At 60.0% G+C, this 57,671-nt stretch carries 50 protein-coding genes (2 of these 50 running past the window's edge); 26 read left to right on the top strand and 24 right to left on the bottom strand.

Annotated features, from left to right (window positions below):
* The 12 genes from OKB87_RS01010 to OKB87_RS00955 all read left to right on the top strand — a co-directional run.
* Positions 1-565, top strand: the 3' portion of a protein-coding gene (locus OKB87_RS01010; protein ID WP_201886118.1) for a beta-ketoacyl-ACP synthase III. 395 nt of this gene lie to the left of the window's left edge; the window shows 565 of its 960 coding nt (coding positions 396-960); its start codon lies beyond the left edge, outside the window; the stop codon is at positions 563-565.
* 69 nt (positions 566-634) lie between these two features.
* Entirely contained in the window at positions 635-1,570 is a 936-nt protein-coding gene (gene fabD, locus OKB87_RS01005; RefSeq protein WP_024944762.1) for an ACP S-malonyltransferase, read from the top strand.
* A gap of 13 nt (positions 1,571-1,583) precedes the next feature.
* Entirely contained in the window at positions 1,584-2,318 is a 735-nt protein-coding gene (gene fabG / locus OKB87_RS01000) for a 3-oxoacyl-ACP reductase FabG (RefSeq protein ID WP_005300916.1), read from the top strand.
* A gap of 157 nt (positions 2,319-2,475) precedes the next feature.
* Positions 2,476-2,712, top strand: coding sequence for an acyl carrier protein (gene acpP / locus OKB87_RS00995; RefSeq protein WP_005300909.1), 237 nt, complete (start codon positions 2,476-2,478; stop codon positions 2,710-2,712).
* An 82-nt stretch (positions 2,713-2,794) separates the two neighbouring features.
* The gene (gene fabF, locus OKB87_RS00990) at positions 2,795-4,036 is read left to right on the top strand and encodes a beta-ketoacyl-ACP synthase II (RefSeq protein ID WP_039215818.1); all 1,242 of its coding nucleotides are present in this window, start codon (positions 2,795-2,797) and stop codon (positions 4,034-4,036) included.
* Between the two features lie 19 nt (positions 4,037-4,055).
* Positions 4,056-4,910 carry an aminodeoxychorismate lyase gene (gene pabC / locus OKB87_RS00985; protein ID WP_017408414.1) on the top strand — a complete coding sequence of 285 codons (855 nt, stop codon included), beginning with the start codon at positions 4,056-4,058 and terminating at the stop codon, positions 4,908-4,910.
* Positions 4,900-5,901 carry an endolytic transglycosylase MltG gene (mltG, locus tag OKB87_RS00980; RefSeq protein ID WP_016350715.1) on the top strand — a complete coding sequence of 334 codons (1,002 nt, stop codon included), beginning with the start codon at positions 4,900-4,902 and terminating at the stop codon, positions 5,899-5,901. Before pabC ends, mltG begins: the two co-directional genes overlap by 11 nt.
* A complete protein-coding gene (gene tmk / locus OKB87_RS00975; RefSeq protein ID WP_270826155.1) occupies positions 5,901-6,542 on the top strand; it encodes a dTMP kinase in 642 nt (213 codons plus the stop codon). Before mltG ends, tmk begins: the two co-directional genes overlap by 1 nt.
* Positions 6,527-7,474: a DNA polymerase III subunit delta' gene (gene holB, locus OKB87_RS00970; RefSeq protein WP_270826154.1), complete on the top strand. Its 948-nt coding sequence runs from the start codon at positions 6,527-6,529 to the stop codon at positions 7,472-7,474. Before tmk ends, holB begins: the two co-directional genes overlap by 16 nt.
* A gap of 21 nt (positions 7,475-7,495) precedes the next feature.
* Positions 7,496-8,275 (top strand): TatD family hydrolase, encoded by a 780-nt coding sequence (locus OKB87_RS00965; protein WP_270826153.1) that lies wholly within the window; start codon positions 7,496-7,498, stop codon positions 8,273-8,275.
* A 376-nt stretch (positions 8,276-8,651) separates the two neighbouring features.
* A complete protein-coding gene (locus tag OKB87_RS00960; protein WP_228519955.1) occupies positions 8,652-9,593 on the top strand; it encodes a site-specific integrase in 942 nt (313 codons plus the stop codon).
* A 179-nt stretch (positions 9,594-9,772) separates the two neighbouring features.
* Positions 9,773-10,042, top strand: coding sequence for a RepB family protein (locus OKB87_RS00955; protein WP_039215811.1), 270 nt, complete (start codon positions 9,773-9,775; stop codon positions 10,040-10,042).
* A gap of 220 nt (positions 10,043-10,262) precedes the next feature.
* Here the strand turns inward: OKB87_RS00955 and rsmF are convergent, their stop codons facing one another.
* The 4 genes from rsmF to OKB87_RS00935 all read right to left on the bottom strand — a co-directional run bounded on the left by rsmF (position 10,263) and on the right by OKB87_RS00935 (position 15,653).
* Positions 10,263-11,690, bottom strand: coding sequence for a 16S rRNA (cytosine(1407)-C(5))-methyltransferase RsmF (gene rsmF, locus OKB87_RS00950; RefSeq protein WP_270826362.1), 1,428 nt, complete (start codon positions 11,688-11,690; stop codon positions 10,263-10,265).
* Positions 11,691-11,820: 130 nt separating this feature from the next.
* Complete coding sequence (locus OKB87_RS00945; protein WP_270826152.1) at positions 11,821-14,373, bottom strand: MlaD family protein; 2,553 nt, start codon at positions 14,371-14,373, stop codon at positions 11,821-11,823.
* Between the two features lie 61 nt (positions 14,374-14,434).
* Positions 14,435-15,043 (bottom strand): paraquat-inducible protein A, encoded by a 609-nt coding sequence (locus OKB87_RS00940; RefSeq protein ID WP_016350707.1) that lies wholly within the window; start codon positions 15,041-15,043, stop codon positions 14,435-14,437.
* On the bottom strand, positions 15,021-15,653 hold the full coding sequence (locus OKB87_RS00935; RefSeq protein ID WP_016350706.1) for a paraquat-inducible protein A: 633 nt from the start codon (positions 15,651-15,653) through the stop codon (positions 15,021-15,023). Before OKB87_RS00935 ends, OKB87_RS00940 begins: the two co-directional genes overlap by 23 nt.
* Positions 15,654-15,801: 148 nt before the next feature.
* Here OKB87_RS00935 and prpB point away from each other — a divergent pair, with 148 nt between their 5' ends.
* The 3 genes from prpB (at position 15,802) to OKB87_RS00920 (ending at position 19,400) form a co-directional block, all read left to right on the top strand.
* Positions 15,802-16,689: a methylisocitrate lyase gene (gene prpB, locus OKB87_RS00930; protein ID WP_270826151.1), complete on the top strand. Its 888-nt coding sequence runs from the start codon at positions 15,802-15,804 to the stop codon at positions 16,687-16,689.
* Positions 16,690-16,697: 8 nt separating this feature from the next.
* A complete protein-coding gene (gene prpC / locus OKB87_RS00925) occupies positions 16,698-17,825 on the top strand; it encodes a bifunctional 2-methylcitrate synthase/citrate synthase (RefSeq protein ID WP_270826150.1) in 1,128 nt (375 codons plus the stop codon).
* Between the two features lie 129 nt (positions 17,826-17,954).
* The gene (locus OKB87_RS00920) at positions 17,955-19,400 is read left to right on the top strand and encodes a bifunctional 2-methylcitrate dehydratase/aconitate hydratase (protein ID WP_270826149.1); all 1,446 of its coding nucleotides are present in this window, start codon (positions 17,955-17,957) and stop codon (positions 19,398-19,400) included.
* A gap of 84 nt (positions 19,401-19,484) precedes the next feature.
* On the opposite strand, the gene OKB87_RS00915 is transcribed toward OKB87_RS00920, so the two are convergent.
* Positions 19,485-20,228: an FFLEELY motif protein gene (locus OKB87_RS00915; protein ID WP_270826148.1), complete on the bottom strand. Its 744-nt coding sequence runs from the start codon at positions 20,226-20,228 to the stop codon at positions 19,485-19,487.
* A gap of 199 nt (positions 20,229-20,427) precedes the next feature.
* On the opposite strand from OKB87_RS00915, the gene OKB87_RS00910 reads away from it, so the two are divergent.
* Both OKB87_RS00910 and OKB87_RS00905 read left to right on the top strand, forming a co-directional pair.
* Complete coding sequence (locus OKB87_RS00910) at positions 20,428-20,805, top strand: polyhydroxyalkanoic acid system family protein (protein ID WP_024945216.1); 378 nt, start codon at positions 20,428-20,430, stop codon at positions 20,803-20,805.
* 281 nt (positions 20,806-21,086) lie between these two features.
* Positions 21,087-22,511 carry a wax ester/triacylglycerol synthase family O-acyltransferase gene (locus OKB87_RS00905; protein WP_025201737.1) on the top strand — a complete coding sequence of 475 codons (1,425 nt, stop codon included), beginning with the start codon at positions 21,087-21,089 and terminating at the stop codon, positions 22,509-22,511.
* 100 nt (positions 22,512-22,611) lie between these two features.
* Here the strand turns inward: OKB87_RS00905 and OKB87_RS00900 are convergent, their stop codons facing one another.
* The 4 genes from OKB87_RS00900 to OKB87_RS00885 form a co-directional block, all read right to left on the bottom strand.
* On the bottom strand, positions 22,612-23,412 hold the full coding sequence (locus OKB87_RS00900) for a hypothetical protein (RefSeq protein ID WP_270826147.1): 801 nt from the start codon (positions 23,410-23,412) through the stop codon (positions 22,612-22,614).
* Between the two features lie 42 nt (positions 23,413-23,454).
* Positions 23,455-24,105: a TetR/AcrR family transcriptional regulator gene (locus OKB87_RS00895; RefSeq protein ID WP_270826146.1), complete on the bottom strand. Its 651-nt coding sequence runs from the start codon at positions 24,103-24,105 to the stop codon at positions 23,455-23,457.
* Between the two features lies 1 nt (position 24,106).
* Positions 24,107-25,291, bottom strand: a complete 1,185-nt coding sequence (locus OKB87_RS00890) for a patatin-like phospholipase family protein (protein WP_201353891.1) — start codon at positions 25,289-25,291, stop codon at positions 24,107-24,109.
* Between the two features lie 88 nt (positions 25,292-25,379).
* Positions 25,380-25,961, bottom strand: coding sequence for a phasin family protein (locus OKB87_RS00885; protein WP_270826145.1), 582 nt, complete (start codon positions 25,959-25,961; stop codon positions 25,380-25,382).
* A 248-nt stretch (positions 25,962-26,209) separates the two neighbouring features.
* On the opposite strand from OKB87_RS00885, the gene OKB87_RS00880 reads away from it, so the two are divergent.
* A complete protein-coding gene (locus tag OKB87_RS00880; protein ID WP_029300896.1) occupies positions 26,210-28,180 on the top strand; it encodes an SDR family oxidoreductase in 1,971 nt (656 codons plus the stop codon).
* Positions 28,181-28,229: 49 nt separating this feature from the next.
* On the opposite strand, the gene OKB87_RS00875 is transcribed toward OKB87_RS00880, so the two are convergent.
* Entirely contained in the window at positions 28,230-29,126 is an 897-nt protein-coding gene (locus OKB87_RS00875; protein ID WP_270826144.1) for an esterase/lipase family protein, read from the bottom strand.
* 173 nt (positions 29,127-29,299) lie between these two features.
* On the opposite strand from OKB87_RS00875, the gene OKB87_RS00870 reads away from it, so the two are divergent.
* The 4 genes from OKB87_RS00870 (at position 29,300) to fabA (ending at position 34,003) form a co-directional block, all read left to right on the top strand.
* Positions 29,300-29,614 (top strand): YebG family protein, encoded by a 315-nt coding sequence (locus tag OKB87_RS00870; protein ID WP_118881240.1) that lies wholly within the window; start codon positions 29,300-29,302, stop codon positions 29,612-29,614.
* Between the two features lie 278 nt (positions 29,615-29,892).
* Complete coding sequence (locus OKB87_RS00865) at positions 29,893-31,170, top strand: tyrosine-type recombinase/integrase (protein WP_270826143.1); 1,278 nt, start codon at positions 29,893-29,895, stop codon at positions 31,168-31,170.
* A gap of 211 nt (positions 31,171-31,381) precedes the next feature.
* Positions 31,382-33,361 (top strand): Lon protease family protein, encoded by a 1,980-nt coding sequence (locus OKB87_RS00860; protein WP_270826142.1) that lies wholly within the window; start codon positions 31,382-31,384, stop codon positions 33,359-33,361.
* Positions 33,362-33,442: 81 nt separating this feature from the next.
* A complete protein-coding gene (gene fabA, locus OKB87_RS00855) occupies positions 33,443-34,003 on the top strand; it encodes a 3-hydroxyacyl-[acyl-carrier-protein] dehydratase FabA (RefSeq protein ID WP_016350690.1) in 561 nt (186 codons plus the stop codon).
* Positions 34,004-34,084: 81 nt separating this feature from the next.
* On the opposite strand, the gene rmf is transcribed toward fabA, so the two are convergent.
* From rmf to OKB87_RS00785, 14 genes are all read right to left on the bottom strand, one after another.
* Complete coding sequence (gene rmf, locus OKB87_RS00850) at positions 34,085-34,264, bottom strand: ribosome modulation factor (RefSeq protein ID WP_005315693.1); 180 nt, start codon at positions 34,262-34,264, stop codon at positions 34,085-34,087.
* Between the two features lie 160 nt (positions 34,265-34,424).
* Entirely contained in the window at positions 34,425-36,062 is a 1,638-nt protein-coding gene (locus OKB87_RS00845; RefSeq protein WP_201902828.1) for a DUF3466 family protein, read from the bottom strand.
* Positions 36,063-36,070: 8 nt separating this feature from the next.
* Positions 36,071-37,993: an ATP-binding cassette ATPase Uup gene (uup, locus tag OKB87_RS00840; RefSeq protein WP_045526530.1), complete on the bottom strand. Its 1,923-nt coding sequence runs from the start codon at positions 37,991-37,993 to the stop codon at positions 36,071-36,073.
* Between the two features lie 74 nt (positions 37,994-38,067).
* Positions 38,068-38,298 (bottom strand): glutaredoxin family protein, encoded by a 231-nt coding sequence (locus OKB87_RS00835; protein ID WP_124251353.1) that lies wholly within the window; start codon positions 38,296-38,298, stop codon positions 38,068-38,070.
* Positions 38,298-40,469 (bottom strand): bifunctional 23S rRNA (guanine(2069)-N(7))-methyltransferase RlmK/23S rRNA (guanine(2445)-N(2))-methyltransferase RlmL, encoded by a 2,172-nt coding sequence (gene rlmKL / locus OKB87_RS00830; RefSeq protein ID WP_252377171.1) that lies wholly within the window; start codon positions 40,467-40,469, stop codon positions 38,298-38,300. The genes OKB87_RS00835 and rlmKL overlap by 1 nt, the downstream gene beginning before the upstream one ends.
* Positions 40,470-41,150: 681 nt before the next feature.
* Positions 41,151-41,687, bottom strand: coding sequence for a cell division protein ZapC (locus OKB87_RS00825; protein ID WP_041218016.1), 537 nt, complete (start codon positions 41,685-41,687; stop codon positions 41,151-41,153).
* A gap of 87 nt (positions 41,688-41,774) precedes the next feature.
* Positions 41,775-42,785, bottom strand: coding sequence for a quinone-dependent dihydroorotate dehydrogenase (gene pyrD / locus OKB87_RS00820; RefSeq protein ID WP_029300913.1), 1,011 nt, complete (start codon positions 42,783-42,785; stop codon positions 41,775-41,777).
* 76 nt (positions 42,786-42,861) lie between these two features.
* Positions 42,862-47,721: an NAD-glutamate dehydrogenase gene (locus OKB87_RS00815; protein ID WP_270826141.1), complete on the bottom strand. Its 4,860-nt coding sequence runs from the start codon at positions 47,719-47,721 to the stop codon at positions 42,862-42,864.
* A 278-nt stretch (positions 47,722-47,999) separates the two neighbouring features.
* On the bottom strand, positions 48,000-48,221 hold the full coding sequence (locus OKB87_RS00810) for a DUF2835 domain-containing protein (RefSeq protein ID WP_005300804.1): 222 nt from the start codon (positions 48,219-48,221) through the stop codon (positions 48,000-48,002).
* Positions 48,222-48,293: 72 nt separating this feature from the next.
* Positions 48,294-50,918, bottom strand: a complete 2,625-nt coding sequence (gene pepN, locus OKB87_RS00805; RefSeq protein ID WP_270826140.1) for an aminopeptidase N — start codon at positions 50,916-50,918, stop codon at positions 48,294-48,296.
* A gap of 134 nt (positions 50,919-51,052) precedes the next feature.
* Positions 51,053-53,068 carry a carboxy terminal-processing peptidase gene (gene prc, locus OKB87_RS00800; protein ID WP_043122896.1) on the bottom strand — a complete coding sequence of 672 codons (2,016 nt, stop codon included), beginning with the start codon at positions 53,066-53,068 and terminating at the stop codon, positions 51,053-51,055.
* Between the two features lie 8 nt (positions 53,069-53,076).
* Complete coding sequence (gene proQ, locus OKB87_RS00795; RefSeq protein WP_017410055.1) at positions 53,077-53,715, bottom strand: RNA chaperone ProQ; 639 nt, start codon at positions 53,713-53,715, stop codon at positions 53,077-53,079.
* Between the two features lie 101 nt (positions 53,716-53,816).
* Positions 53,817-54,275 (bottom strand): GAF domain-containing protein, encoded by a 459-nt coding sequence (locus OKB87_RS00790; RefSeq protein WP_011706144.1) that lies wholly within the window; start codon positions 54,273-54,275, stop codon positions 53,817-53,819.
* Positions 54,276-54,385: 110 nt separating this feature from the next.
* Entirely contained in the window at positions 54,386-54,844 is a 459-nt protein-coding gene (locus OKB87_RS00785; protein WP_043162649.1) for a hypothetical protein, read from the bottom strand.
* A 283-nt stretch (positions 54,845-55,127) separates the two neighbouring features.
* Between OKB87_RS00785 and ccoN the strand changes: the two genes are divergently transcribed.
* The 4 genes in view from ccoN to ccoP are tightly spaced (at most 16 nt apart) and all read left to right on the top strand, a layout consistent with a single transcriptional unit that may run on beyond the window.
* A complete protein-coding gene (ccoN, locus tag OKB87_RS00780) occupies positions 55,128-56,552 on the top strand; it encodes a cytochrome-c oxidase, cbb3-type subunit I (RefSeq protein WP_016350679.1) in 1,425 nt (474 codons plus the stop codon).
* Positions 56,553-56,568: 16 nt separating this feature from the next.
* Positions 56,569-57,183, top strand: a complete 615-nt coding sequence (gene ccoO / locus OKB87_RS00775; protein ID WP_005300783.1) for a cytochrome-c oxidase, cbb3-type subunit II — start codon at positions 56,569-56,571, stop codon at positions 57,181-57,183.
* A gap of 12 nt (positions 57,184-57,195) precedes the next feature.
* On the top strand, positions 57,196-57,375 hold the full coding sequence (locus OKB87_RS00770; protein WP_005300779.1) for a CcoQ/FixQ family Cbb3-type cytochrome c oxidase assembly chaperone: 180 nt from the start codon (positions 57,196-57,198) through the stop codon (positions 57,373-57,375).
* Positions 57,375-57,671 carry the 5' end (the start) of a cytochrome-c oxidase, cbb3-type subunit III gene (ccoP, locus tag OKB87_RS00765; RefSeq protein ID WP_270826139.1) on the top strand. Its footprint extends 693 nt past the window's final position, so the window shows 297 of its 990 coding nt (coding positions 1-297); the start codon lies at positions 57,375-57,377; its stop codon lies beyond the right edge, outside the window. The genes OKB87_RS00770 and ccoP overlap by 1 nt, the downstream gene beginning before the upstream one ends.

Below are 57,671 nucleotides of genomic sequence, written 5' to 3'. Positions count from 1 at the left end.
CCACGTACTGGTGGTCGGGGCCGATGTGCTGTCACGCATGTGCGATCCGCAAGATCGCGGCACCATCATCCTCTTTGGTGACGGGGCAGGGGCTGTGGTGATCGGCGCCAGCGAAACGCCGGGTATTCTCTCCACCCATCTGCATGCGGATGGCCGTTACGGCGATCTGCTCAAGCTGCCGCAGCCGCGCCGCGGTATGCCGGGGGCCGAGCTTGAAGCCTACATGTACATGAAGGGCAACGATGTGTTCAAGGTGGCGGTCACCCGTTTGAGCGAGATCGTCACCGAAACCCTGGCCGCCGCCGGCATCGCGCCGAGCGAGCTGGACTGGCTGGTGCCTCATCAGGCCAACTTCCGCATCATCAGCGCCACCGCCAAGAAGCTTGGCATGGGGCTAGACAAGGTGGTGCTGACCCTCGACAAGCACGGCAACACCTCTGCCGCCTCCGTGCCCATCGCCTTCGATGAAGGGGTGCGTGACGGCCGGATCAAACCGGGCCAGCTGGTATTGCTGGAAGCCTTCGGCGGTGGTTTTGCCTGGGGCTCGGCGCTGGTTCGCCTCTGATCGTGGTCGGGATGAGCAATCTGGCTCATCCTGCCGCTCTCATTTTTGTCTTATCTAAAGGAATCAATGATGACCCAATTTGCCATTGCCTTCCCGGGACAGGGCTCCCAAACCGTCGGCATGCTGGCCGAGCTGGCCGAACAACATGCCGTGATCAAGGAGACCTTCGCCGAGGCGAGCCAGGTGCTGGGTTATGACCTGTTTGCCCTGGTGATGGATGGTCCGGCCGACGATCTGAACAAGACCTGGCGCACCCAGCCTGCTTTGCTGACAGCCTCTGTCGCGCTGTGGCGTCTGTGGCAGCAGCAGGGTGGGGCAACCCCCGCCGTGATGGCTGGCCACAGCCTGGGTGAGTACTCCGCTCTGGTGTGCAGCGGTGCACTGGCCTTTACCGATGCGGTCAAACTGGTCGAGCTGCGTGGTCTGGCCATGCAGGAAGCCGTGCCGGAAGGCACCGGTGCCATGGCCGCCATCATCGGGCTGGACAATGACGCCATCGCCGCCAACTGCGAAAAAGCGGCGCAAGGCCAGGTGGTCTCTCCGGTTAACTTCAACTCTCCGGGCCAGGTGGTCATCGCCGGCCACAAAGAGGCCGTCGAGCGTGCCAACGTGCTGATGAAAGAGTCCGGCGCCAAGCGTGCACTGCCGCTGCCGGTCTCCGTGCCTTCTCACTGTGCCTTGATGAAACCTGCCGCAGAAAAATTGGCAGCTGCGCTGGACGGGATCGAGATCAAGGTTCCTGCCATCGCTGTCATCAATAATGTCGACGTATCCTGTGAACAGGATCCGGCCGCCATCAAACAGGCTCTGGTGCGTCAGCTGTTCAGCCCGGTTCGTTGGACCGAGACTGTCGAGCGGATGGCCAATGAGGGGGTTACCCTCGAGATCGAGATGGGACCGGGCAAGGTATTGACCGGGCTCGCCAAGCGCATCGACAAGCGCGTGGAAGGTATTCATGCCAACGATGCCGCCTCTTTCGAGCAGGCGCTGGCCCAGATCAAGTAAACAGGAGCAAGTAATGAGCTTTACCGATAAGGTTGTGTTGGTGACCGGTGCCAGTCGTGGCATCGGCCGTGCAATTGCCGAAACTTTTGCGGCCCGTGGCGCCAAAGTAGTCGGCACGGCGACCAGCGAGAGCGGCGCCGAGGCGATCAGCGCCTATCTGGGTGAGCAGGGTTGTGGCATGGCACTGAACGTGACCAGCCAGGAATCCATCGAAGCCGTCTTCGCCGCCATCAAGGCGCGTTTTGGCGACATCGACATCCTGATCAACAACGCCGGTATCACCCGTGACAACCTGCTGATGCGGATGAAGGACGATGAGTGGAACGAGATCATCGACACCAACCTCACTTCCCTGTATCGACTGAGCAAACCGGTGCTGCGCGCCATGATGAAGAAGCGCAATGGCCGCATCATCAGCATCGGCTCCGTGGTCGGTACCATGGGCAATGCCGGTCAGGTCAACTATGCGGCCGCCAAGGCGGGACTGGTTGGTTTTACCAAGTCGCTGGCCCGTGAAGTGGCCTCCCGTGGTATCACAGTGAACGCGGTTGCCCCCGGTTTCATCGAGACCGATATGACCAAGGCGCTCAATGAAGAGCAGCGTGCCGGCATCATGAGCCAGGTGCCTGCCGCTCGTCTGGGCGATCCAAAAGAAATTGCCGCTGCTGTGGTATTCTTGGCATCGGATGATGCCGCCTACATCACTGGCGAAACCCTGCATGTTAATGGCGGGATGTACATGGTGTAATCAATTTGTCGTGAGATCTGTTCAAATTTGCGATAGTACGCCGAAGTTTGGCGAATTTCGTGGTTTGACCAGCGGCAAGCCACTTGCAAACTCACGTCAATTGAATAAACTACCCCAACCAGACGCAATAGCGTATTTTTAAAGGAAAATTCAGGTCATGAGCAACATCGAAGAACGCGTAAAGAAAATCATCATCGAACAACTGGGTGTTAAAGAAGAAGACGTTAAGAACGCTGCCTCCTTCGTCGACGACCTGGGCGCTGACTCTTTGGATACCGTTGAACTGGTAATGGCGCTGGAAGAAGAATTCGATACCGAAATTCCTGATGAAGAAGCCGAGAAGATCACCACTGTTCAAGCGGCTATCGACTACATCACCGCTAATCAGGAATAAGTTCCTGTTCTGAAAGAAGCGGCCCAAGGGCCGCTTCTTTTATGTTTACCCCTTTTCAAAACACCTCTCGGAGACTACCTCAGTGTCAAAACGCAGAGTCGTGGTGACCGGCTTGGGGATGCTTTCCCCGGTAGGCAACACTGCCGAATCCAGCTGGCAAGCCCTGCTCAACGGGCAGAGCGGCATTTCTCCCATCGAACACTTTGATGCCAGCGAGTTTGCGACCCGTTTCGCAGGCCAGGTCAAGGATTTCGATCCCGAGCAGTACGGTATCAACCGCAAAGAAGCTCGCAAGATGGATCTCTTCATCCAGTACGGTATCGCCGCAGGCATACAGGCGCTGGATGATGCCGGTCTCGTCATCAACGAGGCAAATGCCGAGCGTGTCGGTGTGGCGATCGGTTCCGGTATCGGCGGCCTGGGTCTGATTGAACAGAACCACAGCAGCCTGGTCAACGGCGGCCCCCGCAAGCTGAGCCCCTTCTTCGTGCCGTCCACCATCATCAATATGGTGTCCGGTCATCTCTCCATCATGAAGGGTCTGCAAGGGCCGAACATCGCCGTGACCACCGCCTGTACCACAGGTACCCATGCCATCGGCATGGCCGGCCGGATGATCGCCTACGGCGATGCGGACGTGATGGTGGCCGGCGGCGCCGAAAAAGCCTCCACCCCGATGGGGATGGGCGGTTTTGCGGCGGCCAAGGCGCTCTCCAACCGCAACGACGAGCCGACCAAGGCCAGCCGTCCGTGGGATAAAGATCGCGACGGTTTCGTATTGGGTGATGGCGCCGGGGTGCTGGTGCTGGAAGAGTACGAACACGCCAAGGCCCGCGGCGCCAAGCTCTACGCCGAGCTGGTCGGTTTTGGCATGAGTGGCGATGCCTACCACATGACGGCGCCTCCCGCTGACGGCAACGGTGGCGCCCGCGCCATGCAAAATGCCATCAAGGATGCCGGCATCGCCCCCGAGCAGGTGGGTTACATCAACGCCCACGGTACTTCCACCCCCCTGGGTGACGTGGCCGAACTGCGCGGCATGAAAGCGGTGTTTGGCGAGCATGCCAAATCCCTGATGATCAGCTCCACCAAGTCGATGACCGGTCACCTGCTGGGTGCCGCCGGCGCCATCGAGGCGATCATCACGGTACTGGCGCTGCGCGATCAGATGGCGCCGCCCACCATCAACCTGGACAACCCGGATGATGAGTGTGATCTGGACCTGGTGCCTCATGTTGCCAAGGCTGGCAACTTCGAATATGCCCTCTCCAATTCCTTCGGTTTTGGTGGCACCAATGGCTCACTGATCTTCAAACGCGTATAATTCGCCCTGGGCGGATAGTATGGGCCCGATACGACAGTATCGGGCCTTTTTTATCGGAGGGATCCTTTTGCTGATCAATGGAATACCGACAGACAGCGTTTCCGCCATGGATCGTGGCCTGGCTTATGGCGATGGCCATTTCACCACCTTGCTGGTCAAGGATGGTCGCCCCGTTTGGTGGCCGGCTCACCTGGCACGGCTGCAGCAAGCGAGCGCCAGACTCGGCCTTGCCGAGCTGGACTGGCAACAGCTTGGTGACGAGGTCGCCGGGATGGCTCGCGACCAGACGTTGGCGGTGATCAAGGTGATGTTGACCCGAGGCAGCGGTGGCCGGGGGTATGATGGCACCGCCTGCCATGCACCAACCCGGATCCTGTCGCTGGCCGCTTATCCGGCTCACTACCCGGCGTGGCAGCAAACCGGCATTCCCCTGCTGGTATGCCAGCAACGACTGGGCGACGCCCCCATGCTGGCGGGCCTCAAGACCCTCAATCGGCTGGAGCAGGTGCTGCTGAAAAGCGAACTTGCGGCGCGTTCGGGAGTCGAAGGTATAGTCTTGAACAGCCGGGGATTTCTGGTAGAAGGGGTCAGTGCCAATCTGTTTTGGCGCCGTGGCAGAACGGTGTTTACGCCGGATCTTACCCACTGCGGCATAGACGGCATCATGCGGCGCCATGTGATGGCGATGCTAAAACAGATGAGCATTGAACTGCGTGTCGTGGAGGCTCCGCTGGAGTCACTGTGGCAGGCCGAAGAGGTATGGCTGACCAATACCCTGATGGGCATAGTGCCGGTGACCGGCATCGGGGAGACCCAATATGCCAGTCCGGTATTGATCCGCCGTTTACAGGAGCGTTTGGTCATTGAAGTTTAATCGGCTTTACACCCTGCTCGCGGGCGCGGCGCTGACAGTCGCCGTGGCCGGGGGCTATGTACATTACAAATGGCAGCAGGTGGAGACGCTCACCAACAAGGGGCCGACCCGCCTCTTTACCGTCGAGAAGGGGGCCCATGCGGCGCGCCTGATCGCCGAACTGGGGGAGGGGGAAACCAGCCCCTGGGCGGTGCGGCTCTGGCTGCGCGGTCACCCCGAGCTGGTTGCCATCAAATCCGGCACCTATGAAATCAAGGAGGGGGCTCCGCTCAAGGAGACTCTCTCCCTGTTCGCCTCCGGCAAGGAGTTTCACTTCAGCCTGACCTTCGTCGAAGGATCCCGTTTCGAGGATTGGCTGAAGCAGCTGGCCAGCGCCCCTTATCTGGAGCGGTTGACGGTGGAGCAGAGCGAGGCGGATCTGGCCCAGGAGCTTGGCATCGACAATGGCAAGCTGGAGGGGTGGTTCCTGCCGGAAACCTACGCCTATACCACTCATGCCAGCGATATTTCCATCCTGCGTCGCGCCTATCAGGACATGCGAGCCTTTCTGCAGCAGAGCTGGGACAAGCGCCAGGCCAATCTGCCTTACAAGACCCCTTATGAGGCGCTGATCATGGCCTCGATCATCGAAAAAGAGACCGGTCAGCCGGAAGAGCGGGCCCAGATTGCCTCGGTATTCGTCAATCGCCTGCGTCTTGGCATGAAGCTGCAGACCGATCCCACCGTCATCTACGGGGTGAAGGACAGGTATGATGGCAACATCCGCCGCAGCGACCTGACCGATGTGAACCCCTACAACACCTATGTGATCGACGGCTTGCCGCCCACGCCCATCGCCATGCCGGGCAAGGCTTCCATCGAGGCGGCGCTCAACCCCAAATCGACCGACTACCTCTATTTTGTCGCCAAAGGGGGCGGTGCCCACTACTTCTCCAAGACCCTCGATGAACACAATCGGGCGGTCCGCGAATACATATTGAAGAAACCCTAATGTCTAAATTTATCGTGATTGAAGGACTGGAAGGAGCAGGGAAGAGCTCCGCGGTACGTTATGTGACCGATTATCTGCATGGCCACGGCGTGGTGCGGATCGAGTGTACCCGTGAGCCGGGCGGTACCCCGCTGGCCGAGCGGATGCGGGCCATCGTCAAGGAGGTGCACGACGAGCACCTCACCATCGAAGCCGAACTGCTGCTGATGTACGCCTCCCGGGTCCAGCTGGTCGAGACTCGCATCAAGCCGGCGCTGGCCGACGGTGTCTGGGTGGTGGGTGATCGCCACGATCTCTCGTCCCAGGCCTATCAGGGCGGTGGCCGTGGCATCGATGCCAATCTCATCGGTGCCATCAAACGGGCCGTGCTCGGCGACTTCAAACCGGATCTGACGCTCTATCTCGACATCGATCCCGCCATCGGCCTGCAGCGGGCCCGCCACCGCGGTGAGCTGGACCGGATCGAGCTCGAGCAGCTCAGCTTCTTCGAACGTACCCGCCAGCGCTATCTGGAATTGGCTGCCGCCGATGAGTCAATCAAGGTGATCGATGCCGGCCAAGCGCCGGAGCAGGTCAAGGCGGCCATCGAGGCTGCACTGGCCCACTATCTGAAAGATGAGCCCTCATGTATCCCTGGTTGATCCCGGACTGGCATGCCTTGAGCCAGACCGCCGCGGCTGGCCGACTCGGTCACGCCTGGTTGCTGCTCGGTGATCCCGGCCTTGGCAAGGAGCAGCTTGCGGAACAATTGGCGCGCTTGCACCTTTGCTATCGGCCCGATCGGGGTGAGCCCTGCGGTCAATGTCACTCCTGCCAGCTGTTTGAGAAGGGCCATCATCCGGATCTGGGCACCCTGACGACGGAGAGCAAGACCATCGGGGTCGAGGCCATCCGCGAGATCTGTTCACGGCTGCAGAATTCGGCCCAGCTTGGTCGCGGCAAGGTGGTGATCATCCCGGATGCGGAGCGCATGACGGAGTCGGCCGCCAACGCCCTGCTCAAAACCCTGGAAGAGCCTGCCGGCGACAGCTTGCTGTTGCTGATCGCCTCCCAGGTTTCCCGCCTGTTGCCGACCATTCTCAGTCGCTGTCACAAACATGTCTGCCAGTTGCCTGCCGAAGGTGAGACGGTGCGCTGGCTGGCCGGGCAGGGTCATCAGGCCACGCTGGCCCAGGTACGGATCTGTCAGGGGGCACCGCTGCGGGTACTGCGCTATATCGAAGAGCAGCAAGACAGTGCCCGCCGGGATCTGCTGGAGAGTTTTCTCGCGCTGGCACAGACGCCGACTCGGGCCAACCACGTGTGCGGTCTGCTAGCGAGCGATACCCAGGTCAGGCTGCACTGGTTGCAGCTGTTCTTGTGCGATGCCCTCAAGACGCAGGCCGGTTGCGGCCATCATCAGCTGGCGATGCCGGATCTGACGGCGCTCAGCCAGCAGCTGGCCGAGCTTCATTCCAGCGAGAAGCTGCTGGAAGCGGAGCAACAGCTGGTCGAACTGAAGATGGCCTGCCAGCCGGGGCAGCTCTCCAATCCCACCATCCATCTGATGAACTGGCTGACTCGCTGGTTATAGATCTCGCTACAAAGGTTTTATATGTTACTCGTTGATTCCCATTGTCATCTCGATCGCCTGAGTTATGGCAGCAAGCAGACCAATATGGCCGATGTGCTGGTCAAGGCCGCCGAGCAGGACGTGGGATATTTTCTGTGTGTGAGCGTTACCCAGGCACAGTTCCCGACCATGCTGGAAGCGATCGCCCCTTATCCTCAGGTGTTTGCCTCCTGTGGTGTGCACCCTCTCAATCAGGATCCTGGCGTCGATGCCGCCTTGTTGTTGACCCAAGCGGCAGATGAAAGGGTGGTGGCTATCGGCGAGACCGGGCTCGACTACTTCTATTCGCCGGAGAACAAGGAAGTACAACAGGCTTCTTTCCGCGAGCATATCCGGGTGGCCCGTGCCCTGAACAAACCCCTCATCATCCATACCCGTGATGCCCAGCAGGATACCCTGCAGATCATGCGCGAAGAGGGGGCCGAGCAGGTCGGCGGGGTGTTGCACTGCTTCACCGAGTCGCTCGAGATGGCGGAGGCGGCCATGGCGATGGGTTTTTATATCTCCATCTCTGGTATCGCTACCTTCAAAAATGCGGCTGCTTTGCAGGCAGTGGTCAAGGCGCTGCCGCTGGAGCGACTGCTGGTTGAAACCGACTCACCTTATCTGGCGCCGGTTCCGCACCGTGGCAGGGAGAACGAGCCGGCCTTTGTGCGCGACGTGGCCCAGTTCATCGCGGATCTACGGCAAATGCCGCTGGCCGAATTGGCACAAGCGACCAGTCACAACTTCTTCGAGTTGTTCAAGTTGGCAAAGCGATAACAAACAACGCCCCGCATAGCGGGGCGTTTTACTATGACAATCAACACTATCATGGCCCATCCCAAAACGATCATGGATAGTCGTTATCTCTCACTTGGTGTGGTGGATGCTGATGAGATCAAATCCCCAAGCCCTGATAAAACGGAGCAGGGATGAGAGGGAGCTGAGGAATAAATGAGGGGGTTGAAAGCACTCTTCATAAGTATCGATAATATTCATTATCGATACTTGATAGATCTGCAAGATCCTGTAAGATCCAACGAAACTCCGCATTAAATCATAGAGTTAAGTGAACTACCCACACATCCAGGCCCAAACTCAACAGGCTTTGCAGAGTGTCTTCGATCCTCAGTTGAACAGTCGGGCCAGACGCTTCCTGCGTAGTGCCAAAGCCGATTCCACCCTCAATGCCTATCAGGCCGATACCCGCATCTTCGTGTTCTGGTGTCAGCTGCATGGGCTCGATCCATTGCAAACCACCCATCATGACATCATGAACTTCCTGGCGGATCAGGCCGATGGCATCCTGGCTGACTGGATCTGGCTGGACAAGGAAGAGGGGAAGGGGGAGCTGCGCAACGGTGAACCCCGCAAGCCAGCCACTCTGGTAAGACGGCTCGCCGGCATTCGTTATGCTTTCAAGCAGAAGGGGATCCACCCCATGCCGACCGAGCACGCGGAGATAAAGGAGATGATGCGGGGCATAGTACGGCTCGGTGACAACCGCAAACGCAAAACGGGGGCGCTGACCCTGAAACCGCTGGCCTGTGTGCTCGACGAGATCGACACCGGCAATCTGGCGGGGCTGCGGGATTACACCTTATTGCTGCTGATGTTCAGCGGCGCCTTGCGACGCTCGGAGGCCGCAAGAATTGAGGTGGATGATCTCGACTTTGTGGGGCAGGGGATCCGTCTTCGGCTCAAACCCAGCAAGCATCAGCTCCATGAAACGGAGATCGCCCTGGTGCCAGGCAAACAATATTGTCCGGTGTCGGCACTGGCGCGCTGGCTCAAACAGAGCAGGATCAGCGAGGGCGCCCTGTTTCGCCGCATGAATCGCTGGGGTCAGCTCATGCAGGAACCGCTCGGTCCGCAGGGTATCAACCTGATGATCAAGCGGCGTACCGGTCAGGCCATCGACGATCTCCAGGTCAGTGGCCACAGTCTGCGCCGCGGCTTCATCACCTCGGCGGTCACTGCCGGCAAACCGATGAACAAGATCATCGAGGTCACCCGCCACAAGGATATCCGCACCTTGCAGGAGTATTTCGACGATGCACACAAGTTCTCGGATCACGCCCTGGATGGCTTGCTGTAAGCTAACCGCGTCACTAATATTTTTATGTTAAATGATATCTTGTTGATCCAATGATATATTTGCAGCGCGCTGCACTCACCCCATCAAGAGGGGGAGAGTCAGGCTCCTCACGTTCGTCAGCAAATGGTGAAGAATCGATGAGAGATAACAGGCGATAAGAATCAAAGTTGCAAGGTGATATGAGCCAAGAAATGAAAGTGAGCAGTGCGCAAGACAACGCCGAGCGCCAGCGCCAGCACGTGAAACGCAAGCAGGAAACTCACAGCCGATTGCAATGCTGGATCAGCAATCGCCACGCCGAACGGTTGGCCATGCTGGGGTTGCAACTCGAAGACAGCCAGGCTTCTCTCATCGAGCAGGCCATCGATCTGCTTTATCAACATGAGCTTGAACAGAAACAAGCTGCGCCGCATGTCGAAGTGCCAGAGCCGGCAGAGGTGCTTGAGTAAACGCATCGGCGGCATGATGCTTCATTGCGACATGCGAACGGCGAACATAAAAAAAGCCAGGTACGAATTCCTTGTACCTGGCATAGGGGAATTGGCTCCTTGCAGAGCCGTGCGCTAACTGGTGTTCGGATAGCCTTAAGCTTAGACAAGGCTCAAGGCTTTTCAAGATCCACGCAAAAGTTCAACCGGAGTGTGGGTTTTCCAGCTCCGACGACACTCGTTACACGAACAGATTGTTGTCGCGCACCAGCTCGCGGGGCAGGGCATTCTTGACCCGGCTGCCCACCCATTTCCCCATGCCCAGGGTATGCCCCTGATAACGGACGATCACCTCGCCAGTGCCGGCGGCTTGCTCCGGCCACACATCCCGCCCCATCATGAACTCCCGAGCATCAGCAATGCCGAGCTCGACGAATCCCTTGCTCGCACCGTCGCCATAGGCCAGCGCCCACTCATGGGTCAGCCGATAACCTTTCTTGAAGGTCTCAGCCAGTTTCAGCCCGATGCGATCGAAACGCAGCTTGCCCTGTACCTGTTCGAACAGCTGGGGGAAGAGCCAGATCTCCTCGCTGCGGCCGAACAGATTTCCCTGCGGCACGACCCCGAAGGCGGCTTCAATCTCCCGCAGCATGGGCTCTGACTCCTTGGCCGGCAGCGGCGAGAAAGGAAATTTGCCGAGTTTGCCCGGTTTGAACATGGTGTTGGGCACTGAGTGGTGCTTGCGCAATCTGGCAACGAAAAAGCCTTCACTGTCGAAGATTTGGGGCCAAACGTGCAGGTATCCTTCCGGTGTGCATGCCTGTTCTGCAGTGGGGAAGAGATCGGCCAGCGAGTCAAAGCTGAACGAATCGCCGAATTTGTCCAGCAGTGACTGACAGACGGCCTGGTTCTCCTGCAGGCTCAAGGTGCAGGTGGAGTAGACCAGTACGCCACCCGGTTTGAGGGCATGAAAAGCACTCTCCAGCAACCCCTGCTGCACCGCTGCAATCTCGTCGATGCTCTCGATGCTCCAGTTGCGCAAGGCATCTTCATCCTTGCGCACCGTGCCCTCGCCGGAGCAGGGGGCGTCGAGCAGGATGGCATCGAAGGTCTCTGGCAACCACTGGCCGAAGACCTTGGCATCGAAGTGGGTCATGCCCACGTTGGTCACGCCGCAGCGCTGCAGATTGGCGCTGAGCACCTTGAGCCGGCTACTGGAGTACTCGTTGGCAACCAGCATGCCCTGGTTGTTCATCAGGGCCGCGATCTGGGTGGTCTTGGAGCCGGGCGCCGCCGCCGCGTCCAGCAACATGCCATCGCGCCGGGTCTGCTCGCAGGCAAACAGGGCGGTGACCGGCAGCATGGAGCTCGCCTCCTGAATGTAGAAGAGCCCGCTTAAATGCTCGGCGGTGTTGCCAAGGGGCACGCTCTCGTCTTCGCGGCTGAGCCAGAAGCCGGTGTCGCACCAGGGCACGGGATCGAGCTGCCAGCCAAGCGGCTGCATCTGCGCCACAAACGCCGCCACCGATATCTTCAGGGTATTGACCCGGATGCTGCGCCGCAGCGGTCGTCGACAACTGGCCACGAACTCATCCATGGAGAGGTGCGCCGGCATGATGGCCGCGATATGGCGCAAGAAGTGATCGGGAAGATAGGTGTTGTCGTGCACGGTGCAGTCTCGTTGACCGAAAAAGAGGGGCGACATCTTATCACAAGGGCAGGAATATTCTGAAAGCGCGGCGGGTAAAAACAAGCCCGGCACAGTGCCGGGCTTGAGTGAGCTTGGGTGAGAGGAGAGATCAGGGTTGGATGCGGGGGCTCCACTCCTGCCACTCTTTCTCCGCCTTGGCATGCAGCGGGTAGCTGTGGCCGGCCTTGACGGTCGGCCCCATCTCTTTTTCCGGAGTGTTGAAGGCGATGCCGCCGGCGAGCAGGCTCTGCACCGTCTCCACCTCGATGGTGCCACCGGTCAGGCCGATATCTGCCTTGACCCCGGAGACATTCCAGAAGCGGGAGTTGGCCCGCACCAGATGGGCGTACTCCTGCTCCACGTTGACGTCGATCAGCACTTCGCTGCCATCGCGGGCCAGCGCCACCTTGGTCACGCTGCCCACCACCATCTTGCGAAACAGCAATGGGCTGCCGACGCTCAAGCCGTTGACCGACGCGCTCTTGAGGGTGAGCGCCAGGCCGGCCGGGCCGCTTTGGCTGAGGGGGAAGCGCTCCTTACCTGCACCCTGACCGGGCTGCGCCTCCACAAAGGCGCCCTTGATCAGGGTATCGAGGTGGGCCACGCCGCCCAGCCCCAGCTTGGCCTGGACCAGGGTAAAGCGGGCGCCAGACTGCAGGAAGCGCGCGGCATACTGACCATCCAGCTCGGCCTTGAAGATCACCTGGCCCAGGGTCGGCTCCAGCTCAATCTGTTCAATCTTGCCGATATCGACCCCGCGGTAGCGGATCGGGCTACCGACCCCGAGTCCCGGGTTGCTATCGGCCACCAAGGAGAGGGTCCGTACCTTGGCCTTCGCCTGCTCCTTGCTGTCAAACAGCTGGTGACTGCTGCGGCCCGTGCCGAGCCGATCGAATTCGATGGCGCCGCGCAGCAGGGTGGCGAGGTTCCCCACCTTGACCTGCACGCCATCCACCCGTACCCGGGTATCCAGCGCCGGCTTTTTCCAGAATTGCGGCTGCTGCTCCAGCAAGGGGGCATAGACACCGGCGATCTCGAGTTCGATCTCCACCCCCTCCTTGGCGGCGCGCAGCGCGTTGACCTTGCCGGCCTCGAGCCCCAGATAGAGCACGGGGGAGCCGATGCCGATGCCGTCAGCCTGCTCCGCCTTCAACATCCAGCGCCGGGGCTTGGCATCCCGGGTACCGAGCAGGGCCAGCTCCTGGCTGGGATAGAGCCGGTTGACCCGCTCGCCAGCGGGCGCCTGCACCAGCTTGATGCCACCGCCGATCCAAGCGCTGGCCGGGCTGGTTTCCACCTTGATGCCGCTCAGGTCGGCATCGATCTGCAGCGGCGTCGCCCGATAGAAACGGGCCCGGTTGAGCAGATGCTGATACTGGCTCTGCACGACCAGGGCCACGCTGGCGTTGCCGCCGCCATCCAGAGTGAGCTGGCTTATCTGACCCACCTGCAAGCCCTTGTACCAGAGCGGTGCCCCTTCGTTGAGGCCGGCCAGATCGTCGGCCTGCAGCACCAGCTTGATGCCACCCGGTTGTTCTTTGCTGCTCAGCGTCATGGCCTTGACCCGCTCGCCCGCCACATAGTCGAGGCGAATGGCCGGTCCCGCCAGCAGGCGATCCGCATGCTTGATGCCGCCAGCGCCGAGGGAGACGCTCTCCCACACCAGACGGCTGTTGCCGGTGATCCGAAACGCCTGCTCCGGGTTGATCAGCGCGGTCACCACCCGGCCCTTGTCGGTCAGGCGAATGGGGTCGATGCGGCCGATCTCGATGCCCTCGAACAGGATGGGCATCCCCTCCTTGATGGGCAGATCTCCCGCCTGGATGTCAATTCGCTCGCCGCGGGCCGCCTCGGCCAACCCTTTGTAGAGGGTAAAGACCTGGCCTTTCTCCGGCTCCGGAGAGTCCTTGGGAGAGTCAAAGGCGATGCCGCCGCTCAGGATGGAGGTGAGGCTGCCGGCCTCCACATTGACCCCTGCCAGGCTGAAGGAGCCCTTGATGCCGCTGATGTTCCAGAAGCGGGTGTCGGTCTTGATGAGGTGTTCAAAACGCGGCTCGATCACCAGATCCAGGATCACGTTCTGGTTCTCTTCGCCAAGGCGGGTATTGATGACGCTGCCCACCTCGATGCCGCGAAAATAGAGTTTGGCGCCGATGCCGACCGAGCCGAGCGAATCGGCGGTCAGGTGCAGCATCCGTCCCTGGGCCTGATAACCGGGGGGAGGGCCGTCCAGCGCGTCGAACTCCTCCTGCAGCGGGTTGTTGTCCCGCCCGGGCTGCAGGTTGATGTAGTTGCCGGAGACCAGGGTATCGAGGCCGGAGATCTCGGTGAGCGACGCCTTGGGGCTCACCAGCCAGAAATCCGAGCCTTTGCGGATGAGCGGGCGGGCCCGGCTGTCAATCTTGGCCAGCACGGCTATCTTGCGGCCATCCTCGGCCAGCTCCAGCTCCTGCACCACCCCGATGGCGACCCCCTGATAGCGCACCTGGGTCTTGCCCGGCAGGATACCGTTGCCCTGGGCGAAGTTGATGCGGATCAGCTGGCCACTGCTGGCAAACTGCTGGTAGATGAAGCCTCCCGCCAGCAACAGGGCGATAAAGGGCAGCAACCAGACGGGTGACAACCAGCGACGCTTCTCAATGACGGGTTCAGCCCCGATCATACCGACTCCTTAATTGGCTCAGATAAAGACAAACAGTTTCAGGCATATGTGATGGCAGACCCTAGCGGGCCGCCTTGTCCCACAGCAGGCGCGTATCCAGCATGCGGGCCGACATCATGGTCAGCACCACCACGCCGGCAAAGGCGGTGGCGCCGGGGCCGGCCCGCACGTTGAGCAGCACCCCGCGATCCACCAGGGCCACCATCAGCGAGATGACGAACAAGTCCAGCATGGACCAGCGACCGATGAAATCGATGATGCGATACATGATGAGCTGGCGTTTGCGCCGCACCGGCTTGGTTCGTTGCAGCTGCCAGCAGATCCAACCCAGCCCCAGGATCTTGCCCACCGGCACTATGATGCTGGCGGTGAGGACGATGGTGGCGATACCCGACATCTTGCTGCGATAGAGCATCATGATACCGCTGAAGATGGTGTCGGACTGCAACAATCCCTTGTTGTAGAAATGGGTGATGGGCAGCAGGTTGGCGGGCAACAGCATGAAGCTGGCCAGCGCCAGCAACCCCCAGGACCAGGCCAGGGAGTGGGGGATGCGCACCTGCAGCCGGCTGTGACAGCGAGGGCAGACGCTGCCCGCCTGATAGCGCACCAGCAGGCCGCAGGTGTGGCAGCGGCAGAGCCCCAGTTCACGGGCGCTGGTCTGGGACATGGTCCGGCTCCTCCAGCGGTACTCGCTCCCAGTAGGGGGCCGGGTCAAACAGGATCAGCAGGGTCAGGTTGAGCAACATCAGGATCCCTAGGCTCAACAGACCGCCGCCGAGGCGTACATCGGCGATGTCGATCAGCTTGAACAGGGCAACCAGCAGGCTAACGATGTAGACCTCCAGCATGGCCCAGTGACGAAACACCTCCACCGCCTTCAGGGTCGGCGCCAGTATGTGCCAGCGTTTGGCGAGGCCCGAGGCCAGCGCGAAGATCCCGAGCAGCAAGCCCACCGGCGCCAGTACGGCGCACCAGAACACCAGCCCCGCCACCCAGATCTCGTGCTCGAGCAGCAGCACCATGATGCCCTTGAGCAGGTTGGCGTCCGAGTTGACGCCGGCCAGGCGCAGGTAGATCAGCGGTTCGAAGAAGGCGGACGGGAGCAACAGGAAGCCGGTGATGGTCAGCGCCATCAATTGGGAGGGGCGAAATGCATAGCGCCCGTACAGGTGCTGGTGACAGCGGGGGCAGTGGGCGTGGCGCCTCAGCGGCAATAACTTGCGTTCGATCAGCAAGTCGCAAGCCGGGCAGACGATCACGGGATTGAGATCCGACATTACGATTCAACCTGTTGAAGGAATTGGTGAAATTTACCCTAAAACCCGCGTCCTGTCTTGCCTGGCGGGGGTATGCCACGAAAGTATGATTGACGTTAACGTAAACGTGATATTAGATAGTCTCACCAGACAAGTGAAAGGAGTCATGATGTCCAGCCTTACCCCCTCGGCAGGCCTGCGTTTTCGCACCGCCCTCGCCAACGAACGCCCCCTGCAGATCGTCGGCACCATCAATGCCTACATGGCACTGATGGCAGAGCGCAGCGGCTTTCAGGCCATTTATCTGTCAGGCGCCGGCGTTGCCAACGCCTCCTATGGCCTGCCGGATCTCGGCATGACCTCCCTCAATGACGTGCTGATCGATGCAGAGCGGATCACGGCGGCGACCCGAGTACCACTGCTGGTCGACATCGACACCGGCTGGGGCGGGGCATTCAACATCGCCCGCACCGTGCGGGCCTTCGAGCGGGCCGGAGTGGCCGCCGTGCACATGGAAGATCAGGGGGCCCAGAAGCGCTGTGGCCACCGGCCCAACAAGGCGGTGGTCTCGCAGGAGGAGATGTGCGATCGCATCAAGGCGGCGGTGGATGCCCGCGAGAATGGCGAGTTCGTCATCATGGCCCGCACCGACGCGCTGGCAGTGGAGGGGATTGGCCCGGCGCTGGAGCGCGCCGCCGCCTACGTGGCCGCCGGGGCCGACATGATCTTCGCCGAGGCGGTGACCGAGCTCGGTCAGTATGACCTGTTCAAGCAGGCGGCCGGGGTGCCCATTCTCGCCAACATGACCGAATTCGGCAAAACCGAGCTGTTCGACAAGGAGGCGCTCGCCGCCCACGGCGTCGACATGGTGCTCTATCCCTTGAGTGCCAGCCGGGCGGCCAATCAGGCGGCTCTCAACGTCTATCAGCACCTTCGCCAGGATGGCCATCAGCGGGCTGTCGTCGACACCATGCAGACCCGGGAGTCGCTCTACGACTTCCTCGGTTATCACCACTACGAGCAGACGCTGGACCGTCTGTTTACATCCAGGGACTAGGAGGAAAAATGGGACAGCAAAAACCGTTGGGTGGCGCCGGCCTGCGTGGCCAGAGCGCAGGGGAGACCAGCATCTGCACCGTGGGCAAGAGCGGCACCGGGCTCACCTATCGCGGCTATGACATCCAGGAGCTGGCCGACGGCGCCCAGTTCGAAGAGGTCGCCTACCTGCTGCTCAAGGGCGAGCTGCCGGACGAGCAGCAACTCGAAGATTACAAGCGGACGCTGCGCAGTCTGCGCAGTCTGCCTGCCGCCCTGCTGGAGGTGCTCGAGCGCATTCCCGCCGACGCCCATCCCATGGATGTGCTGCGCACCGGCTGCTCCATGCTCGGCGATCTGGAGCCGGAAGATGGCTTCGAACACGAGCACGAGGTGGCGGATCGGCTGCTGGCCGCCTTCCCGGGCATTCTCCTCTACTGGTACAAGTTCAGCCACGACGGAGTACGCATCCCCCTCGACACCGACGAAGAGTGCATCGGCGGCCACTTCCTGGCACTGCTGCACCAGAAGGCGCCGAGCGAGCTGGAGCGTCGGGTAATGCACGTCTCCCTCATTCTCTACGCCGAGCATGAGTTCAACGCCTCCACCTTCGCGGCGCGGGTCTGCGCCTCGACGCTATCTGACATGTTCTCCTGTGTCACCGCGGCCATCGGCACCCTGCGCGGCCCGCTCCATGGCGGGGCCAACGAGGCCGCCATGGCGATGATCGAACCCTGGCTGGATGAGGCCCAGGCGCGGCGCGAGCTGCTGGCCAAGCTCGCGGCCAAAGAGAAGATCATGGGCTTTGGCCACGCCGTCTATCGCACCTCGGATCCGCGCAACGTCATCATCAAGGGGTGGTCGGCCAAGCTGGCCGAGGCGGTGGGCGATGACCGGCTATACCGCGTCTCCTGCGAGGCGGAGAAGGTGATGTGGGAAGAAAAAGAGCTCTTCCCCAACGCCGACTTCTTCCACGCCAGCGCCTATCACTACATGGGGATCCCGACCAAGCTGTTCACTCCCATCTTCGTCTGCTCGCGGGTCACCGGCTGGTGCGCCCACGTGATGGAGCAGCGCGAACACAACCGGATCATCCGCCCGAGCGCCGATTATGTCGGCCCGGCGCCCCGTCATTTCGTCTCGCTGCAGCAGCGATAAACATGGGCAGCCCTGTCACTCCCTTGCCTCACCCGACCCCGGCAGCACCGGGGTCGATGCGCGCCAGCGGGCGGGCAGGGCGCCGTTTCATCACCCTGTTTCATTCACAACAACGATAAGGAAGTCACGATGTCCGCCAACGTCGACGTCAACCACAGACCAGACCCCGATCAGGTGCTGGTCGATATTGCCGATTACGTCTGCAATCACCCCATTACCAGCCAGGCCGCCCTCGACACCGCCCGTTACTGCCTGATGGATACCCTGGGCTGTGGCCTCTTGGCCCTGCGTTTTCCAGAGTGCACCAAGCACCTTGGTCCCATCGTACCGGGCACCGTTGTGCCCTTCGGGGCCCGGGTACCCGGCACCCAGCTCTGCCTCGACCCGGTCAAGGCGGCCTGGGATATCGGTGCCATCATCCGCTGGCTCGATTACAACGACACCTGGCTGGCCGCCGAGTGGGGTCACCCCTCCGACAACCTGGGGGGCATCCTCGCCACCGCCGACTGGCTCTCCCGTACCCGGGTGGCCGAAGGCAAGGCGCCGCTCACCATGCGCGATGTGCTGACAGCCATGGTGAAGGCCCATGAGATCCAGGGGGTGCTGGCGCTCGAAAACTCCTTCAACCGGGTCGGTCTCGATCACGTGGTGCTGGTGAAGGTTGCCAGTACCGCCGTGGTGACTCACATGCTGAGCGGCAGCCGCGATCAGGTGATCGATGCGGTCTCCCAGGCCTGGGTCGATGGCCAGAGCCTGCGTACCTACCGTCATGCGCCCAATGCGGGGTCGCGCAAGAGCTGGGCGGCGGGGGATGCCACCTCCCGGGCGGTGCGCCTCGCCCTTATCACCATGAGCGGCGAGATGGGTTATCCCGGCGTGCTGAGCGCCCCCAAGTGGGGCTTCTACGACGTGCTGTTCAAGGGTAACCAGTTCGCCCTGCATCAGGGGTACGGCAGCTATGTGATGGAGAACGTGCTGTTCAAGATCTCCTATCCCGCCGAGTTCCACGCCCAGACGGCGGTGGAGTGTGCCATGAAGCTGCATGAGCAGGTGAAGGGACGGCTCGACGAGATTGACCGCATCGAGCTCACAACCCATGAGTCGGCCATTCGCATCATCAGCAAGGTCGGCGCCCTCAACAACCCGGCCGATAGGGATCACTGTCTGCAGTACATGGTGGCGGTGCCGCTCATCTTCGGGCACCTCATCGCCGAGGATTACGAGGACGCAGTGGCTGCCGATCCTCGCATCGATGGGCTGCGAGCCAAGATGGTGGTGCAGGAGGACAAGCGCTACAGCCGCGAATATCTGGAGGCGGACAAGCGATCCATTGCCAACGCCATCCAGGTCTTCTTCAAGGACGGCACCCACACCGCCAAGGTGGAGGTAGAGTACCCGGTCGGTCATCGTCGCCGCCGTGAAGAGGGGATCCCGCTGCTGGTAGAGAAGTTCCGCCACAACCTGGCCACCCGCTTCCCGGCCAAACGGGCCGAGGCGATCCTGGCCCTCTGCCAGGATGGCAAGCAACTGGCCGCCACCCCGGTGCACGCCTTCATGGACCTGCTGGTGATCTGACCGCTCGCCTATCGGCGCACTTTGATAAACGAAAAGCGGGCCACTCGGCCCGCTTTGTCATGTCTGCCTGCTTGGCTCCCAGGATCAATCCAACACTGTGTCGTCGCCCGCCAGCAGTGCCTGCATGATGGCCGTCTCGCGACTGGCGATGGTCTCGAGAAACTCGTTGGCCCGCCCCATGTGGTGACACACCCGGTAACCCCGTTCGACAAAGGTAAACAGCTCGCCCAGTCCCGCCAGATGGGCCGGCCCCGAAATCAGCTTCAAGGTTGCCCCGAGCAGCGGCTTTCGCGCCAGCCGATCCAGGGTCATCCCCAGTTCGTTGACCAGCTGCAACTGATGACGGCGGCGCGCTTCTTCGCCGACCTCCTGATAGGCGAGGGCATAGGCCTGGGCATTCAGCCGCGCCATGCTGCCACTGCGACGCAGCGCCACCACCATCAGGTAGTCAAGCTCCTCGGAGAGGGCATCGAGTTCAATGGCCTGCGCCAGCACCTTGAGACCGGATTCCGGCAACAGTCGCTCGGCGGTTGGCATCACCCGCATCACGTCCGCATCCCGGCGAGCACAGTCCCCCGGCCCGTAGAGGTCGGTCAGGAAGAACTGCGCGGCCGGCCCGTAGCGTTTGCTCTCCAGCAGATCGCGGTGGGTACGCCCCAGCCGATCGGCCTGCCATTGGCGCAATGCGTCCCTGTCTTGCTGATCCTGCGGATGGGTGCGCATCTGCTCGCGCAGCGCGGCCACCCGGTTGAGCTGGCGATAGAGTCGCGTCAGGGTACTCTCTTCATCCGGTTGCGGGTCATCGAATGGTTGTTGCTGTTGGGTCATCTGCTGCTCTCTTGACCTGTTTCCAATGGCCTGTCACGGATAGACATGACGACAGGCGGCGCCTTGCCGAGGCTCGTCACGTGTTGCCGGCCCAGTGTAACGCGGCGGCAGCCCAGGCGGAATCGATGGAGCTTTTACTCAACAGGCTTTGTTAAGTGAGTCCCAAAAATGTTGCAAATGGCTTTCACTTGTTTGATTCATGTGTTTAATATCAATAAATGTTGTCATCGCTCAGAGAGTTAGCATGTTTCTATACGATCCCCTTGCCGGCAGCAGCCTGTCGACCATCCAGGTCAGCCGCCAACACCCGCTCGGCCTCGCCGGCGCCAGACTGGCCGCCGAAGCCATCGCCCAGGACATGAGCGAAGAGTACGAACTCGACTGCGAGTGGGAAGACGAGGAAGAGACCCGCTTGCTGTTTCGTGGCGCCGGGGTCAACGGCTCTCTATGCCTCACCGACGACACCCTGTCGCTGGAGGTGCGCCTCGGCCTGATGCTGTTGCCGGTGCGCAGCGTGCTGGAGCAGGAGATCCTCGAATACGTCGATCAGCGCCTGCCTTGCCCAACCCGGCGCTGATGAGGCCAATAAATACTGATCCAGCGCAAGAAACAATCATGAAATAACCGATTCCACTATCGTTATCCGGCCTGATATTTATTATTAAAAGGGCCGTTCACTCTTTGTTTGATTTATTTTAAGAGGCATGAAATTGCCTCCATTTTTGTCATGAAACATCATCTTGAATTAATCGCCATACAGTTTCACCAACATATAAGTGCTATTTGTTCATTCACTCCTGCTCAAGCTAATTCATGAAACGGCAGGAGACAAATAACGCGAAACGATAGGGATAATACATGTCTGTGTGTGAACTCATCTCCTGTGTCGATACCGCCTGGCTGCGGATGGACCGGCCCAACAACTTGATGCAGATCGTCGGCGTGCTGATGTTCGATGGTCAGCTGGATGAAGCCATCTTGCGGGAGAGCCTGCTGCACACAGTTCGGGTACAGCCGCGCTTCGGACAGAAGGCCTGTCTGGAAGGGGGCGAATACTACTGGCGCACCGATCCCGACTTCGACCTCGACCTGCACCTCAAGCGGGTGATCCTGCCAGGCAAGGCCGGCAAGGCCGAGCTGGAGCGGCTGGTGGCCGACTTTGCCTCCACCCCGCTCAACCACCAGCGCCCGCTGTGGGAGATGCATCTGGTGGATACTTCTCTGGGCGGCCAGGCGCTGGTGGTGCGTTTTCACCACGCCATGGGGGACGGCTTCTCCCTGGTGCGGGCCATGCTAACCATGATGGACGAGAGCCCGGTTGCCCCCCCCAGACCGCAACCCGAGCCGGTGGCCAACGACGACGGTGACGAGGAGCACGATCAGCAGGGCAGTCGCCTGTTGCGGGCCGGCCTCAAGCTGACCGGCACCCTCTGGTCCAAGTACGTCGAGGTGCTGACCCATCCCACCAAGGCGATGGACTACCTCAAGACCAGCCGGGACGTGACCGCCGAGCTTTACACCATCGCCACCCTCTCCGACGATGCCAATACCCGGCTCAAGGGGGAGACCGGCAGCACCAAGCGGGTAGCCTGGTCAGAACAGATCCCGCTGCCGGACGTGAAGGCGGTAGGGCGGGTGCTCGGCTGTTCGGTCAACGATCTGCTGATCGCCGCCACCGCCGGCGCCTTTCGCCACTACCTGCTGGAGCAGGGTGACCAGACCGACATCGACATCCGGGCGCTGGTGCCGGTCAATATGCGTGCCCCGGACGACAAGGGGGCACTTGGCAATCGCTTCGGGCTGGTGGCGCTGGATCTGCCCCTCAACATCGAGCACCCGCTGCAGCGGCTCTATGCGGTGCGGGATCGGATGCAGGCGCTCAAGTCCTCCCTGCAGCCGGCGGTGGTGCTCAACTTGCTGGAAGTGATGGGCATGGCGCCCAAGGCGGTGCAGCAGCAGGCCATCGACATCCTCTCGGCCAAGGCCAGCGCGGTCATCACCAACGTGCCGGGCCCGCAGCAGACCCTCTATCTGGCCGGCGCCCGCCTGCGTCAGCCGCTGTTCTGGGTGCCCCAGGCCGGCGACATCGCGGTCGGCGTCTCCATTCTCTCCTATGACAACAAGGTGCAGCTCGGCCTCATCACCGACAAGAAGCGGGTGCCGGACCCGGATCTCATCGTCGAGCGCTTCGCCGTGGAGTTTGAGCAGTTGCTGCTGCTGGTGTTGATGGAGCCGGACCTGATCTACGATCCCGACATGCTGGATCAGCTGCTGCACGGCTGACCGCGCCACTCCTGCAAGACGAGGAGCCGGCAAGAAAAGGAGTCTAAAAGAGAAGAGGCCAACCCAGGGGGTTGGCCTCTTTCATTGCGGCAATGGCACCTTACTCGTCCGCCAGCTCCTCACGGGCGGCTTCCACGTCGAGCCGCTCCATGGCATCCAGCGGCTCGCACGCGGCGGCCTCGCCATAGAGCGCCTCGGCGGCCGCCATCTTGCTCTTGCCATGCATCATCACCATGGCGTTGGCGTACTCCATGCGGGCGATGGCGGAGTGGGGGATGATGGCCAGCGCCGCCTTGAAGTGACGTTCGGACTCATCCTTCTTGGCGCCGTAGGTGATCCCGCCGATCATAGCCCCCAGCTTGTCGATGATCTCCGCATGCCAGGCACCGAAGGCGATATGGGCTTCCGCGTGGTCAGGCTCAAGATTCAGCGCCTGCTCCAGGCTGCTCTTGATCTTGTCACCGATGCCGATGGAGAGCGCCTTGGAGACCGAGATCACCTGGCTGTAGCGACCCAGCGCCAAGGCGTGGAAGTACCAGGCGTTGACGTTATCTGGCTGGCGTTTTTGCAGCTTCTCGGCGTTGCTGGCGGCCAGCTCGAACGCTTCGCGCTTGGCATACTTGTCATCCAGCAGGTAGCTGGCGTGGATCACCAGCGCCTTGTTCGCCACGTTGAGGCCCTCCTCGCCGGCGCCCAGCCCCAGGTTGACGGCGCGGGCGAAATCACCGGCGTGATAGGCGCGCCAAGCTTCCTGTACTTGCTCATCTTCGGGCCAGGGCTCGGCATCCCCCTGGTGCAGCCGCTCCCAATGCTGCTCAAGGCGCTCCCCGGCATAGTCATAGGCCGCATCCGGCCAGGGGAAGGGGGTGAAATCGGACAATTTGGGCTGTGAAGTGGTCATATGATTCTCCCTGTTAAAAACACAATCAAATACACGATGCTGTCAGCTCGCCGTGGCGGCGGACTGATAATGGGTGGCGATGGCATCCAGATCGGCGCGGGCATCGGCGCGCAGCCGGGGGGCCACCAGCTGCATCACCTGAAACACCCCAAGCGCGATGTCGGCATCGGCCCGCGGATGCAGCGCCCGCTGGTAGGAGATCCAGAAGGTCCCGACCAGCGCGATGTTGGCGGCCAGCGCCGTCACCTGCGTCTCATCGCCTTGTAGCAGGCCGCTGCGCCGGAGGCTGTGACAGATGGCAGCGGCGGTTTGCTCCTTGCGCCGCAGCAGGGCCGAGAAGCGCAGCTCCACCTTGTGGTTGCCGCTCATCAGGGTGCTGATGTCGTAGTAGAAAAAACGGTACTTCCAGATGAGTTCGAACATCAGGTGCAAGAAGAACCAGATGTCCTCCGCCTCGTTCAGCGGCGGGGTAATGGTATCGAGCAGGTGGGCCATCTCCTGTTCGAACTCGCCGAACAGGGCGTTGACGATCTCCTCCTTGTTGTGAAAGTGGTAATAGAGGTTGCCCTGACTCATCTCCAGCTCGGCCGCGATGGCGGAGGTGGTGACGGTCGGCTCGCCCAGCAGGTTGAACTGGGCGAGGGCGGTGGCCAGGATGCGATCCCGCGTGCGCCGCTTGGGTTTGCAGTCCATGCTACTCCTTCGATTGCCGGCGACCCTTGCCGCCATAGCGGCGGGTCAGCCAGTGCTGCAGCTGGGTCAAAGAGGCATCCAGCGCCGCCACCGAGCCGGTGCCCGGGGTCAGCAGGGAACGCTGTTCATCGGCCAGCGCGCTCAGATCCAGTTCCAGCCCATGTCTGGCGAGGATGGGGCCAAGCTCGGCCCGTCGCTGCCAGAGATCCTGGCGGGTATGCTGGAAGGCGTGCTCGCACAGATGGCGCCGATCCCGGTAACTGAACACATTGGTAAAGAACATCTCGCCGTCGGCCGAGGAGGGTTCGAACAGCAGGGCATCCGCGTCCGGATACTGGTGCTTGTAGCGATCCATCCCCACGTGCATGCGTGAGTGGATGATGGCGCGAAACGTCTGGGCCAGCACCACCGGCAGACCGCGGTCCACCAGCTTGGCGGGATGTTCGCTGGCCAGCCCCGCATCAAAGGGCACCAGCGGGTTGATGCAAAACACCAGGTCGGCCCCCTCCTGCAGCGCCACCGAGGCGTGCAGCGTCTTGATCAGCGCCCCGTCCACGTAGTAGCGGCCATCGATGAGCGAGGGCGGGAACAAGCCGGGCAGGGCGGCCGAGGCCTGTACCGCGGCGGAGATGGGCACCTGGTCCAGCCCCGGGCTGCCGAAGGCCACCGCGCGGCCGGTATCGAGCTCGGTAGCAATGACGAACAGCCGGCTGGCAAGCTCACGAAAATCGTTGCTTCGACCGGGGCGGGAGAAAAACTGGGTGAGGATCCGATCCACCCCGCGGCTGTCGAACATGCCGGTCGGGATCGCTCGGGACAACCCCTGCAACGAGCCGAGCAGGCTCTTGTTCCAGGGCGAGGAGAGGTAATCGGCCAGACACGTCAGCACCAGCGGTGGCAGCGAGGTGAGCCGGTCAAAATATTCCCCGAAGGCAGGACGCAGCAGGGTGGAGGGGTCGAAGAACTCGCCGGTGTCGTCGCTTAACAGGATCCGCACCAGCTTGTCCGGCGAGATGCCGTTGGCCAGCGCCGAGGCGATCACCGCTCCCGAGCTCACCCCCACATAGATATCGGCCTGCTCGAAACGCAGCCCCTTGATGCTGTCGGCCAGGGCGGCGCAGGCTCCGATCTCGTAGATCCCCCCCAGAGGTCCCCCGCCGGCGAGGGCAACCGCAATCGTGCTCATGATTTGCCTCCCTTCTCATGCAAAACCGGCCCAGCAGAGGGCATGGGCCGGTGGATCATTACGCAATCAGAACAAGCCGGTCAGTGGATCAGAAGAGCGTGGTTTCACTCTTCTCCTTGACCTCTTTGGCCACGCTCTCCACTTCCATTGCCAGTGCTTTCACCTCTTCCTTCACCTTGGCGATGGGAGCGGCGGCTTTCTTGACCGGCGGCTTTTTGGCTGCAACCGGCTTTTTGGCTGCGGCGGCGGCAGGTTTGGCCTCGTCAGCCGGAGCAACCTCATCCAGATCCTGGGCATCGATCAGCTGTTGTACCACCTCGGTCAGCTCGGCCATGCGTTTGGAGAGCTTGTCGATGTCCTTGCGGGTCGGGATACCGAGGCTGGCGACGGCGCGGGCCACGCGATCCTCGAACACCTGCTCCAGACGTCCCCAGGTACCGGCAGTCTTGTCGGTCATGGCAGCAATCTTCTCGTCTGCGCTCTGGCGGGTACGGGTTTGCAGGGCTTCCCCTTCCTGCACCAGGGCTTCGAAGATTTTACCGCCTTCTTCCTGGGCTTTGGCATAGGCACCCAGACCCGCCAACCAGATCTGCTGGGTGGACTCCTTGATGGTGGAGGTGAGTTGGTTGTCGGTCACCGAACTTGCCAGTGCTTTCAATTTTTTGGCCATGACAATCTCCTTGCTCGTGATATAGATGATGGTAATGACAACAACCTTGATATATTCGTTGTGGCATTACTTGGCTTTCATCCTCAGTCTATGGAGAAAAAATAGAGGGTTCTACCTAATAACGGAACAAGCAACCCTGGTAATTTTGGTCTGGGTCACGAAGAATGATATTCGAATGAATATTTTGCGTTAAAGCGTGATATATCTAACAGCAACTAACAGCCCAATCAGTAAGGGATATAAATACCATGGACTATTTCATCACGGGGGGCAGCGGCTTTATCGGTCGCCGGCTGATTAAAAAAGTGCTGCAGCGCCCGAATAGCCGGGTGCATTTCTTGATGCGTGCAGCCCATCTCGATCGGGTACCCGATCTGCTGGCCTACTGGGGGGTTGAGGCGGATCGCGCCATCCCCGTGGTCGGCGACATGACTCACCCTCTGCTCGGAGTGGGCAGTGCCGAGCTGGAGCCTCTCATCGGCAAGGTCGACCACTTCCTGCATCTCGCCGCCATTTACGATCTCAACGCCAAGGCGGGCATTCAGCAGCAGGTCAATGCCGAAGGCACCCGTCAGGCCTTGCAACTGGCCGAGCGACTCCAGGCCCGCTGTTTCCATCACTGCAGCTCCATCGCGGTGGCCGGTCTGTTCGACGGCTTGTTCCGGGAAGACATGTTTGATGAGGCCGAACACCTCGACATGCCCTATTTCCAGACCAAGCACGAGGCCGAAGGAATCGTGCGCAAGGAGAGCACACTGCCCTGGCGCATCTATCGACCCGGCATCGTGGTCGGTGATGCCAACACCGGCGAGATGGACAAGGTGGACGGCCCCTATTACTTCTTCAAGACCATCCAGAAGCTGCGCCGCATGTTGCCGCCCTGGATGCCCGCCATCGGGGTCGAAGGGGGACGCATCAACCTGGTGCCGGTCAACTTCGTGGTGGATGCCATCGATCACATCGCCCATCTGGAAGGGGAGGACAACAAGGCGTTCCACCTGACCGATTCCCACCCCATGCGGGTCGGCGACATGCTGAGCACCTTCTCCCGCGCCGCCCATGCCCCCGAGCCCGCCATTCGCATCAATGCGGCCCTGTTCAGCTTCATCCCCCGCCATCTGATGACCATGCTGATGGCGCTGACGCCGGTGCGGCGCATTCGCGATGCGGCGATTGCCGATCTGGGGCTGCCCAAGGACATCTTCCGGCTCATCAACTATCCCACCCGCTTCGACAACCGCGAAACCCAGCGGGTACTGAAGGGGACCGGCATCGAAGTGCCGCCGCTACACAGCTATGCCTGGCGACTGTGGGATTACTGGGAGCGCCACCTCGACCCCGAGCTGTTCATCGATCGTACCTTGCGCGGCCGGGTCGAGGGCAAGGTGGTGCTGATCACCGGTGCCACCTCCGGCATCGGCAAGGCCACGGCAAGAAAGCTGGCCGAGGCGGGTGCCAAGGTACTGACCATCGCCCGGGACGAGCACAAGATTGCCGAAACCCAGGCCGAGTTTGCCGAGCTGGGATTGACTCTGCAAGTCTATCAGGGGGATCTGGCCGATCTCGCCCAAGGGGAGGCGATCACCCGCCAGATCGTGGCCGAGCATGGCGGGGTGGACATCCTCATCAACAATGCCGGTCGCTCCATCCGCCGCGCCATCGAGGACTCCTTCGATCGCTTCCACGATCTCGAGCGCACCATGCAGCTCAACTACTTCGGCACCCTCAAGGTGATCATGGGACTGCTGCCCACCATGATCGAGAAGAAGAAGGGCCACATCATCAACATCTCCTCCATCGGGGTGTTGACCAATGCGCCGCGCTTCTCCGCCTACGTCGCCTCGAAATCGGCGCTCGATGCCTGGGTGCGCACCGCCGCCTCCGAGTTTGCCGACAAGGGAGTCAACTTCTCCATCATCAACATGCCGCTGGTGAAAACCCCCATGGTGGCGCCCACCAAGGTGTATGAGCAGGTGCCCATGATGACGCCGGAAGAAGCCGCCGATCTGGTGTGCGACACCATCATCAACAAACACGTGCGACTGGCTACCCGGCTCGGGGTGTTCGGCCAGGTGATCCATGCCCTGGCGCCGCGAGTGGCCCAGGTGATCATGAACACCAGCTTCCGCACCTTCTCCGACCCCAAGGAGGGCAACGAGTCCAAGGCCTCGGCGGATCAGATGGCGGTCTCCACCCTGATCAAGGGGATCCACTTCTAGGGGGAGCGACAACGAACTGAGGTAGCAAAAATGGAAAGGGCCTGCGCAATCAGGCCCTTTTCATTTGCGGCTGTGGGCGGGAGAGCAGGGTCAACAATAAGGCCGTGGTACGGCGGGAGTAGAGCAGGGAGAGGTGGCCGAGGGCGGCGAGCTCCACATCCTCCATCCCATCCAGTCGCTGGCGGGACTGGGGCAGCACGAAGTTGTCGTGGCTGGTGCGCACCGAGACTCCGGGCACGCAGAGCGGCACGGCGGCAAAGCGCTGCAACCAGCCTGAGCCTGGCTCCATCTCGCGGGCATTGTCGCCCAGTCCCAGAGTCGCCAGCTGGCTGCCCTGATGGGGGGTGGCCAGGGTGATGAGCTGCGTCACCTTGTCACCGCCCGCCACCGCCAGATAGTCGCGGCACACCAGCCCGCCCATGCTGTGGCCGATCAGCACCAGCTGCGACGCACCGGTGGCGGCCAACACCTCGTCGATGCGATTGGCCAAGAGCGGCACCATGTCGTCGAGATGGCCGAAGGGAGGGGTCAGGGTGACGGTCGCCACCGTGTAGCCGGCAGCCTCCAGTCTGGCTCGTTGCACCCGCCAGATGCCGCGACTGCAGCCATAGCCGTGGATCAGCAGCAAGGGCAGGGGGGAGGGCGTCAGCCTGTCGGGCGCCATCAGCCAGCGCTCGAGCGGCAGCAACCAGGTGAAGGTCAGCAGGTAGGCGGCTATCTCTCGCCCCACCATGGGCAACCATTCTCGCCAGCCGATGGCAGGCACCGGGTAGAAGCGAGAAAAGCCCCAGGTCAGCAGCACCACCAAGGTGCGCAGCCCCAACAGGGCAACCACCACGAACAGGATGGAGAGCGGGAGCGAGAGGCCGATGACCAGATGGGCGATGCCCCCAAGGAGCGTCACCTCAACCAGCAGCAGGATCAGGAGTTGCTTTGTGATCGTCATGGTCCAATCATCCGACCAGTCTGACATGGAAGTCAAATGACCCTTTCATCAATGTGATGACAGGCGCGCAATCACCCGTCGGCGCGCCAATCAAACACTTCTGCATGGGGTTATTTGCAATACTGTATATCCATACATATACTTGTAATCACTATCAGAAGGAGGACGCCGCTATGGCCGTTGAGATCAAATATGTTGTGGTACGTGGGGGAGTGGAGAAGATGACCTTTGCCAGCAAGAAAGAGGCCGATGCCTATGACAAGCTGCTGGACACTGCCGATGAGTTGATGCATTTGCTGGCGGGCGCGCCCGTTCGCCTTGAACCGGATCAGCAAGAGAGTCTGGCCTTCTACCTGGCCGAGCAGCGTGATCTGCTGCAAAACGTGCTGCGCGGGGCCAAGGGGCAGGGGAGCGGCAAGTCGGAGCCGCAAGAAGAGCAGAGCGAGTCGAGCAAACCAAAAGACAAATCCCTCAAGCGGGTAGCGTGAGGACGACACGGGGGAGGCTGCCCGTCACAGCATGAAAACAGCCTCAATTTATGCATCGATGAGAATTTTAAAGCATTTACATGGATATTTACCCCGAGAATTTTCCAACCAAGGTGCATATCCATTGAATAAATACACTATGCAGCATCAGCTGTTGATAGCGGTGCTGTTCGCTACACAGCATCGACGTTCCAGTCCCACGTGGTGCCGATAACCCCATTTATCGGCATCACCATCACGCAGGCCCCGAGCCGAGTCTCTCATCCACAAGCATCATCATGACCACTATGTTACTTCCACCCGCCATGCCGCTGTTCGATGGTCTGGCCTACCTGGAGGCGGGCAACCCTCAGGTCAATCAATACCTTGCCAACCTCAGCCTCAACGATGTGCCCGATGCCGGGTTGGTCTACGAGCTCGCCGTCGACTGGCTGCTGGAGCAGCGCAACAGCGAGAACAACTACAAAACCTATCGCAGCGAGCTGACCACGTTTTTGCACTGGTGCTTCGGCGAAATGCGCATCAGCCCCAAGGATCTGACTCGGCGCATCATGATGCGTTATCTCGATTACTGTCAGGCGCCGCCGCCGTCTCTGATTGCCTATCGCAACGTAGCCCAGTTCGTGCTCGACAAGGAGTGGGGAGAACGACTGCCCAATCCCCAATGGCGACCCTTCCTTGGCAAGCGGGAGCTGGGCCGCGAGTTGCCATACCGCCTCAGCGAACAGGCCATGAAGACCAAGCTCGCCATTCTGTCTGCCTTCTTCCAGTTCTTGATCCAGGAGGAGTACATGGACCGCAACCCGGCGCTGTTACTGCAACGAGTGAAGCGCTCAATTCAGCAGGAGCCGGACGACCATGGCCAGGCCTTCAGCGAGCTGCAGTGGTCCTATGTGATGCAGGCTGCCGACCTGCTGGCCGCCGAATCACCCGAGCAGCACGAGCGCAGCCGCTTCCTGATAAGCCTGATGTACGCCTGTTACCTGCGGATCTCGGAAGTGGCGGCAAGGCCAGGGTTTACCCCCGTCATGGGGCAGTTTCGCCGCGATGGTAAAACCGGTGTCTGGGGCTATTTCATTCCCCGCAGCAAGGGTGGCAAGCGCCGCACCGTGGCGGTGTCTCATGCCTTGCTCGAGGCCCTCAAACGCTATCGGACGTTTCTCGGCCTCTCACCATTACCGGTACCCGATGAGCAAACTCCGCTGTTTGTGCGCCACAAGGCTGCGGCACACGGCCGGGAACAAGGCGAGCTCAACGCCAACCTCGGGATCCGCCAACTGCGTGACCTGGTAATGAGCGTCATCCAGACCGCCGCCGGACTGGCAGAAAAAGATGGGTTTGTGCAGGACGGCGCCGAGATGCGCAACCTGACACCACACTCCATTCGTCATACCGGCATCACTCACGACATCAATCTCAACGGGCGGCCGTTATCACATGTGCAAGCCGATGCCGGCCACGACAGCATCGACACCACCTCCAAGTACCTGCACACCGGTAACAGCGAGCGCCATGAAAGTGCCAATCACAAACCGCTGGATCGGTTACACGACTAGGCCTTTAAAAATGAGAGATAACGAAAAGAAAAGTTCAGGAGCATGGCTGTGATGACCAGCGTTCTTTAACCGACATCACTCCGGATTCTTTCAAAACCTAACACCGCGCATAATGCATATTATGTTAAATTAAATATCTTGTTTCCTATCACCACCTATTGAACTGTGTATAATGGCAACAATTGATCCTATCTCCGACCGGATGTCTTAAGTGGCTGAATTAACATCAGAACAATTAAAACCTGTTTTTTCGATTGAACAGTTTCCTGCCCTCAGTGAACTCGAACCCATTCCCTTTGCCGCCTTGCAACCCAGAGCCATTTCCGGCATCAAGCGTCTCGCCAGTTTTGATGGTGACTGCCCGGTCATGTTGCTCAACGGTTTTCCCGGGGTGGATTATGAAGGCGTTTGCCAGACGCTGATCGCCGCTTCCAATGGCAAGGATGGCGACCTGTTCGATCTCTGCTACACCGAGAATCTGAACAATCCGTTCAAGCCCATCTGGCTGCGCCTGCAACCCGGCACCGGCTTCGAGTTCTGTGAAATGGTCGGTGAATTGCTCAAGCTGATGAGCCATCATCTGGATGCCGAGCGCCTGGTCACCCGCATCATGCGCAAACAGAACAACGATCCCAAGATCGATGACTTCCTCTCCGATCTGGCGGCGCACGTGGCTCAAGGGCTCGAATTCCAGCATCCGGTGCTCATCAACCTGCTGATCCACCATGAAGAGCAGGAAGCGCCGATCATCTATGGGCGGGATTTGAACTGGGATACCCTGTTTGGTTCCATCAACTATCAGACCGAGCAAGGCTCGGTTTATGCCAACCAGCACCTGCTGGAACCAGGTCTGCTGCGTCAGGCCAACGGTGGCTATCTGATTTTGCAGCTGGACGAGCTGCTGGACCAGCCCCATCTCTGGTTCAAGCTAAAGAATGCGATGCAAAAAGGTGAGCTGGACTGGAACGCCTATCAGGAAGGCAAGACCCTGACCCCCTTCTTCACCCCGGAAGCCACCCCCATCAAGCTCAAGCTGATCCTGGTCGGCGATCGGCTGGATGTGGCCGAGTTCCAGATGCAGGACCGCGACATGTCCGAGCGCATCTTCCTGCGTGCAGACCTGGTCTCCGAGGTGAACATTGAAGAGGATCTGCCCGATTATCTTCAATATCTGGCCTGGCTGCGCGAGCGCTGGGAGCTGCTGGACTTCACTCCGGCCGCCCTCGCCGCCCTTTGCCGCCACGCCAGCCGGCTGTGCGACCACCAGGAGTGGCTGTCGCTCTCCGAGGTGCAACTTTCTGCCATCATGCGCATGGCTGACAGCCTGGCACGCGAGCTGGAAGCGGACGTCGTCACCGACGAGCACATTCGCGGTGCGCTGGAAGAGCAGGATTACCGCCTCAACTATCTGGTTGAACAGTCAGACCAGGGCGTCATCGACGGCCAGATCCTGCTGCAGACCGACGGTGAAGAAGTGGGCCAGATCAACGGCCTCTCCGTCATTCAGGTCTCAGGCCATCCCTATGATTTCGGCGAGCCGGTGCGCCTCACCGCCACCGTGCATCTGGGGGATGGCGATGTGGCGGACATCGAGCGCAAAGCGGAGCTGGCCGGCCATATCCACGCCAAGGCAATGATGATCATCCACGGTTATCTCTCCAACAAGTTTGGGGCCGAGAACCCTTCCCCGCTTTCGGCCAACCTGGTGTTCGAGCAGTCCTACCATGAAATCGATGGTGACAGCGCCTCGTTGACCGGCCTGTGTGCCCTGCTCTCTGCCCTCGCCCGCCAGCCCATCTACCAGCACTTTGCGGTGACCGGCGCGGTCGATCAGTTCGGCAATGTGCAGGCCGTCGGCGGCGTCAACGAGAAGATCGAAGGCTTCTTCCGGGTGTGCAAGATCCACGGTCTCACCGGCAAACAGGGGATCCTGCTGCCCGGCACCAATGCCCAGCAGCTCAACCTGTCCGATGAGGTGATTGCAGCCGTCGAAGCCGGCCAATTCCATATCCATCCGGTGGATCATGTGGAAGAGGCCATCGAGCTGCTGACTGGTTGTGTTGCCGGTGAGCCGGATATGCCGGATACCCTGTTTGGCCGGATACAGCAGCGGCTGGATGAGCTCAACGGCACCGACATCATCAAGGGGGGCGTGCTGCGCCGCCTGCTTGGTCGAGTGTTCGGACGGTGAGAAAAGAAGTGATCGGAGTTGTTTAGCGAACAACTGTACGCTAAATTGGCCCGGCTTTGACCCATTTGAAGGATAAACAGCGTGACCGTAGACAATACCACCATTGATGCCCGCCTTTCCCTGTGTGAACAAGGCAAAGACTCGTTTACCCGTGAAGAGCTGCTCGCCTGCAGCCGTGGCGAACTGTTTGGTGAGGGTAACAGCCAGCTGCCCGCCCCCAACATGTTGATGATGGATCGCATCGTCAAGATCAATGACAACGGTGGTGAGCATGGCAAGGGCGAAATCCTGGCAGAGCTCGATATCACACCGGATCTCTGGTTCTTCGATTGCCACTTCCCGGGTGATCCGGTCATGCCTGGCTGTCTCGGTCTGGATGCCATGTGGCAACTGGTCGGTTTCTTCCTGGGCTGGAAAGGCGGCCCCGGCAAGGGTCGTGCACTGGGGGTTGGCGAGGTGAAATTCACCGGCCAGATCCTGCCGACCGCCAAGAAAGTGACCTACAAGATCACCTTCAAGCGCGTCATCAACCGCAAGCTGGTGATGGGGATCGCCGATGGCGTGGTGGAAGTGGATGGTCGCCCGATCTACAGCGCTACCGATCTGAAAGTGGGTCTATTCAAGGACACCACCGCATTCTAAGTCTGACCTTCAGGTCGAACTGAACAACGTAAAGGGGCCATCATGGCCCCTTTCCTTTTGCAATGAGTGATGAAGTACCGGCTACTTCATGAAGAGGCCTGAGCCCCGCCCTTCCATGGCATCACGCCAACCACCAAGCCAATGCCCACGGGCATCCAGGCATTGATACGGACACGCTTCTTTCTGTTTGCCGACCACGCCAGCCTGATAACCACGAGCACGAGCTCTTTCCAGACGGTCCCGTTTTTGTCTCTTCATCATCTACGACCCTCTTCCGTGGAACAAAAAAAGCGACCAATTTTTCATCGGTCGCTTTCATCTTTACCCCAGGGGGTCGGCAGGGTCAAACAAAAAATTTCATGCTATCTGGTCATTGTGACACAAGACACTGAACCGCATTAATTTTTAGTGACACAATTTTTTAGCGCTGGAAACGGCGCAGCCAGGCGAATGGCAGGGCCAGCAGAGTCAACCAGAACAGGCTGCCACCACCGCTGCCGCCATCCTGACCGGTCTGGTTGTTGACCGGTGCGTTGGCGACCACATAACCGGCCGGATCGTTGTTCTTGTAGTCGGTTACCACCGGCGCCAGCTTGACGCTGACCACGGTAGCATTGGTGCGGTTGTTCAGATCGCTCTCGCTGTTGTAGCGATAAGCCGTAGCCGCGACCGTACCGTTGCTGCTGATGCCGCTGGCATAAGCGATGTGGTAGTAGTAACCGTTCTGGGCACACTGCTTGGCACCCGCATCATCCAGACCACAGATGAGATCGTTCAGATACCAGTTGTTGCCGGTCGCAGCGTTGAGCAGGAAGCCTTCCTGCATGCGATTGGTGCCGTTGACCACGGGCTGGGTCTGATGACGGGAGTCACGCCAGCCAACCACCATGTTGTGGTTGTTGATGGCGGCCGCTTCCGAGCCGGAGCCGCTGAGCGGCTTGTCCTGCAGGGAAACCACGGCGGTGGTGGTCGGCGTGTTCAGGTTGAACACGAACATCTCGACCGGGCGGTTCTGGCCCTTGTTGATGCGATAGAGCTGGTTGCCGATCACATAACCGTTGTCGTTGACCCCCACGGCCCAGCTGTGTTGCAGCTTGGCGTCATCCTTGCCGGGCTCGCCTTCGGCCAGCGGGATGATCTGGGTAGTGCCTACCTTGCTGCCATCCAGATCCAGTGTCCAGTAAGCGGCCAGGTTGCGACCATCCAGGTAGTTGGTGCCGATCTCACCGGTGGAGGAGTACCCTACCCCGTACAGATTGCCGTTGAATTTACCCACCCCAAGCGCGGAGGCGGTCTGCACCACTTCGTTGCGGGCGCGGGCATACTCGTTGGCCTGCAGCAGCTTGTTGAATGTGCCGGTACTGTTGACCAGCCAGAAGCTGGCCTGGGTGTTGAGGCCCGGGCAGTAGCGGTAGTCGCCGTACTGGCCGTCGTTGCCGGCAAAGCACCAGTTGTAGGTTTCGGAGTTGACGGCAATGTTCTTGCCAGTGGCGGCGGTACCGGTCACCAGATACTGGCCGTTGTCCAGTTTCTTGATGCTGGTCGGCACGCTCAGGCTGTGAGTGCCGGCGCCGTCTTTCAGCTCGACGGGGTTGCCCTCCTCGACCACGGCGAAGGCAGTGCGCAGCTTGCCACTCATCTTGTAGCCCGCCCGGGTGCCGGGTACGTCGCCCAGGGCAGTCACCAGACCGTCGGTCTCGCCCAGCTGCACGTAACCTACGTTGTTGCGCTGGTCGACCCCGTCAAGGAAGTCACGACGCCACTGATAGGCGAAGTTGCTGTTGTCGTTCCAGAAGGAGTTGCAGACCGAGTTGGAGAGCATGCAGCCCTGCTCGAAACGGAAACGATCGACCAGGAAGTCGGCGAAACGCACGGTCGAGAAGTGTTCGGCCATGTTGTTCTTGGTATTGATCCCGATGAGCCCGTTGCCATCGCCGCTGATCCCGCTGGCGTAACCCTTGTCGGACGCATCGACAATGGTGAAAAAGGGACTTTGTGCCGCCTGGGCATGCAGGCTGGCGCTGACCAGAATGGCCAGCATGGATAATTGCTTTTTCATCTACTTCCTTAGTCCTGATGTTTCAACGCTTCCAACTCCTCCCAACGGGAGAAGGCTTGTTCCAATGCAGCCTCTGCTGCATTCAGGGCATCCAGTTTGGCTTGAGTCTGGTCGCTCGGCAGGGAGAAGAAACCGGGGTGGTTGATCTCGGTCTGCAGGGCATCCAGCTCTGCCTCCAGCTGTTCCAGTCGAGCCGGTAGATTATCCAGCTCCAGCTGCAACTTGTAAGAGAGCTTTTTGGCTTTTGTGGCAGCAGGCGCCGGCGCCACGACAGGCTCTGGCGTTTTGCTCTGCGCCTGTTTGGCGACTTGCTGCGCAGACTGCTGTGCCTGTTGTTGAGCGCGGGTGGCCATCATGTCGGCGTAACCGCCCACATAATCGCTGATCTGCCCGTCCCCTTCAAACAACCAGCAACCGGTCACGGTATTGTCGATGAAACGACGATCGTGGCTCACCAGCAACAGGGTGCCGGGGTAGTCCGCCAGCAGCTCTTCCAGCAATTCCAGCGTTTCGACATCCAGGTCGTTGGTTGGTTCATCGAGGATCAGTAAATTACTGGGCTTCAAGAACAATTTGGCCAACAGTAAACGGTTTTTTTCGCCCCCTGACAAGGCTTTCACCGGGGTGCGTGCCCGTTTTGGTTCAAACAGAAAGTCCTGCAGGTAACCGAGAATGTGGCGGGAGCGGCCGCGCACCATCACTTCCTGCTTGCCCTCCCCGACGTTGTCCACCACCGTCTTCTCGGGATCGAGCTGCTCGCGGTACTGATCGAAGTAGGCCACTTCCAGATTGGTGCCCCCCTTGACCGTGCCACGACTTGGGCTCAACTGGCCGAGCAGCAGCTTGATCAGAGTCGACTTGCCGCAACCGTTGGGGCCGACCAGCGCAATCTTGTCGCCGCGCAGCACCTGCAGATCCAGCCCCTGGAACAGGGTGCGATCACCAAAGTCCAGCCCCAGGCCTTCACTTTCAAATACCAGCTTGCCGGAGCGGCTTGCCTCATCCAGCTGCAGCTTGGCCTTACCCTGCAGTTCACGGCGCTGGGTCCGCTCCATCCGCATCGCCTTGAGGGCGCGCACTCGCCCCTCATTGCGGGTACGACGGGCCTTGATCCCCTGGCGTACCCACACCTCTTCCTGGGCCAGCTTGCGATCGAATTCGGCGTTCTTGAGCTCTTCGACCCGCAACCACTCCTCTTTCCCCTGCAGGTACTCGTCGTAGTTGCCGGGCCAGGAGGTGATCACGCCGCGGTCCAGATCGATGATCCGGGTCGCCAGCTTGTGGATGAATTCCCGGTCGTGGGAGATGAAGACGATGGCGCCGCGAAAATCCTTGAGGAACTCTTCCAGCCAGTTGATGGCATCGATGTCCAGGTGGTTGGTCGGCTCGTCCAGCAGCAACAGATCCGGATCGCAGGCCAGCGCGCGGGCCAGTGCCACCTTGCGCAGCCAGCCGCCGGAGAGGCTGTCGAGGGTCACGTCGGGGTCCAGACCCAGCAGGGTCAGCACCTGGTTGATGCGGGTCTCGAACTGCCAGCCATTCTGGTAGTCGAGCTGCTCCTGCAACTGGCTCATCTTGCGGATGTTGGCATCGGAGGCATCGTGTGCCAGCTCCATGGAGATATGGTGATACTGCTTGAGCAGCTCCCCTACCCCGGCCAGCCCTTCGGCGGCGTAGTCAAACACGGTGAGTTCGCTCGATGCGGGGGGATCCTGCTCGAGACGGGTCACTTTCAAATCTTGTTGCAGCACCAGACGGCCGTCATCGAGCGGCAGTTCGCCGGCGATGACCTTCATCAGGGTGGACTTGCCCGCCCCGTTGCGCCCCACCAGACAGAGGCGCTCGCCCCGCTCGATGGTGAGCTCGGCCTGATCGAGCAGCGGAAAATCACTGAACGACAACGATGCGCCGTGCAATGTCAAAAGAGCCATTCTTGTTCCTTATTGCTAATGAAAAAACGGGTGGCAGACTGGATCTCCCCCCGTTTCATCGTCAAATCGCCCGCTCACCCCTGCCTGGCAAGCCACGCTTGCAGCTCAGTCAGGGTGAAGGGCCAACCCAGTTCGCGCCCCGCTTCATCCCGCAATACCGGAATGCGGACCCGATAGGTTGCCAGCCACTGCTCATCATCCATGATGTCGCACTGGCGAGCATCGGCCGCAAGACCGGCCTGCTCCACCAGCGCCCACGCCTGTTCGCACAGGTGGCAACCGTCGGTGTGAAACAGGGTCAGCATCAGGCCTGGGCCTCCGCATGGGTGATGATCCAGCAGTTGTGGATATGCTGGTTGCGCTCGAAATCCTTGGGTCGAGTCTTGCCGGTGATGTTCTGGGCCTTGAGACCGATGGCCTCGAGACCGGCCAGATCCATCTTGAAGTGGCGCTTGTTGTTGGAGAACACCAGGGTGCCACCCGCGGCCAGCAGACGCTTCAGGTGCTGCATCAGCAGCAGATGATCGCGCTGCACGTCGAAGCTCTCGTCCATCCGCTTGGAGTTGGAGAAGGTGGGCGGATCGATGAAGATGAGGTCGTACTGATCGTCCGCCTCGGAGAGCCACTTCAGGCAGTCGGCCTGCACGAACTTGTGCTCTCGGCCCACCAGCGAGTTGAGGCGCATGTTGTCTTGTGCCCAGTTGAGGTAGGTGCGCGACATGTCCACCGTGGTGGTCTCGCTGGCACCGCCGAGCCCCGCGTGCACGGTGGCACTGCCGGTGTAGGCAAAGAGATTCAGGAAGCGCTTGCCCTTGGCCATCTGACCCAGCATGCGGCGGGTCTGACGGTGGTCGAGGAACAGACCGGTGTCGAGATAGTCATAGAGGTTGACCCACAGACGGGCGCCGTACTCCTGCACTTCCATCCGGTGCTGCTCTTCGGAGAGCTTCTGGTACTGCTGTTTGCCTTCCTGACGCTCGCGCACTTTCAGGATCACCTTCTCGCCATCCATGCCGGTCACCTTGATGGCGGCCTGCACCATGTCGAGCAGACGCTGACGGGTCTTCTGGGCGGGAATGTCTTTGGGCGCCGCGTACTCCTGCACCACCAGATAGTCCTGATAACGGTCGATGGCGGCGTTGTACTCCGGCAGATCGGCATCGTAGAGGCGATAGCAGTCGAGGTTCTCTTTCTGTGCCCACTTCTCCAGGGTCTTCAGATTCTTGCGCAGACGGTTGGCAAAGTCCTGCGCCACCTCTTTCTGGGAAGCAACGGAGTCCTGCGCAATCTGGTAGTTGCGCAGCTGACACTCGAGAGCCCCGTTGAACAGGCGGTATTGCTTGTCGGCGCGCAGACGCAGACAGCTCAGCAGCTCGGGGGATGCGGAAAGAATGGAGACTTTCCAGCCCTGGAAGCTGCGACGCAGGGCATCGCCGAGCGCCTGATGCACTTCCAGCAGTGCCGGGAACTCGCCAAGACGCTCGCCATAGGGCGGGTTGGAGATCAGCATGCCGACCTGACGAGCCTCCCCTTCCACTGCCGGCATCGGCAGCGGGTTTTCCAGCGCGGTGACATCGGCCTGTTTGAAGGTGATGAGATGGGCCACGCCGGCGGCTTTGGCGTTGTCGCGCGCTTTGAGCAGCACGCGGCTGTCGGCATCGCAACCAAACAGCTTCACCTCGCAGCGCTGCATGCCGCGCTTGGCCCGTACCTGAGCCTCCATCAGCAGGCTCTGCCACAGCTCGCTATCGTGCTGCAGCCAACGATCGAACCCGAAGCGCTCGCGGCGCAGGGCCGGTGCCATGTCGGCGGCGATAAAGGCGGCTTCCACCAGCAGCGTACCGGAACCACACATGGGGTCCATCATGGGCTCGCCGGCCCAGCCGCTACGGGCAATCATGGCGGCGGCCAGGTTCTCTTTGAGCGGCGCCTCGCCGGTGCCCTGACGGTAGAAACGCTGGTGCAGCGCGGGGCCTGACAAGTCCAGCGTGATATTAGCCTTGCCCTTGCCCAGGTGCGCCATGATGCGAATATCCGGCGACTTCTTGTCCACGTCAGGACGCACGTGACCGCGCTTGGTAAAGCGATCGACGATGGCATCCTTGATCTTCAGGGCACCGTACTGGGTATTGCGAATGGCCGGATTGGTACCGGTAAAATCCACCGCAATGGTGGAGGTACCGGAGAAGTGCTCTTCCCAGGGAATGGTGTGAGCACCCAGATAGAGATCCAGGTCGTCATTCATCTGGAATTCGGACAGCACCAGCACGATGCGGGAGGCGAAACGGCTCCACAGACAGGCCTTGTAGCCAATGGCCAGTTCGCCTTTGAAATGCACGCCAGCCACGGTCTCACGGACCTGCTCTGCGCCTAGGTTGGTCAGCTCGACGGCCAACAGGTTTTCCAGCCCTTTTGGGCAGGTTGCAAAAAATTCTTTCATCACGCTCACGGGGAACCCATAAAAATAGTGCCGCATTATACCTTAAGCCGCGATCCGGAGCAGCAAAAGCTTGCCAGTGACGACATAAACCGAGGGTATCTGACATGCGCCGCCTCCGACCTTTTGGCCGTTCTGGCGAGACATGCGCGCAGGAAGGATCTGACGAATAAAAAATGTACCAACCGCTCGACAAGTTCAAACAATAACCTGGTGCACTCCGGCATCTCTTATTGGCGCGGCATTACCTTGTTGAGGCAGCAACCATATATGACATGGCCATGGTCAGGAATAGGTGAGCTGTCCCGCTGCCATATCTGACAGGCGTCAAACAAGACTCAACTCGTTATTATTCCCACGACAGAGCAAGTCCTTTCTGTAAACCCCGTGTTTGGCTCTCCCGTTATCGTCCGTAAACGGGAGGGCTATTTTTTTCCTCCTCTCTCTGTTCATATCGCTATTGTCCGACTGTCACATCTATCAGGTTTCAAGAGAAACTACAGGATTTAGAATAACCCAGTGTTGTTGATACAACCGCTTATTCCTCCTGTAGTGTGTGTTTACCGCCCTCTTATCAAATTGATCGGAGGGCATTTTTTACACAAAAGCAGTCGCCTGAAATAATCAAGGCTAATGATAGGAACAGAATGGGGACGAGTGAGTGTTCATCAGGATGAACCGAATGAGAGGATAAAGGCTTGCTATAAAATAACCCGAGGTTCAACTCACCTGGCGATATTGCGCCTGTGCCACCGGCCTTGGGCTCATGCGATTGTTCATCACCTTGATGACGCCAAAACGGGGCAGTGTCTTGCTGGTGGTCAATATCAGATCGTCAGTCAGGTTTAAACAGACGCTGGCCTGTTCACCGGCTTCGATCACCAGAAACTCCCCTTTGCCGTGTGGGGTGCCCATGCACACCAGTGCACCGGTTTCGGGAATAATGGAGGGGTGGGTTTCCCCAAAGAACCAGCTTTGTGGCATCAGGGGTTTGTAAAAGCGGCTGACGGCGATGGCATTGAGTACCAGCTGAACCTGATGTGGTACGCTCCACTCCAGTTCGGCAACCCTGTCCATCAGCTGATAATAGAGCGCTGCATCATCCACGCAAAAAGGCTGGGTGGTGAAGGAGCTGGGCACCAATTGTCGCCCTTTATATTCGGTGGCGAAGATCATGCGATCGGATAAATCCAGCATCAGACGATCATCATGAGCATCATAATGCCACTGCCAATTGTCATTGGGTTGGATACACATGCAGGTGCCCTTACTGAAAGTCGTTACTCGACTTTATTCCATGTCGAGAATTTCAGCAACTTTAAATAAAGGGCACCGATTTATTTCTTATATATGGGTCACAATCTCTTTGACCAGATCAGGGCCCTTATAAATAAAGCCGCTGTAAATCTGGACCAGACTGGCACCCGCTGCCAGCTTCTCGCGGGCCGCCATGGCACTGTCGATGCCACCGACGCCAATAATTGGCAGCGCACCATCCAGTGCCTTGGCCAGCTGGCGGATCACTTCGGTGCTCTTGTGCTGCAAAGGACGACCGCTGAGGCCACCCGCTTCAGCGGCATGGGGCATGTCATAAATCATGTCGCGCTCAAGGGTGGTATTGGTGGCAATGACCCCATCAATGCCATTTTTTATCAAGGATGCGGCCACCTGATTAATTTCATCCGGGGTCAAATCCGGCGCAATTTTAACGGCCAGTGGCACGTATTTCTTATATTGCGCGGCCAGCTCCTGCTGACGAACCTTGAGGGCAGCCAACAGTTCATCCAGCGCATCGCCATATTGCAGTGAACGCAACCCCGGCGTATTGGGAGAAGAGATATTGACGGCAATATAACCGGCATGGTCATACACCTTGTCCATGCAGATCAGGTAATCATCCTTGCCCTGCTCGATGGGGGTGTCCTTGTTCTTGCCGATATTGATGCCGATCACCCCCTGATATTTGGCTTTCTTGACCTGGGCAACCAGATGGTCGACCCCTTTGTTGTTGAAGCCCATCCGGTTGATGATCCCCTCTGCCGGAATAACCCGGAACAGACGCGGCTTGTCATTGCCGCTCTGGGGTCTGGGGGTGACGGTACCGACCTCGATAAAGCCGAACCCCATGGCCCCGAAGGCATCGATACACTCGCCATCCTTGTCCAGACCGGCCGCCAGACCCACCGGATTGGCAAAAGAAAGCCCCATGACAGTGACGGGGCGTTTGGGCAAGGAGTGGCGGAAGAAACAATCAAGCGGCGTACCGAGAAGGCGGGGCAAATATTTGATGGAGAGATCGTGCGCCTGTTCCGGGTTGAGCTTGAACAGGAAATGCCTGGCGAGAGGGTACAGCATGTTTGCTCCTTAAAAAAAGCCCCGGCAACTGGCCGGGGCTTTGGGTGTGATACCGCTGTCATGCCTTAACTGGCAATCACAGTGCTCGGCAATTCAACTGGAGCAGGTTCAACTCCCGCAAGGCCACCGAGAACTTGGCGAACTCGTGGGTACTGGTGGTCTTGAAGTCGGCCAACATGTGGGTCCAACGGGACAAGAGTTGCTCATGCTCCGAAATCCAGTCGGCCAGTATGGTAGCGCATTCTCCCTGATCTTTGCACCCTTCCAGCACCACGGAAGTGAGGCTCCGCTGCTGCCAGTCCAGATCTTCGCGGAAGGAGGCCCGCGCCATCGCCTGCCAGTGGTTGCCCACCGGTTGATGGTTGATCTGGTCGAGGAACCAGTGCAGATCCAGCTTGGCGCCGAGACGGTAGTAGACGTTGGCGGCACGCAGGATGTCGGTCTTGTGCTCCGCGGCGATCTGCGCCAGATCCAGGCTGGAGAAGAGGCTGCTCATGTGGGCCACCTGACGGGCGATGGCTTGTGGCACTTGCTTAGCCACCAACGCTGCGACCGCCTGCTGGTGTTCGGCCACTTCGCTCTCGTCCATCACCTCGTAGAGGTGTTGCCCCAGCGTCTCGAAGGCCGGGCGGAAGAAGGCGATGTTCTCGCTGATGCTCCAGCTGCGATTGCGGGCGCGCAGGAACCAGCGGGTGGCGCGGCGCACGATGCGACGGCTGTAGAACATCAGCTCGAGCTGGGTCTCTGCCCCCACCAGGTTGTCGCACCCTTCGATGTCGCGCCACAGCTGGTTGAGGCCGAATACCTCGCGGGCCATGGCAAAGCAGCAGGCCACTTCCGCCACCGAGGCTCCGGTCTCGTCCTTCATCCGGCTGGCGAAGTTGAGCCCCATGTCGTTGACCAGCATGTTGGCCACCCGGGTCGCGATGATCTCGCCGCGCAGCGGATGCTGGGCCAGTGCCGCCCCGAACTGCTGCTGCAGCTTGGCCGGGAAGCTGGTCACCAGCATGTTGGCGAGGAAGGGCTCGTCGGTCACTTCCGGGCAGTTGAGCTGCTCTTTCAGTACCATCTTGCCATAGGCCACCAGCACCGCCAGTTCGGGACGGGTCAGCCCCTGCCCCGCCGCCATCCGCTCGGAGAGCTCCTCGTCGGAGGGCAGGAACTCCAGGGCGCGGTCCAGCTTGCCTTCCCGCTCCAGCCCCTGGATGAAACGCTGCTGCTCCTTGAGCTGCTCGGCGCCGCGGAAACTGGTCACCGAGATGGACTGGGACTGGCGATAGGCGTTGGTGATGACAATCTGCGCCACGTCGTCGGTCATCTCATAGAGCATCTGATTGCGCTGCTTGAGGGTCAGGTCACCGGCCGCCACCAGCTGGTTGAGCAGGATCTTGATGTTCACCTCGTTGTCGGAGCAATCCACCCCGCCCACGTTGTCGGTGAAGTCGGTGTTGATGCGACCGCCCTGGCTGGCGTACTCCACCCGGCCCAGCTGGGTAAAGCCGAGGTTACCGCCCTCACCCACGATGCGGGCCCGCAGATCGCGGCCATTGACCCGCAGCACATCGTTGCTGCGATCGCCCACTTCGGCATCGCTCTCGCGGGAACTCTTCACATAGGTGCCGATGCCGCCGTTCCACAGCAGATCGACGTTCAGGCAGAGCAGCGCCTTGATCAGCTCGTTCGGCGCCATGCTGGCCTTGTCGGTACCGAGCAGGGTCTGGATCTCGGGGCTCAGCTTGATGGACTTGGCCGAGCGCAGGAAGATGCCGCCCCCTTGTGATATCAGCTCCCGGCTGTAGTCATCCCAGCTGGAGCCGGGCAGCTCGAACAGGCGCTTGCGCTCGACGAAGCTTTTGGCCGCATTGGGGGTCGGGTCGATGAAGATGTGCATGTGGTTGAAGGCGCCCACCAGCTGGGTGTGCTCGGAGAGCAACATGCCGTTGCCGAACACGTCCCCCGCCATGTCGCCGATGCCGACGCAGGTGAAGTCGGTGGTCTGGCAGTTGACGCCGATCTCGCGAAAATGCCGCTTGACCGATTCCCAGGCGCCGCGGGCGGTGATGCCCATCTTCTTGTGGTCATAGCCGACCGAGCCGCCGGAGGCGAACGCATCGCCCAGCCAGTGGCCGTATTCGAGGCTTATCTCGTTGGCGATGTCGGAGAAGGTCGCGGTGCCCTTGTCGGCAGCCACCACCAGGTAGTAATCATCCTCGTCGTGACGCACCACGGATTTCGGCGGGATCACCTCGCCGCCGATGATGTTGTCGGTCACATCGAGCAGGCCGCGGATAAACAGGCGATAGCAGGCCTTGCCCTCTTCCTGGATGGCGGCACGGGGGGCGCCTGCCGGCATCTGCTTGCAGTAGAAGCCGCCTTTGGCGCCGACCGGCACGATGACGGTGTTCTTCACCTGCTGGGCTTTTACCAGACCCAGCACTTCGGTACGGAAGTCCTCCTTGCGATCGGACCAGCGCAGACCGCCACGGGCCACCTTGCCCCAGCGCAGATGTACCCCTTCCACCCGCGGCGAGTAGACGAAGATCTCGAACTTGGGCAGCGGCAGCGGCATGTCGGTGATGCTGGAGGGGGCCAGCTTGAAGGAGATGTAGGGCTTGATGTTGCCCGCCTTGTCCAGCTGGTAGTAGTTGGTGCGCAGGGTGGCGTCGATCATCTCCACATAGCGGCGGATGATGCGATCGTCATCTAGGTTGGCGACCTGATCCAGCTTGGCGGCAAGCTGCTCGTGCAGCTTGGCGGATGCCTTGGCATCTTGCGATGGCACCTTGGCGTCCTGCTTGCCGGCCGGGTCCAGGCGTTGTTCGAACAGGGTGAACAGCAGCTGGGCGATATCCGGGTAGCGGGTCAGGGTCTCCTCGATATAAGACTGGCTGAAGGAGACGCCGGTCTGACGCATGTATTTGGCATAGGCGCGCAGCACCGAGACCTGGCGACCGGTGAGGCCAGCTCCCAGCACCAGGCGGTTGAAGCCGTCATCTTCCAGCTGCTTGTTCCAGATGGCCGCGAAAGCCTGCTGGAAGCGCTGCTGGCTCTGCTCCAGATCGAACGGCTGCTCGCCATGCAGCAGCATGGAGAAATCGAGGATCCAGAAGATGTCGCCCGCCGGGGTGCGCACCTGATACGGAGTTTCGCCAATGACGCGCAGCCCCATGTTTTCCAGCATCGGCAGCACATCGGAGAGGTGGATGGGTTCGGTGCGGTGGAACAGTTTGAGGCGGACCCGGCGATCGTTCTCTTCTTCCTGAGCGCGATAGAACAGCATGCCGAGCGGATTGGCTTCGCTCAGGTTGTCCAGCTCCATGATGTCGGCCACGGCGGAACCCGGCAGCACATCTTCCTTGTAAGCGCGAGGGAAGGCGGTACTGAAACGGCGGCGCAGTTCGTTGCCGCGGGCTTCACCGTAGTGAGAGAGCAGCACGGAGTTGAGGCGATCATCCCAGCTGCGGGCCGCTTCAATCAGGTTGTTCTGTACTTCGTTCACATCCACATCCACGTTGTTGTTGTTGACCCGCACTATGTAGTGGGTCCGTGCCAGCACGCCCTCGGTGAAGTAGACGTTGAACTCCACCTCTTCGCTGCTGCCAAAATACTTTTGCAGGATCTGCTGGGTCTTGACCCGCAGCGCCGTGTTGTAGCGCTCCTTGGTGACATAGACCATGCAGGAGAAGAAACGGCCGTACACGTCGCGGCGCACGAACAGGCGCAACATGTCGCGCTCCTGCATCTCCAGCACGCCAAGACCGGTGGCCAGCAGCTCCTCTTCACGGGCCTGGATCAGCTCGTCGCGCGGGTAGGTTTCCAATACGTTCAGCAGCGCCTTGTAGGCGTGGGAGCCCTTCTCGTGACCGGAAGCGGCCATGATGTGCTCGAGACGGTGACTGATGAGCGGGATCTGGGTCGCGCTGGTGTTGTAGATGGAGGAGGCATACAGGCCGATGAAGCGATCCTCTCCCACCACCTTGCCGTGCTCGTCGAAGCGCTTGATGCCGATGTAGTCCACATAAGCCGGGCGATGCACCCGCGACTTGCTGTTGGACTTGGTGAGGATCAGCAGGTCGGAGCTCAGCGCCGCGTGACGGGCACTGGCCGGCATGTTGCCAAGGCGCTGACCCACTTCCTTGATGGAGTTCTTCATCAGACCCAGGCTGGAGTCGGCCTGGGGCAGGATCTCGTGATCCCCCTCCACCGCCTTGACGTCGTAGCGGCGGTAGCCCATCAGGGTGAAGTTATGGGCGGCCACCCACTTGAGGAAGGCAACACAAGAGTCCACTTCGGCCTGACTGACCGGGTTCTTGCGTTTGGGCAGTTCGTCGATGATCTCGTTCAGGCGCGCCAGCATGGGCTGCCAGTCACCGACTGCCAGGGCCACTTCACCGGCCACCGAGTTGAGCTCGGCGGTCAGCCCTTCCATCTGCTCCTCGCTGGTGAGGTGATCGATTTCGATGAGGAAGGCGGTCTCGACCGAGGTCTGTTCGGCACTGTTGTCGAGATCCAGAATGGCGCTGATCTTGCCCTCATTGCCGCGAATGAGGTGCAGCGGCTGGTGCAGCATCATGTGCGCCGTGATGCCCCGGCGCTTGAGCGCCATGCGGATGGAGTCCACCAGGAAGGGGGAGTCCTGCAGGATGATCTCGACGATGGTATGGGGAGACTGCCAGCCATGGCGGGTCAGCTCGGGATTGTAGACCCGGATATAGGGGGAGGTCGAGGTGCGCTGATTGAGCGCATTCCACAGGCTGAGCGCGGCGCCATAGAGATCGCTGTCATTGCGATCGTGCAGATCGGTGCTCGCCATGTTGCCGTAGAACTTGGCGACGAAGCACTCGACCAGGGAGGCACTCTTCTTGGGCAACTTCTGATGGATCAGGCTGAGAACGTTTTCGAGCAGAACTGAGGTAGGGGCGTCTTTCAATGCCATTTCTATATTCCTTATCGGACGACATTAACCACCGACACAGAGACATCCACCCTGGATGCCAACCGGTACAGAGTTGCTGCGAAGTGTAATGTCTTGGATCAAGGAAGGCGAGCAAAGGTGATAATGAGTTGTTAAAAACAAGGGTCAGATCACGCCTTAAGCTGTGAAATATTTTGCCGTTCAGGCAAAAAACAGAAAATCCCACTGGATGGTTACGGATTTACCGGATAGATAGTGACTGAAAGCAGTGAATTGCGCGGAAATATGTTCAAGTTTTGTTAATTTATGCGTTCGAGGCTGATAAAGCGATAATCGTCCTGGGTTTTGAGGCGAAAATAGCCATGTACCCCGCTGATGGCGACAAAAGGCCGGATTTTCTCAATGCCCAGCTCCAGGGTCAGCCCCTGCTCGCTGCGTACCACCAGCCGTTTGGCATGGCCCTGATACATCAGCATAACCTCGTCGTGGCTCAGGGACAGGCGAAAGGTAAACTGCTTCACGATGACTCCTCTGGTCTGATAAACGGCCCGAGTGTTGAAAGGGTGGGAGATGGCTCCCCCACCCCGTCGGGTTTACTGCTGCAGTGCCTTGCTCACCTTCTCGAACAGATCCCGTGCCAGCCCCTCGAGGTTGGCCAGACGGGTCAGCTCGGTGCGGATCAGCGCCTTGCGCCCCTCATCGAGCCGCTTGAACTGGATGAGCGGGGTGATGAGGCGGGAGGCCACCTGCGGATTGACCTCGTTGAGCTCGATCAAGAGATCGGTCAGGAAGCGGTAGCCGCGACCATCGCGCGCATGGAACTGCACCTGGTTGTTCATGGCAAAACTGGCCACCAGCGCCCGCAGCCGGTTCGGGTTGCGGATGCTGAAGGTGGGATGCGCCATCGCCTGCTTCACCTCCTCCAACACGTCTTCCGCCGGCTTGGAGCCCACCAGTCGCAACCAGTTGTCCAGCACCAGCCCGTCCTTGGCCCACTTGCCTTCGAAATCGGCCAGCAGCTCGGAGCGGCACGGCAGCAGATGGCTGTTGGCCACCTGCAGCACCGCCAGGGTATCGGTCATGTTGTCGGCGGTGGCATATTGCTGGCGTACCAGCAGATCGGCACTGCCGGCGTCAAGCGCCGCCAGATAGCCCAGCACCACGCCCTTGAGCGCCCGCTTGGCCATGTCGGCGTGCACCACCTGATACGCCGGCAGGCGCAGCGACTCATAGCTGCTCGTCAGACGGGCACCGAAGGCGTGGGCCAGCGAGGTGTGGATCTCGTTGCGCACCTGATGGATGGCATCGATGTCGGCCACCTCGAACAGCTCGGCCAGGGTCGCCTCACCCGGCAGCGCCAGGATCTCCGCCTTGAGGGCCGGGTCCAGATCGCCGTCATCCAGAATGGCAACAAAGGCCGCCAGCAGGGTCTGAGAGAGCTCAACCCCCTGCCCGTGCTGCACCCGGGCCACGCCGTCGATGACTGCCTTGTTGATCAACATCTGCGCCGCATCCCAGCGAGCAAACTCGTTGCGGGCATGGCGCATCAGGAAGGCCAGCGCCTCGTCGCTGTAGTCAAAATGCAGCTTGACCGGGGCCGAGAAGTCCCGCAGCAGGGAGGGCACCGGCTTGACCGCCACCCGATCGAAGACGAAGGTCTGCTGTGCTTCCAGCACATCGAGTACATTGCCGATGGCTTTGCCCTGATACTGCAGCGGGATGACGGCCCCTTGCTCATCATAGAGTTCGATGTCGAGCGGAATATGCAGCGGCAGTTTTTGCGGCTGATCCAGGGTCGGCAGGGTGTGCTGGCTCACGTGTAGACGATAGACGCCGCTTGCGGCATCGTACTCGTCGGTCACGGTGAGCTCGGGAGTGCCGGACTGGCTGTACCAGCGGCGGAAGCGGCCGAGATCCACCCCGGAGGCATCTTCCATCGCCTGCACGAAGTCATCACAGGTGACCGCCTGGCCGTCAAAGCGCTCGAAATAGAGGCGCATGCCCGCCTGGAAGGCGGCCTCACCCAGCAGGGTGTGCAGCATGCGGATCACTTCCGAGCCCTTCTCGTAGACGGTCAGGGTGTAGAAGTTGTTCATCTCGATCACCACATCCGGGCGGATCGGGTGTGCCATGGGGCCGGCATCTTCGGCAAACTGCGGGCCCCGTACGGTGCGCACGTTATTGATGCGATTGACCCCGCGCGAGCCCAGATCGGAGGAGAACTCCTGATCCCGGAACACGGTCAGCCCCTCTTTCAAGCTGAGCTGGAACCAGTCGCGGCAGGTGACGCGGTTGCCGGTCCAGTTGTGGAAGTATTCGTGGCCGATCACCCGCTCGATACCGTGGTAGTCGCTGTCGGTGGCGGTAGCCGGGTTGGCCAGCACGAACTTGGAGTTGAAGATGTTGAGCCCCTTGTTCTCCATGGCGCCCATGTTGAAGAAGTCCACCGCCACGATCATATAGATGTCGAGGTCATACTCGAGGCCGAAGCGCTGCTCGTCCCAGCGCATGGAGTTGATGAGGCTCTCCATGGCGAAACCGGCGCGGTCCAGGTTGCCCTTGTCGACGAAGATCTCGAGGGCCACCTTGCGGCCGCTCTTGGTGACGTAATGGCTGCGTTCCACATCGAAGTCCCCGGCCACCAGGGCAAACAGGTAACTCGGTTTGGGGAAGGGATCCTGCCACTGCACGAAGTGACGGCCGTCACCCAGATCGCCGCTGTCGACCTTGTTGCCGTTGGAGAGCAGGAAAGGGAACTGGGATTTGTCGGCGGTGATGCGGGTGCTGTAACGGGCCAGAATGTCGGGCCGGTCCAGGTAATAGGTGATGCGGCGAAAGCCCTCCGCCTCGCACTGGGTGCAGTAGGCGTCGCCGGACTTGTAGAGTCCTTCCAGCGCGGTGTTGGCGGCCGGATCCAGCAGGGTCACGATGGTCAGTACGCACTCGGCGGGCAGGTTGAACAGGGTCAGGCTGCTCTCGCCCTGCTCGTACTGGGTGAAGGGCACTCCGTCCACGCTGACGCTGTGCAGGGAGAGACCCTCCCCATCCAGCACCAACGGTTCATTGTGCTCGCCGTTGCGCCGCAGACGGGAGATGGCGGTCACCTGGGTCAGCGGCTCCTGCAGTTGAAAGTCGAGATCGATGCTGTCGATCCAGTAGAGCGGAGCCCGGTAATCCTGGCGATATTTGGCCGTCATGGCCTGGGAGTGATCGGTCATTATTGTTTGCTTCCACGCTTGTAATTGACGTGTCAGAGGCTGTCACAACCGGTTGGCAGGGTCAAATAGTTTGCATTCAGGTAAAAGAAAGGGCGACCTCAGTCGCCCTTGTTGATTAATTGACTCACCAATGATCAGCTGCGTTTGCTGAGCTTGGCCAGGTCCGCCGTGATGTTGGCAGCCTCGACCAGATACTCGTCGGGGGCCTCGAAATCGGCAGGCAGTTCATCCAGACTCTTCACCGCCGGCTTGCCGAGACGGGCAAGACGCTCGTTGGTGCGTTTGAGAGCCTTCTCGTCCTGCTTGGCCTGATCCGCCAGACGCTCCGCCTCGTTGAGGGAGACCGACTTCTTGTCTTTCTCCTCCTTGTAGTCGGCAATGTCCTGCATCACGTAGGCAAACTCCGGATCCTTGCTGATCCGCGCCTCGTGGGCAGACTGCAGCTTGGGCAGCAGGCTGGCGAAGTTGCCGAGCTTGTCATACTTGGCCGATGCAATCTTGTCCCACGGCAAGGCATTGAACTCGCGGCTCTCGCCCGTCTCTTCCGGTGCAACCGCAGTCGGGAAGCTGATATCCGGGGCGACACCCTTGTTCTGGGTGCTGCCACCGTTGATCCGGTAGAACTTGGCGATGGTGTACTGCACGTGACCGAGCGGCTGCTCGTAGAAGTCGTACACCTTGGCGAGGCTGCGATGCTGCTGCACCGTGCCCTTGCCGAACGAGTTCTCGCCGAGGATCAGGGCGCGGCCGTAATCCTGCATGGCGGCGGCAAAGATCTCGGAGGCCGAGGCGCTGTATCGGTCGATCATCACCGACATGGGGCCGCCGTAGTAGACGTTGCCGTCGTCATCACCGTTGACGGTGATGCGGCCCATGTGATCCCGGATCTGCACCACGGGACCGCTGGCGAAGAACAGGCCGCTCAGGGCAGAGGCTTCGGTCAGCGCACCGCCGCCGTTGCCACGCAGATCGACGATGAGGCCATCGATCTTCTGCTTGTTGAGGCTGGAGAGCTCCTTGATCACATCATCGTGCAGGTTGACGTAGAAACTCGGGATCTCGAGCACCCCGATCTTCTTGCCTTCGGCGGTGATCACCTTGGACTTGGCGGCTCTGTCTTCCAGACGCACCTTGTCACGCACCAGCTCGATCTGCTCGGTCTTGGCGGCGGCACCCTTGCCACGCTGGATCTCCAGCTTCACCTTGCTGCCTTTTGGTCCCTTGATGAGTTCGACCACGTCATCGAGACGCCAGCCGATCACATCGACAATCTTGCCGTCATCCTGCCCTACCCCGACGATCTTGTCATCAGGCTTGAGGTGGTTGGACTTGGCAGCCGGACCACCGGGCACCAGGGAGCGGATGACGGTGAAGTCATCCTCGGCCTGCAGCACGGCACCAATCCCCTCGAGCGAGAGGTTCATCTCGGTGTTGAAACGATCGGCGCTGCGCGGAGACAGATAGCTGGTGTGCGGTTCGATGGCGCGAGCGAAGGAGTTCATGAAGAGCTGGAACACGTCCTCGCTCTCGGTCTGGGACATCCGCTTGATGGCGTTGTTGTAACGCTTGCCAAGCAGTTCCTTGATCTCGGGCCACTCCTTGCCGCTGAGCTTGAGGCTCAGGGCATCGAACTTGACCCGCTGGCGCCACAACTCGTTGAGTTCGGCTTCGTCTTTCGGCCAGGCCGCCCCTTCCCGATCAAAGATGTAGTTGTCGGGTTGGGTAAAATCGAAAGGAGTATCGAGCAGTTTGAGGGCGTATTCGAACCGCTCATAACGCCGCTGCTGACTCAGATTGAACATCTCGTAAGCCGGTGCCAGCCGTCCTCTCTCGAGGTCGGTGTCAAAACCGGTACGGTACTTTTCAAAGCGGCTGATATCAGAGGCCAGAAACAGGTTGCGGCTGTAGTCCAGATTCTCCAGATACTTGTCAAAGATCACGGAGGAAAAGGCATCGTCCAGCTTGAACTGCTTGTAATGCGAGCGGGTAAACAGATTGGCAATTCGCTTGCTAGCCGTAGCATGTTGGCTCTCCTGAGCCAACACAGGCAAATCACTTTCCTTGAGCACCGGCTCGATGGCCTGTGCAAGCCCGGCAAGCGCCAGGCTACAGGCAACGAGGGAAAAACGAATTACGCCATGCTTCAACATTTGTCTCCTTAGAGAACCAGGTGCTCGAATTTGACCCGCAGCATCATGCCGGTCTGCAATTGAACCTGAACGTCATCCTTGGTCACTTCCTTGATGGTGGCCGGCACCGGAGACTTGCCCAGCACAACCCGGACGCCCTGATCCACTTTCAGGGTAGCGGCATCCACTTTGACCAGCGGGGCTTCGACAGCAGCGGGAGCAGCCTTGGGAGCGGCTTTCGGCTTGTCGGATTTGGCGGCAGCATCGGCCTTGCGCGGAGCAGGACGACGTGGCTGCTTGGCCTTCTCTTCCTTGGTGTTGGTACGACGGCTGGCAAAGACACGCTCTTTGCTCTCTTTAAGGGCTTGCTTGGCATGCTCGATGTGCTCTTCGGTGAGCAGCTCGCCCGGATTGCCGTCCAGATCGACACGGGCCTGGCCAGCCTTGAGGCCATGCAGGTAACGCCAGCTGGAGGTGTATTGACGCAGAGCAGAACGCAGCATGGTCTTGGAGACTCTGGCGTCGTCAGCAAGACGCTCGGCCAAATCCTGGAAGATGCCAATCTTGAGCGGCTTGGCCTCTCCTTCAGCAATGAAGCAGGCCGGGAATTTCTCGACCAGGTAGGCAACGATCTCTTTACTGTTCTTCAGCTTCTCAGTGTTTTCCATGTATAACCTTGGCTTTCATATAAACGCGCGGGCACACCCGAGCACAACAAAGGCCCCATTATAGAGAGCTTGGGGCCTTTTGCGAACCATCAAGCAATGACTTAGAGCATGCTTTCCAAAATTTGCACCGTTTCTTCCAGTCCAATCCGGTCTTGCGCATCAAAGCGGTTAAAGATTGGACTATCGATATCCAGTACGCCAATGATCTCGCCACCACGCCGCAGCGGGATCACGATTTCGGCATTGCTGGCACCGTCGCAGGCGATGTGACCTTCAAACTGGTGCACGTCGTCGATGAGCTGGGTCTTGCCCTCGGCCACCGCCGTACCACACACCCCGCGCCCGACCGGAATGCGCACGCAGGCCGGCTTGCCCTGGAACGGGCCGAGCACCAGGGTCTCGCCCTGCAACAGGTAAAAACCGACCCAGTTGATGTCGGCCAGCTCCTGGTTGAGCAGTGCAGACAGGTTGGCCAAGTTGGCGATGAGATCCGGCTCCCCTTCCAGCAATGCCTGGGCCTGCTGGTTGAGGGTGCGATAAAATGCTTGTTTTTCAATCATGATTAAATGAACTTCACTCCCTGACAATCAGTGCAAGGTAACGCCCCGCCTGAAAAATTCAAATCAATTTTCACCTCCCCCCCCATCCTTTCTTCAATCAGGCGAGGCATTTAGCGGGCGACGGAGAGCGCCAGTTGCTGGCGCTGGCCATTGCTCCACTCGATATTGAGCAGCCAGACCATCAGCGGCGAGGTGCAGGATCCCACCAGGGTAGTCCCCTGCCAGCCCTGCTCGGTGGCCTCAAAGTTGACCGGAATGGTCCCCATGAACATGTCCCGCCCCTCCAGCCACGCCTTCACCGGTGTCACGGCCGGATCGCCGCCCTGAAGCTGTATCACAAAGTCACGTTCGGCCTGCACCGGCAGCGAGGCAACACGCACGGTCAACGGCTTGTCGCCCAGTCGGGTGTTGCAGCTGGTGTGGGACAGATCACAAATCTGATCTTTTTCTGATCCCGCCACCGCGGTCTGCACGTTGTCGAACCAGGTTCGATAGGCAACCAATCCGAGCAAAATGGCCAGGACGATCGCCAAATGGACAATTTTGCGTGAAGTGAGTCTCTCTTTCATGAAAAAACAGCCTTGTAAGATGTCTGAAAAATGACATTTTCGTGATCTCGCGCAAGGTAAATAATTGAACAGGCGAGACCCAACGGAGCCAAATATATCACTGTTTATACTGTTATTTTACCTGTCAGTTCAGTATCATTCCCATTGAATTTTCATTTAGCTACTTTTTGCTTTTCCTTTTATTAACAGTTGTTAACAAGAGAAAAGGCAGTAGCCAATGAAGTCGGTCCACGTCACTGGACACAAAATCAAACAACAGCAGCATCGGAAGCGGAATACAACGATGAGCCATACAACTAACCATCCTGAGTACAACTACACCGTTGTTCGCCAGTTCACCATCATGACGATTGTCTGGGGAATTGTCGGCATGTCGGTTGGCGTACTGATCGCAGCCCAGTTGATCTGGCCTGCCCTCAACTTTGATACTCCCTGGCTGACTTACAGTCGCCTTCGCCCTCTGCACACCAACGCGGTCATCTTCGCGTTTGGTTGTAGCGCCCTGATGGCGACCTCCTTCTATGTGGTGCAACGCACCTGTCAAACCCGACTGTTCGGCGGCAAGCTTGCCTCCTTCGTGTTCTGGGGCTGGCAGGCGATCATCCTCTCGGCCGCCATTTCGCTGCCGCTGGGATACACCACCTCCAAGGAGTACGCAGAGCTGGAATGGCCGATTGATATCGCCATCACCATCGTCTGGGTCGCCTATGCCGTGGTCTTCTTCGGCACCCTGGTCAAGCGCACCACCTCCCACATCTATGTGGCGAACTGGTTCTTCGGTGCCTTCATCATCACGGTGGCCGTGCTGCACATCGTCAACAACATGGAAGTGCCGCTTTCCGGCATGAAGTCCTACTCCATGTACTCCGGCGCCATGGATGCCATGGTGCAGTGGTGGTATGGCCACAACGCGGTAGGCTTCCTGCTGACCGCCGGCTTCCTCGGCATGATGTATTACTTCGTGCCCAAGCAGGCGGGTCGTCCGGTCTACTCCTACCGTCTCTCCATCGTTCACTTCTGGGCGCTGATCTCCCTCTACATCTGGGCCGGTCCGCACCACCTGCACTATACCGCGCTGCCTGACTGGGCCCAGTCGCTGGGCATGGTGATGTCCCTGATCCTGTTCGTGCCCTCCTGGGGCGGCATGATCAACGGCATCATGACCCTCTCCGGTGCCTGGCACAAACTGCGTTACGACCCCATCCTGCGCTTCCTGATCGTGTCCCTGTCGTTCTACGGCATGTCCACCTTCGAAGGCCCGATGATGGCGATCAAGACCGTCAACGCCCTCTCCCACTACACCGACTGGACCATCGGTCACGTCCACTCCGGCGCACTGGGCTGGGTTGCCATGGTATCCATCGGTGCCGTGTACCACCTGATCCCGAACCTGTTCGGCCAGGGCCGCATGTACAGCATCAAGCTCATCAACGTCCACTTCTGGCTGGCTACCGTGGGCACCGTGCTCTACATCGTCGCCATGTGGATTTCCGGGGTGATGCAAGGTCTGATGTGGCGTGCGGTCAACGACGACGGCACCCTGACCTACAGCTTCGTAGAAGCGCTGCAGGCCTCTTATCCTTTCTACTTCGTGCGCTTCCTGGGTGGCTGCTTCTTTGTCACCGGCATGTTGCTGATGGCCTACAACGCCTATCGCACCATCACTGCGCCCAAAGGTTCCCTGGAACCTGTCGCACAGCCAGCATGATTGAAGAGGTCAAAGCATGAGCAACAATAACCGTCACGAGATCTTTGAAAAGAGCGTTCCCATGCTGGTGGTCGGCATCATATTTGCCATCAGCCTGGGGGGCCTGGTCGAAATCACTCCGCTGTTCTTCCAGAAGCAGACCACTGAGCCGGTCGAGGGCCTCAAGCCCTATACCGCTCTGCAGATGGAAGGGCGCGACATCTTCATCCGCGAAGGCTGCACCGTCTGCCACAGCCAGATGATCCGTCCGTTCCGCGCCGAAACCGAGCGTTACGGCCACTACTCGGTCGCCGGTGAGAGCGTGTGGGAGCACCCCTTCCTGTGGGGCTCCAAGCGTACCGGTCCGGATCTGGCCCGGGTTGGCGGTCGTTATTCCGACGACTGGCACCGTGCTCACCTGATCAACCCGCGCGACGTGGTACCCGAGTCCAACATGCCCGCCTTCCCCTGGCTCGACACCAACGTGCTGACCGGTGAACTGACTGGCAAGAAGCTGGCCCTGTTCCGCGATCACTTCGGCGTACCCTACACGGATGCCGACATTCAGGGTGCCGGCGAGGCCGTGAAGGGCAAGACCGAGCTGGATGCGCTGGTAGCCTATCTGCAATCACTGGGTCATGCCCTGAAATAAAGGAGTCAGGATATGGATTACGGCACATTTCGCGGCCTGTATACCCTGCTGTTGATGGCCATCATGATCGGCATCATCGTCTGGGCCTACAGCAAGCGCCGCAAGACCTCCTTCGACGAGGCTGCCAATCTGGTTTTTGCCGACGACGAGCAACCCAGTGCTGATAACAAGAACGCAGGAGCGAAACAATAATGAGCACTTTGTTTAGCATTTTTGTCACCGTCATCAGTCTGGGGACCATCCTCGGCTGCTTCTTGCTGCTGGTCTGGTGCCTGCGCGACAAGATGGGGGTGGAAGAGGGCAAGTCCATGGGACACGCCTTCGACGGCATCGAAGAGATCAACAACCCGCTGCCGAAGTGGTGGACCTACATGTTCCTCTTCTTCATCGTCACCGGTCTGGTCTATCTGATTGCCTTCCCGGGCCTTGGCAACTTCAAGGGCGTACTGGGCTGGCAGAGCTCCTACCAGGACGTACGCTCGCTGGCC

The organism is Aeromonas sp. Y318-1 (genome assembly GCF_027706125.1).
In the GTDB taxonomy this organism is placed as follows: domain Bacteria; phylum Pseudomonadota; class Gammaproteobacteria; order Enterobacterales; family Aeromonadaceae; genus Aeromonas; species Aeromonas hydrophila.
This window is presented reverse-complemented; position numbering and strand designations above follow the sequence as displayed.

Excerpts from the sequence above, each read along its gene's own strand:
- fabD (WP_024944762.1), top strand. The coding sequence starts at position 635 with ATGACCCAATTTGCCATTGCCTTCCCGGGACAGGGCTCCCAAACCGTC.
- fabG (WP_005300916.1), top strand. The coding sequence starts at position 1,584 with ATGAGCTTTACCGATAAGGTTGTGTTGGTGACCGGTGCCAGTCGTGGC.
- acpP (WP_005300909.1), top strand. The coding sequence starts at position 2,476 with ATGAGCAACATCGAAGAACGCGTAAAGAAAATCATCATCGAACAACTG.
- pabC (WP_017408414.1), top strand. The coding sequence starts at position 4,056 with ATGGGCCCGATACGACAGTATCGGGCCTTTTTTATCGGAGGGATCCTT.
- tmk (WP_270826155.1), top strand. The coding sequence starts at position 5,901 with ATGTCTAAATTTATCGTGATTGAAGGACTGGAAGGAGCAGGGAAGAGC.
- holB (WP_270826154.1), top strand. The coding sequence starts at position 6,527 with ATGTATCCCTGGTTGATCCCGGACTGGCATGCCTTGAGCCAGACCGCC.
- OKB87_RS00965 (WP_270826153.1), top strand. The coding sequence starts at position 7,496 with ATGTTACTCGTTGATTCCCATTGTCATCTCGATCGCCTGAGTTATGGC.
- OKB87_RS00955 (WP_039215811.1), top strand. The coding sequence starts at position 9,773 with ATGAGCCAAGAAATGAAAGTGAGCAGTGCGCAAGACAACGCCGAGCGC.
- OKB87_RS00945 (WP_270826152.1), bottom strand. The coding sequence starts at position 14,373 with ATGATCGGGGCTGAACCCGTCATTGAGAAGCGTCGCTGGTTGTCACCC.
- OKB87_RS00940 (WP_016350707.1), bottom strand. The coding sequence starts at position 15,043 with ATGTCCCAGACCAGCGCCCGTGAACTGGGGCTCTGCCGCTGCCACACC.
- OKB87_RS00935 (WP_016350706.1), bottom strand. The coding sequence starts at position 15,653 with ATGTCGGATCTCAATCCCGTGATCGTCTGCCCGGCTTGCGACTTGCTG.
- prpB (WP_270826151.1), top strand. The coding sequence starts at position 15,802 with ATGTCCAGCCTTACCCCCTCGGCAGGCCTGCGTTTTCGCACCGCCCTC.
- prpC (WP_270826150.1), top strand. The coding sequence starts at position 16,698 with ATGGGACAGCAAAAACCGTTGGGTGGCGCCGGCCTGCGTGGCCAGAGC.
- OKB87_RS00920 (WP_270826149.1), top strand. The coding sequence starts at position 17,955 with ATGTCCGCCAACGTCGACGTCAACCACAGACCAGACCCCGATCAGGTG.
- OKB87_RS00915 (WP_270826148.1), bottom strand. The coding sequence starts at position 20,228 with ATGACCCAACAGCAACAACCATTCGATGACCCGCAACCGGATGAAGAG.
- OKB87_RS00910 (WP_024945216.1), top strand. The coding sequence starts at position 20,428 with ATGTGTTTAATATCAATAAATGTTGTCATCGCTCAGAGAGTTAGCATG.
- OKB87_RS00905 (WP_025201737.1), top strand. The coding sequence starts at position 21,087 with ATGTCTGTGTGTGAACTCATCTCCTGTGTCGATACCGCCTGGCTGCGG.
- OKB87_RS00900 (WP_270826147.1), bottom strand. The coding sequence starts at position 23,412 with ATGACCACTTCACAGCCCAAATTGTCCGATTTCACCCCCTTCCCCTGG.
- OKB87_RS00895 (WP_270826146.1), bottom strand. The coding sequence starts at position 24,105 with ATGGACTGCAAACCCAAGCGGCGCACGCGGGATCGCATCCTGGCCACC.
- OKB87_RS00890 (WP_201353891.1), bottom strand. The coding sequence starts at position 25,291 with ATGAGCACGATTGCGGTTGCCCTCGCCGGCGGGGGACCTCTGGGGGGG.
- OKB87_RS00885 (WP_270826145.1), bottom strand. The coding sequence starts at position 25,961 with ATGGCCAAAAAATTGAAAGCACTGGCAAGTTCGGTGACCGACAACCAA.
- OKB87_RS00880 (WP_029300896.1), top strand. The coding sequence starts at position 26,210 with ATGGACTATTTCATCACGGGGGGCAGCGGCTTTATCGGTCGCCGGCTG.
- OKB87_RS00875 (WP_270826144.1), bottom strand. The coding sequence starts at position 29,126 with ATGACGATCACAAAGCAACTCCTGATCCTGCTGCTGGTTGAGGTGACG.
- OKB87_RS00870 (WP_118881240.1), top strand. The coding sequence starts at position 29,300 with ATGGCCGTTGAGATCAAATATGTTGTGGTACGTGGGGGAGTGGAGAAG.
- OKB87_RS00865 (WP_270826143.1), top strand. The coding sequence starts at position 29,893 with ATGACCACTATGTTACTTCCACCCGCCATGCCGCTGTTCGATGGTCTG.
- rmf (WP_005315693.1), bottom strand. The coding sequence starts at position 34,264 with ATGATGAAGAGACAAAAACGGGACCGTCTGGAAAGAGCTCGTGCTCGT.
- OKB87_RS00845 (WP_201902828.1), bottom strand. The coding sequence starts at position 36,062 with ATGAAAAAGCAATTATCCATGCTGGCCATTCTGGTCAGCGCCAGCCTG.
- uup (WP_045526530.1), bottom strand. The coding sequence starts at position 37,993 with ATGGCTCTTTTGACATTGCACGGCGCATCGTTGTCGTTCAGTGATTTT.
- OKB87_RS00835 (WP_124251353.1), bottom strand. The coding sequence starts at position 38,298 with ATGCTGACCCTGTTTCACACCGACGGTTGCCACCTGTGCGAACAGGCG.
- rlmKL (WP_252377171.1), bottom strand. The coding sequence starts at position 40,469 with ATGCGGCACTATTTTTATGGGTTCCCCGTGAGCGTGATGAAAGAATTT.
- OKB87_RS00825 (WP_041218016.1), bottom strand. The coding sequence starts at position 41,687 with ATGTGTATCCAACCCAATGACAATTGGCAGTGGCATTATGATGCTCAT.
- pyrD (WP_029300913.1), bottom strand. The coding sequence starts at position 42,785 with ATGCTGTACCCTCTCGCCAGGCATTTCCTGTTCAAGCTCAACCCGGAA.
- OKB87_RS00815 (WP_270826141.1), bottom strand. The coding sequence starts at position 47,721 with ATGGCATTGAAAGACGCCCCTACCTCAGTTCTGCTCGAAAACGTTCTC.
- pepN (WP_270826140.1), bottom strand. The coding sequence starts at position 50,918 with ATGACCGATCACTCCCAGGCCATGACGGCCAAATATCGCCAGGATTAC.
- prc (WP_043122896.1), bottom strand. The coding sequence starts at position 53,068 with ATGTTGAAGCATGGCGTAATTCGTTTTTCCCTCGTTGCCTGTAGCCTG.
- proQ (WP_017410055.1), bottom strand. The coding sequence starts at position 53,715 with ATGGAAAACACTGAGAAGCTGAAGAACAGTAAAGAGATCGTTGCCTAC.
- OKB87_RS00790 (WP_011706144.1), bottom strand. The coding sequence starts at position 54,275 with ATGATTGAAAAACAAGCATTTTATCGCACCCTCAACCAGCAGGCCCAG.
- OKB87_RS00785 (WP_043162649.1), bottom strand. The coding sequence starts at position 54,844 with ATGAAAGAGAGACTCACTTCACGCAAAATTGTCCATTTGGCGATCGTC.
- ccoN (WP_016350679.1), top strand. The coding sequence starts at position 55,128 with ATGAGCCATACAACTAACCATCCTGAGTACAACTACACCGTTGTTCGC.
- ccoO (WP_005300783.1), top strand. The coding sequence starts at position 56,569 with ATGAGCAACAATAACCGTCACGAGATCTTTGAAAAGAGCGTTCCCATG.
- OKB87_RS00770 (WP_005300779.1), top strand. The coding sequence starts at position 57,196 with ATGGATTACGGCACATTTCGCGGCCTGTATACCCTGCTGTTGATGGCC.